Annotated in this window: 54 protein-coding genes (1 of these 54 only partly in view); 32 read left to right on the forward strand and 22 right to left on the reverse strand. The window is 62.7% G+C overall.

Features of this window, described 5'->3' with window-relative positions; all coding sequences use genetic code 11:
* Nucleotides 1-134 precede the first annotated feature (134 nt).
* From otnI to K0F85_RS12395, 5 genes are all read left to right on the forward strand, one after another.
* Entirely contained in the window at nucleotides 135-917 is a 783-nt protein-coding gene (otnI, locus tag K0F85_RS12375; RefSeq protein ID WP_219116299.1) for a 2-oxo-tetronate isomerase, read from the forward strand.
* A 124-nt stretch (nucleotides 918-1,041) separates the two neighbouring features.
* Nucleotides 1,042-1,839, forward strand: coding sequence for a hypothetical protein (locus K0F85_RS12380; RefSeq protein ID WP_219116300.1), 798 nt, complete (start codon nucleotides 1,042-1,044; stop codon nucleotides 1,837-1,839).
* Nucleotides 1,824-2,285: a hypothetical protein gene (locus K0F85_RS12385; protein ID WP_219116301.1), complete on the forward strand. Its 462-nt coding sequence runs from the start codon at nucleotides 1,824-1,826 to the stop codon at nucleotides 2,283-2,285. The genes K0F85_RS12380 and K0F85_RS12385 overlap by 16 nt, the downstream gene beginning before the upstream one ends.
* An 83-nt stretch (nucleotides 2,286-2,368) precedes the next feature.
* Entirely contained in the window at nucleotides 2,369-2,788 is a 420-nt protein-coding gene (locus tag K0F85_RS12390; RefSeq protein ID WP_219116302.1) for a VOC family protein, read from the forward strand.
* Between the two features lie 78 nt (nucleotides 2,789-2,866).
* A complete protein-coding gene (locus K0F85_RS12395; protein WP_257572724.1) occupies nucleotides 2,867-3,280 on the forward strand; it encodes a TraR/DksA family transcriptional regulator in 414 nt (137 codons plus the stop codon).
* A 213-nt stretch (nucleotides 3,281-3,493) separates the two neighbouring features.
* Here K0F85_RS12395 and phbB read toward each other — a convergent pair whose 3' ends face one another.
* The gene (gene phbB / locus K0F85_RS12400) at nucleotides 3,494-4,240 is read right to left on the reverse strand and encodes an acetoacetyl-CoA reductase (protein ID WP_219116303.1); all 747 of its coding nucleotides are present in this window, start codon (nucleotides 4,238-4,240) and stop codon (nucleotides 3,494-3,496) included.
* Nucleotides 4,241-4,407: 167 nt separating this feature from the next.
* On the opposite strand from phbB, the gene K0F85_RS12405 reads away from it, so the two are divergent.
* Nucleotides 4,408-5,274 carry a universal stress protein gene (locus tag K0F85_RS12405; RefSeq protein ID WP_219116304.1) on the forward strand — a complete coding sequence of 289 codons (867 nt, stop codon included), beginning with the start codon at nucleotides 4,408-4,410 and terminating at the stop codon, nucleotides 5,272-5,274.
* A gap of 21 nt (nucleotides 5,275-5,295) precedes the next feature.
* On the opposite strand, the gene K0F85_RS12410 is transcribed toward K0F85_RS12405, so the two are convergent.
* The 4 genes from K0F85_RS12410 to K0F85_RS12425 all read right to left on the reverse strand — a co-directional run bounded on the left by K0F85_RS12410 (nucleotide 5,296) and on the right by K0F85_RS12425 (nucleotide 8,931).
* Complete coding sequence (locus K0F85_RS12410; RefSeq protein ID WP_219116305.1) at nucleotides 5,296-5,655, reverse strand: hypothetical protein; 360 nt, start codon at nucleotides 5,653-5,655, stop codon at nucleotides 5,296-5,298.
* A gap of 195 nt (nucleotides 5,656-5,850) precedes the next feature.
* Nucleotides 5,851-6,405, reverse strand: a complete 555-nt coding sequence (locus K0F85_RS12415; protein ID WP_219116306.1) for a glycine zipper domain-containing protein — start codon at nucleotides 6,403-6,405, stop codon at nucleotides 5,851-5,853.
* A 175-nt stretch (nucleotides 6,406-6,580) separates the two neighbouring features.
* Entirely contained in the window at nucleotides 6,581-6,733 is a 153-nt protein-coding gene (locus K0F85_RS12420; RefSeq protein ID WP_219116307.1) for a hypothetical protein, read from the reverse strand.
* A 95-nt stretch (nucleotides 6,734-6,828) separates the two neighbouring features.
* Nucleotides 6,829-8,931 carry a serine hydrolase domain-containing protein gene (locus tag K0F85_RS12425; RefSeq protein WP_219116308.1) on the reverse strand — a complete coding sequence of 701 codons (2,103 nt, stop codon included), beginning with the start codon at nucleotides 8,929-8,931 and terminating at the stop codon, nucleotides 6,829-6,831.
* A 153-nt stretch (nucleotides 8,932-9,084) separates the two neighbouring features.
* On the opposite strand from K0F85_RS12425, the gene K0F85_RS12430 reads away from it, so the two are divergent.
* Complete coding sequence (locus K0F85_RS12430) at nucleotides 9,085-10,743, forward strand: histidine kinase (RefSeq protein ID WP_219116309.1); 1,659 nt, start codon at nucleotides 9,085-9,087, stop codon at nucleotides 10,741-10,743.
* A complete protein-coding gene (locus K0F85_RS12435) occupies nucleotides 10,740-11,429 on the forward strand; it encodes a LytTR family DNA-binding domain-containing protein (RefSeq protein ID WP_219116310.1) in 690 nt (229 codons plus the stop codon). The genes K0F85_RS12430 and K0F85_RS12435 overlap by 4 nt, the downstream gene beginning before the upstream one ends.
* Before the next feature lie 9 nt (nucleotides 11,430-11,438).
* Here the strand turns inward: K0F85_RS12435 and K0F85_RS12440 are convergent, their stop codons facing one another.
* Both K0F85_RS12440 and K0F85_RS12445 read right to left on the reverse strand, forming a co-directional pair.
* Entirely contained in the window at nucleotides 11,439-12,311 is an 873-nt protein-coding gene (locus K0F85_RS12440) for a zinc-dependent peptidase (RefSeq protein WP_219116311.1), read from the reverse strand.
* Nucleotides 12,312-12,549: 238 nt separating this feature from the next.
* Nucleotides 12,550-13,050 (reverse strand): winged helix-turn-helix domain-containing protein, encoded by a 501-nt coding sequence (locus K0F85_RS12445; protein ID WP_223278908.1) that lies wholly within the window; start codon nucleotides 13,048-13,050, stop codon nucleotides 12,550-12,552.
* Nucleotides 13,051-13,529: 479 nt separating this feature from the next.
* On the opposite strand from K0F85_RS12445, the gene K0F85_RS12450 reads away from it, so the two are divergent.
* From K0F85_RS12450 to K0F85_RS12485, 8 genes are all read left to right on the forward strand, one after another.
* On the forward strand, nucleotides 13,530-13,766 hold the full coding sequence (locus K0F85_RS12450) for a hypothetical protein (RefSeq protein ID WP_219116313.1): 237 nt from the start codon (nucleotides 13,530-13,532) through the stop codon (nucleotides 13,764-13,766).
* 407 nt (nucleotides 13,767-14,173) lie between these two features.
* Nucleotides 14,174-15,175, forward strand: a complete 1,002-nt coding sequence (locus K0F85_RS12455) for an ABC transporter substrate-binding protein (protein ID WP_219116314.1) — start codon at nucleotides 14,174-14,176, stop codon at nucleotides 15,173-15,175.
* A gap of 27 nt (nucleotides 15,176-15,202) precedes the next feature.
* Nucleotides 15,203-16,012 (forward strand): ABC transporter permease, encoded by an 810-nt coding sequence (locus tag K0F85_RS12460; protein WP_373917182.1) that lies wholly within the window; start codon nucleotides 15,203-15,205, stop codon nucleotides 16,010-16,012.
* 11 nt (nucleotides 16,013-16,023) lie between these two features.
* Nucleotides 16,024-16,815 (forward strand): ABC transporter ATP-binding protein, encoded by a 792-nt coding sequence (locus tag K0F85_RS12465; RefSeq protein ID WP_219116315.1) that lies wholly within the window; start codon nucleotides 16,024-16,026, stop codon nucleotides 16,813-16,815.
* 73 nt (nucleotides 16,816-16,888) lie between these two features.
* On the forward strand, nucleotides 16,889-18,784 hold the full coding sequence (locus tag K0F85_RS12470) for an ATP-binding protein (RefSeq protein ID WP_219116316.1): 1,896 nt from the start codon (nucleotides 16,889-16,891) through the stop codon (nucleotides 18,782-18,784).
* Complete coding sequence (locus tag K0F85_RS12475) at nucleotides 18,784-20,130, forward strand: sigma-54 dependent transcriptional regulator (protein ID WP_034758888.1); 1,347 nt, start codon at nucleotides 18,784-18,786, stop codon at nucleotides 20,128-20,130. Before K0F85_RS12470 ends, K0F85_RS12475 begins: the two co-directional genes overlap by 1 nt.
* Nucleotides 20,131-20,235: 105 nt before the next feature.
* On the forward strand, nucleotides 20,236-20,526 hold the full coding sequence (locus tag K0F85_RS12480) for a hypothetical protein (RefSeq protein WP_219116317.1): 291 nt from the start codon (nucleotides 20,236-20,238) through the stop codon (nucleotides 20,524-20,526).
* A gap of 69 nt (nucleotides 20,527-20,595) precedes the next feature.
* Nucleotides 20,596-21,276, forward strand: a complete 681-nt coding sequence (locus K0F85_RS12485) for a hypothetical protein (protein WP_219116318.1) — start codon at nucleotides 20,596-20,598, stop codon at nucleotides 21,274-21,276.
* Nucleotides 21,277-21,294: 18 nt separating this feature from the next.
* On the opposite strand, the gene pbpC is transcribed toward K0F85_RS12485, so the two are convergent.
* Both pbpC and K0F85_RS12495 read right to left on the reverse strand, forming a co-directional pair.
* Nucleotides 21,295-23,379 carry a penicillin-binding protein 1C gene (pbpC, locus tag K0F85_RS12490; RefSeq protein ID WP_219116403.1) on the reverse strand — a complete coding sequence of 695 codons (2,085 nt, stop codon included), beginning with the start codon at nucleotides 23,377-23,379 and terminating at the stop codon, nucleotides 21,295-21,297.
* A gap of 17 nt (nucleotides 23,380-23,396) precedes the next feature.
* Nucleotides 23,397-29,150 (reverse strand): alpha-2-macroglobulin, encoded by a 5,754-nt coding sequence (locus K0F85_RS12495; RefSeq protein ID WP_257572725.1) that lies wholly within the window; start codon nucleotides 29,148-29,150, stop codon nucleotides 23,397-23,399.
* Between the two features lie 473 nt (nucleotides 29,151-29,623).
* Between K0F85_RS12495 and K0F85_RS12500 the strand changes: the two genes are divergently transcribed.
* Both K0F85_RS12500 and K0F85_RS12505 read left to right on the forward strand, forming a co-directional pair.
* Nucleotides 29,624-30,649, forward strand: coding sequence for an OmpA family protein (locus K0F85_RS12500; RefSeq protein ID WP_219116319.1), 1,026 nt, complete (start codon nucleotides 29,624-29,626; stop codon nucleotides 30,647-30,649).
* A 70-nt stretch (nucleotides 30,650-30,719) separates the two neighbouring features.
* Nucleotides 30,720-31,667: a YihY/virulence factor BrkB family protein gene (locus K0F85_RS12505; protein ID WP_219116320.1), complete on the forward strand. Its 948-nt coding sequence runs from the start codon at nucleotides 30,720-30,722 to the stop codon at nucleotides 31,665-31,667.
* Nucleotides 31,668-31,723: 56 nt separating this feature from the next.
* On the opposite strand, the gene K0F85_RS12510 is transcribed toward K0F85_RS12505, so the two are convergent.
* The 3 genes from K0F85_RS12510 to K0F85_RS12520 form a co-directional block, all read right to left on the reverse strand.
* Nucleotides 31,724-32,920, reverse strand: a complete 1,197-nt coding sequence (locus K0F85_RS12510; protein WP_374198688.1) for an AI-2E family transporter — start codon at nucleotides 32,918-32,920, stop codon at nucleotides 31,724-31,726.
* Between the two features lie 71 nt (nucleotides 32,921-32,991).
* Nucleotides 32,992-33,303, reverse strand: coding sequence for a BON domain-containing protein (locus tag K0F85_RS12515; protein ID WP_219116321.1), 312 nt, complete (start codon nucleotides 33,301-33,303; stop codon nucleotides 32,992-32,994).
* A gap of 82 nt (nucleotides 33,304-33,385) precedes the next feature.
* A complete protein-coding gene (locus tag K0F85_RS12520) occupies nucleotides 33,386-33,940 on the reverse strand; it encodes a hypothetical protein (RefSeq protein WP_219116322.1) in 555 nt (184 codons plus the stop codon).
* 265 nt (nucleotides 33,941-34,205) lie between these two features.
* On the opposite strand from K0F85_RS12520, the gene K0F85_RS12525 reads away from it, so the two are divergent.
* The 3 genes from K0F85_RS12525 to K0F85_RS12535 all read left to right on the forward strand — a co-directional run bounded on the left by K0F85_RS12525 (nucleotide 34,206) and on the right by K0F85_RS12535 (nucleotide 35,222).
* Nucleotides 34,206-34,652, forward strand: a complete 447-nt coding sequence (locus K0F85_RS12525) for a glycine zipper 2TM domain-containing protein (protein ID WP_219116323.1) — start codon at nucleotides 34,206-34,208, stop codon at nucleotides 34,650-34,652.
* Nucleotides 34,653-34,718: 66 nt separating this feature from the next.
* Nucleotides 34,719-34,871, forward strand: a complete 153-nt coding sequence (locus K0F85_RS12530; protein ID WP_010396415.1) for a DUF3309 family protein — start codon at nucleotides 34,719-34,721, stop codon at nucleotides 34,869-34,871.
* A gap of 45 nt (nucleotides 34,872-34,916) precedes the next feature.
* The gene (locus K0F85_RS12535) at nucleotides 34,917-35,222 is read left to right on the forward strand and encodes a hypothetical protein (RefSeq protein ID WP_219116324.1); all 306 of its coding nucleotides are present in this window, start codon (nucleotides 34,917-34,919) and stop codon (nucleotides 35,220-35,222) included.
* Between the two features lie 19 nt (nucleotides 35,223-35,241).
* Here the strand turns inward: K0F85_RS12535 and K0F85_RS12540 are convergent, their stop codons facing one another.
* From K0F85_RS12540 to K0F85_RS12570, 7 genes are all read right to left on the reverse strand, one after another.
* On the reverse strand, nucleotides 35,242-36,396 hold the full coding sequence (locus tag K0F85_RS12540) for a patatin-like phospholipase family protein (protein WP_219116325.1): 1,155 nt from the start codon (nucleotides 36,394-36,396) through the stop codon (nucleotides 35,242-35,244).
* A 161-nt stretch (nucleotides 36,397-36,557) separates the two neighbouring features.
* On the reverse strand, nucleotides 36,558-36,896 hold the full coding sequence (locus K0F85_RS12545; protein WP_219116326.1) for a hypothetical protein: 339 nt from the start codon (nucleotides 36,894-36,896) through the stop codon (nucleotides 36,558-36,560).
* A 21-nt stretch (nucleotides 36,897-36,917) separates the two neighbouring features.
* Nucleotides 36,918-37,304 carry a phage holin family protein gene (locus K0F85_RS12550; RefSeq protein WP_219116327.1) on the reverse strand — a complete coding sequence of 129 codons (387 nt, stop codon included), beginning with the start codon at nucleotides 37,302-37,304 and terminating at the stop codon, nucleotides 36,918-36,920.
* A gap of 18 nt (nucleotides 37,305-37,322) precedes the next feature.
* Nucleotides 37,323-37,625: a YqjD family protein gene (locus K0F85_RS12555; protein WP_035826246.1), complete on the reverse strand. Its 303-nt coding sequence runs from the start codon at nucleotides 37,623-37,625 to the stop codon at nucleotides 37,323-37,325.
* A gap of 58 nt (nucleotides 37,626-37,683) precedes the next feature.
* Nucleotides 37,684-38,220 (reverse strand): bacterioferritin, encoded by a 537-nt coding sequence (locus K0F85_RS12560; RefSeq protein ID WP_219116328.1) that lies wholly within the window; start codon nucleotides 38,218-38,220, stop codon nucleotides 37,684-37,686.
* 88 nt (nucleotides 38,221-38,308) lie between these two features.
* Complete coding sequence (locus tag K0F85_RS12565; protein ID WP_219116329.1) at nucleotides 38,309-39,208, reverse strand: OmpA family protein; 900 nt, start codon at nucleotides 39,206-39,208, stop codon at nucleotides 38,309-38,311.
* A gap of 25 nt (nucleotides 39,209-39,233) precedes the next feature.
* A complete protein-coding gene (locus tag K0F85_RS12570; RefSeq protein ID WP_219116330.1) occupies nucleotides 39,234-39,638 on the reverse strand; it encodes a DUF4398 domain-containing protein in 405 nt (134 codons plus the stop codon).
* Between the two features lie 260 nt (nucleotides 39,639-39,898).
* Between K0F85_RS12570 and K0F85_RS12575 the strand changes: the two genes are divergently transcribed.
* Both K0F85_RS12575 and K0F85_RS12580 read left to right on the forward strand, forming a co-directional pair.
* Nucleotides 39,899-41,935, forward strand: coding sequence for an AsmA family protein (locus K0F85_RS12575; RefSeq protein ID WP_219116331.1), 2,037 nt, complete (start codon nucleotides 39,899-39,901; stop codon nucleotides 41,933-41,935).
* 175 nt (nucleotides 41,936-42,110) lie between these two features.
* Nucleotides 42,111-42,329 carry a glycine zipper 2TM domain-containing protein gene (locus K0F85_RS12580; protein ID WP_077401543.1) on the forward strand — a complete coding sequence of 73 codons (219 nt, stop codon included), beginning with the start codon at nucleotides 42,111-42,113 and terminating at the stop codon, nucleotides 42,327-42,329.
* Nucleotides 42,330-42,409: 80 nt separating this feature from the next.
* On the opposite strand, the gene K0F85_RS12585 is transcribed toward K0F85_RS12580, so the two are convergent.
* Nucleotides 42,410-43,186, reverse strand: a complete 777-nt coding sequence (locus K0F85_RS12585; RefSeq protein WP_257572726.1) for a Crp/Fnr family transcriptional regulator — start codon at nucleotides 43,184-43,186, stop codon at nucleotides 42,410-42,412.
* A 175-nt stretch (nucleotides 43,187-43,361) separates the two neighbouring features.
* On the opposite strand from K0F85_RS12585, the gene K0F85_RS12590 reads away from it, so the two are divergent.
* The 4 genes from K0F85_RS12590 to K0F85_RS12605 all read left to right on the forward strand — a co-directional run bounded on the left by K0F85_RS12590 (nucleotide 43,362) and on the right by K0F85_RS12605 (nucleotide 45,586).
* Nucleotides 43,362-44,003, forward strand: a complete 642-nt coding sequence (locus K0F85_RS12590) for a glycine zipper 2TM domain-containing protein (protein WP_219116332.1) — start codon at nucleotides 43,362-43,364, stop codon at nucleotides 44,001-44,003.
* 165 nt (nucleotides 44,004-44,168) lie between these two features.
* Nucleotides 44,169-44,411, forward strand: coding sequence for a hypothetical protein (locus K0F85_RS12595; RefSeq protein WP_219116333.1), 243 nt, complete (start codon nucleotides 44,169-44,171; stop codon nucleotides 44,409-44,411).
* Nucleotides 44,412-44,590: 179 nt separating this feature from the next.
* A complete protein-coding gene (locus tag K0F85_RS12600) occupies nucleotides 44,591-44,737 on the forward strand; it encodes a lmo0937 family membrane protein (RefSeq protein WP_121670992.1) in 147 nt (48 codons plus the stop codon).
* A gap of 168 nt (nucleotides 44,738-44,905) precedes the next feature.
* On the forward strand, nucleotides 44,906-45,586 hold the full coding sequence (locus K0F85_RS12605) for an OmpA family protein (protein WP_219116334.1): 681 nt from the start codon (nucleotides 44,906-44,908) through the stop codon (nucleotides 45,584-45,586).
* Between the two features lie 70 nt (nucleotides 45,587-45,656).
* Here the strand turns inward: K0F85_RS12605 and K0F85_RS12610 are convergent, their stop codons facing one another.
* The gene (locus K0F85_RS12610; RefSeq protein WP_219116335.1) at nucleotides 45,657-48,503 is read right to left on the reverse strand and encodes a pitrilysin family protein; all 2,847 of its coding nucleotides are present in this window, start codon (nucleotides 48,501-48,503) and stop codon (nucleotides 45,657-45,659) included.
* Nucleotides 48,504-48,795: 292 nt separating this feature from the next.
* Here K0F85_RS12610 and K0F85_RS12615 point away from each other — a divergent pair, with 292 nt between their 5' ends.
* From K0F85_RS12615 to K0F85_RS12625, 3 genes are all read left to right on the forward strand, one after another.
* Complete coding sequence (locus K0F85_RS12615) at nucleotides 48,796-49,071, forward strand: hypothetical protein (RefSeq protein WP_219116336.1); 276 nt, start codon at nucleotides 48,796-48,798, stop codon at nucleotides 49,069-49,071.
* Nucleotides 49,072-49,153: 82 nt separating this feature from the next.
* Nucleotides 49,154-50,701, forward strand: a complete 1,548-nt coding sequence (locus K0F85_RS12620) for a TerC family protein (RefSeq protein WP_219116337.1) — start codon at nucleotides 49,154-49,156, stop codon at nucleotides 50,699-50,701.
* Between the two features lie 67 nt (nucleotides 50,702-50,768).
* Nucleotides 50,769-51,335 carry a DUF3617 domain-containing protein gene (locus tag K0F85_RS12625; RefSeq protein WP_219116338.1) on the forward strand — a complete coding sequence of 189 codons (567 nt, stop codon included), beginning with the start codon at nucleotides 50,769-50,771 and terminating at the stop codon, nucleotides 51,333-51,335.
* On the opposite strand, the gene K0F85_RS12630 is transcribed toward K0F85_RS12625, so the two are convergent.
* Complete coding sequence (locus tag K0F85_RS12630) at nucleotides 51,323-52,432, reverse strand: porin (RefSeq protein WP_219116339.1); 1,110 nt, start codon at nucleotides 52,430-52,432, stop codon at nucleotides 51,323-51,325. The genes K0F85_RS12625 and K0F85_RS12630 overlap by 13 nt on opposite strands.
* A gap of 317 nt (nucleotides 52,433-52,749) precedes the next feature.
* On the opposite strand from K0F85_RS12630, the gene K0F85_RS12635 reads away from it, so the two are divergent.
* Nucleotides 52,750-54,861, forward strand: a complete 2,112-nt coding sequence (locus K0F85_RS12635) for a site-specific recombinase (RefSeq protein ID WP_219116340.1) — start codon at nucleotides 52,750-52,752, stop codon at nucleotides 54,859-54,861.
* On the forward strand, nucleotides 54,858-56,091 hold the 5' portion of the coding sequence (cls, locus tag K0F85_RS12640; protein ID WP_219116341.1) for a cardiolipin synthase. Its footprint extends 158 nt past the window's final position; the window shows 1,234 of its 1,392 coding nt (coding positions 1-1,234); the start codon lies at nucleotides 54,858-54,860; the stop codon falls past the right edge of the window. Before K0F85_RS12635 ends, cls begins: the two co-directional genes overlap by 4 nt.

Raw genomic sequence — 56,091 nt, forward strand, 5'->3', positions numbered from 1 at the left:
GTTTTCAGCCCTGTATTGAAAGTAGCACGACAAATACCGTTCCAAGACTTGCTTCTGGGACGGTTTTTTTATGCACGGCAACATTTGCCGATTTGGGCTAGGATAGTGCCCATCATTCTCAACTGCACGCTGCCATGCCAAACTTCGCTGCCAACCTCAGCATGATGTTTACCGAACTGCCCTTCCTGGAGCGTTTTGCCGCCGCCAGGGAAGCGGGCTTCGACGCCGTCGAATTCCTGTTTCCCTATGCCGTCGAGGCGCGGCAGATCGCCTTGCGGCTGGAGCGTCACCAGTTGCAGCTGGCCGTCTTCAACTTCCCGCCCGGCGACTGGGAACATGGCGAACGGGGCATCGCCTGCGATCCGCGCCGGGGCGAGGAATTCCGCAGCAACGTGCAACTGGCGCTCGACTACGCGCGGGTGCTCGGAGCGAAGCAGCTGCACTGCATGGCCGGCATCGTGCCGCCCGGCATGAGTCTGGAGCGGGCGCGGCAAAGCCTGATCGGCAACCTGCAATTTGCGGCCGACGCCTGCCGTCCGCATGGCATCAACGTGCTGATCGAGCCGATCAACAGCTACGACATGCCCGGTTACTTTCTGAACCATAGCCAGCAAGCGGCCGACATCATCGCCGACTGCCAGCGCAGCAATATCTTCCTGCAATATGATATGTATCACATGCAGCGCATGGAGGGAGAGCTGAGCAACACCATCCGCGCCCTGCTGCCCCTGATCCGCCACATCCAGATCGCCGACACGCCAGGCCGCCATGAACCGGGCACGGGCGAGATCAACTACCGCCATTTGTTCAAGCTGCTGGACCAGGTCGACTACGCGGGTTGGGTCGGCTGCGAATATCGTCCCGCCAGCGATACCGTGGCAGGACTGGGCTGGCGTGAGCAATTGACGGGCACATAAGGCATATAGGGCGCAAAGCACGCCTGATCGCAGCACGCTTGCGCCCGCACAAGGCGGGCCGCACAGGCCGGTACCACAATACCTTTCCATACAGTATTTCCTGTCGAGAGGTGACGTGTCTACCGTGCCCGCCCGCCTTCGCCGCGCCCTGTGCCTGAATGTCTGCCTGGTGATTGTGCTGGGCGGCTGCGCCACCGCGCGCCCTGAGCTGGCGCAAGTGCGCGCCCTGGCCGCCGGCACCGCTGCCCTGAACGCTTTCAGCGAGCTGTCGCAGCGCCATGTGGACAGCTATCAGCGCGCCCGCCCCTATCTGTCAGCCGCCGAAGAGGTGCGCGAACGCCTGCTCGATGCGCAGCGCCGCGCCGCGCAAGCCGATGTCGCCCGCCTGGCGCAAGCCGTGCGCCTGTACCTGCAGGCGCTGGGCCGGCTGGCGAATGCCGATGCGTATGACGTGCAGCCCGAACTGGCCAGCGCCGGCGCCGCCATCCGCGCCTGGCCGGGCAGCGGCATCGACGACCGCCATGTCAGCGCCTACACCCTGTTGCTGCAGCAACTGTCGCGCCTGGGCGGGGCGGCCAGTCAACACGCGCACCTGGCGCAAGTGCTGCACGACGGCGACGCGCCGCTGCAAGCCCTGCTGGCCGCGCTCGACAGCTTGCTGGCGCTGTACGACAAAAGCGGCGACAACGAGCGCGACATGGTGCTCGGCTTGCTCGAAGTGGAAATCGCGTATGCCGACACGCCGCAGCAGCGTCTGCTGGCCGTGCTGGCGAAAAACATGCAACAAAGCAAAACCGAGGAATATCGTTTGTATGGCTTGCGCCACACCCTGGCGCGCCGGCAACTGGCGGCACTGGCACGCGACCACGCCCACCTCGCTGCCGCCCTCAGCACCACGGAGGCAACATGGACGGATCAGTAGACAGCGAACGCCGCGAAGCGGCTCTCAGCAGCGCCAGGCGCGTCGAGCAACTGGCCGACAGCCTGTCGCAGGCGGCCGTCACCCTGCATGGCGCCGTCATGCGCGCCATCCGCAAGCGCGCCAGCCAGGGAGCAAACGGCATCAGCCACAGTCAGGCGCAAGCCGTCTTCGCGCTGGAAGTGGCCTTGCGCCAGCAAGCCAACCAGCTGTATGCCGATGCCGCCGGGCACACGGTGGCCGGCCTGGATACGGCGCAGCGCCAGCTCAGCGGCCTGCTCGATACGGTGCGCCTGCGCATCGCCCGCAACGACGATGTGCGGCACTGGATCAGCCTGGCAACGAGCTTGTTACATATGGGCAGTGCCGTCCTCGCCGGCAATCCCGAGCGCATACTCCGCACCTTGGGCAAGGTGCGTGAGCGGCTGCAAGAGATGGCGCCGGACTGATTGAAATCGGCCGGCCAGCGCCTATACTGGGACGTGCCCATCTGCAATCGTGCTTGTGGGGGCGAGGACCAGAGGAGACCAACATGCGTATCGAAGCGTATGTGCAATTCAATGGAAATTGCGCGCAAGCGCTGGAATACTACCGCCAGCATCTGCATGGCACAGACCTGTGCCTGATGCCGTATCGGGGTTCGCCGGGCCAGGAGCAAGTCAAGGCAGACTGGTACGACAAGATCATGCACGGCTCCGTGCAGCTGGGGCCGACCATGCTGATGGGCTCGGACGGTGGCTGCCAGGAAGATGGCGCCAAGGGCATGAGCGGCTGCTGCGTCTGCCTGACCCTCGACACGCCGGAGGAAGCGGAACGGGCCTTCGACGCGCTGGCGCGTGACGGCAACATCCAGATGGCGCTGACGGAAACGTTCTGGGCCCGGCGCTACGGCATGCTGAAAGACCAGTTCGGCGTGGCCTGGATGATCAACTGCCTGAAAGAACCAGCATAGAATGGCCAGCGCCAGCCTGCGCCGCGTCAAACGCGGCGCGGGTAATCTCGCAAGCAGAGTTGCCCATACTGGACTACCATGATGGCAGTAAGCTCTTACCGGGTGATGGCCATGAATGGATTGCCGCAAGACCAACTGCAGCGCCTGCAAGGCGTGCTGGAGCAACGCAAGCTGGCGTTGCTGGAACAGCTAAAGAATGAAGCGGCCGAGGCGGACGCGCGCGCCTCGCTGCTCAATGAAATCGAAGCCTCGCCTGCCGACAACGCCAGCGTGCGCACCTTGAACGCCCTCGTCAGCGAAGCTGCCGAGCACAACCTGGCGCAGCTGGCCGGCATCCGGCAAGCGCTGGCCAGCTTGGCCGATGGCAGCTACGGCCTGTGCGACAACTGCGGTGAAGCCATCGGCCTGTCGCGCCTGAACGCGCGCCCCGAAGCGCGCCTGTGCATCGATTGCCAGACGCGGCTGGAAAAAGCCGGGCGCTCCGTCCCATGACGGCTGTGCAAGCACAAAGGGCAAGGCATCGCTGCCCTGCCCCCTGCTTTCCATCTTTGCTGCCATGTTGCCTGTCGTCCCCCGCCCGCCTCTGTGTGCCGGCTGGGTGGACGGGTCTCCTCTACTGCCATTGCCCTGCTGCAAGCTGCGCGCTTGCATAACTCAGTTTGTTTCACTCAGTTTATTTCACTCAGTTTGCTTCGCTCAGTTTGCTTAACTCATGTGCTGTCCGCCATTGATGGCGATGTTCGCGCCGGTGACAAACGCCGCCTCGTCGGATGCCAGGTAAGCCACCAGGGCCGCCACCTCGTCCGGCTCGCCCAGGCGGCCCAGGGGAATTTGCGGCAAGATCTTCGTTGCCAGGATATCGGCCGGCACGGCCGTCACCATCTGCGTGCGCAGGTAGCCGGGCGAGACCGTGTTGACGGTGATGCCGTGGCGCGCCACTTCCAGCGCCAGCGCCTTGCTGAAGCCATGCACGCCCGCCTTGGCGGCCGCGTAGTTGCACTGACCAAACGCGCCCTTCTGGCCATTCACGGACGAGATATTGATGATGCGGCCCCAGCGATTGGCCAGCATCGGCTCGAGCACCTGCTTGCTCATGTTGAACAGGCTGTCGAGATTGGTGCGCATGACCTCGGCCCAGTGCGGCAATGCCATCTTGCGCATGCTCTGGTCGCGCGTGATGCCGGCGTTGTTGACCAGCACGTCGAGCCGCCCAAACTGCGCCAGCACGCGCGCCACGGCCTCGCTGCAGGCAGCGAAATCGCTTACGTCGATGGCCAGCGGATGAAAATAATACTGCTGCGCCTGCTGCTCGTCGAGCCAGCTCTCCACCCGCGTGTTACCCGGCGTATGCGCCGCCATGACGGCAAAACCTGCCGCATGCAGGCGCCGGCACAAGGCCGTGCCCAGGCCACCCATGCCGCCCGTGACCAGCGCTACCTTTTGTTCCTTCATTGCTGTCTCTCCCCGCTTGTTATGATTGTTCTGCGTGGGATCAAGTGTAGGAGCAGTTTTTAGCGCCGGCCTTGCGCCAGATCAAGGGCTCAGCGTGATGCAGTCGTGCGCGGCTGGCGCCCCGGTCTGTGCCAGAATGGCCGCTACTGCACAGCGAGAGGCCAGCCATGACGTATAAGACCGTATTGCTCCACATCGACGACAGCGCAGGGCGCGCCGCCCGCATCGAAGCGGCCGCCAGCATCGCCCAGGCTTGCGGCGGCCACCTGACGGGCGTGGCGCTGACGGGCGTGTCGCGCCTGCTGTACCAGAACCAGCCCGACCTCGATGCCGACCCGAACCTGAGTCTGCACCTCAATTTCCTGCGGGAACGGGCGACGCGTGCCCTCGATGGTTTCGAGGCGCAGGTGCGCGCGGCAGGCGTCGCCTCCTTCGAACAGCGCGTGATCGACGACGAGGCGGCGGGCGGCATCAGCCTGCTGGCCCGTTATGCGGACCTGGTTGTCATCAGCCAATACAATGCCAAGGATAAATCGCCGTCCGTGATGCGCGACTTTCCCGCCTATGTGCTGTTGCATTCGGGCCGCCCGGTGCTGATCGTGCCGTATGCGCCGCCGCTGCCCCTGCTGGCGCCGCCGGCAGCCGCGCGCAATGTGCTCATTTCCTGGAATGCCAGCAAGGAAGCGAGCCGCGCCGTGAGCGCCGCCCTGCCCCTGCTGCAGCGCGCCGGGCAAGTCCACGTGGCCATCTTCGACGCCCAGGTGCATGCCGCCGAGCATGGCGAACAGCCGGGCGCCGAACTGACGCACTACCTGGCGCGCCACGGCGTGGAAGCGCGGCTGCATTTGCTCGACGGCGGTGGCGTGCGGCGCGGTGATATCGGCGAAGCACTGCTGTCGCAGGCCTCCGACCTGTCGGCCGACTTGCTGGTGATGGGAGCGTATGGCCATTCGCGCCTGCGCGAAACCATCCTGGGCGGCGTCACGCGCACGATTCTGCAAAGCATGACGATCCCCGTGCTGATGGCGCACTAAGCCATGAGGAAAACGGCAAGGCTAACTGCCTTGCCAGGGCTGGCTGCGGATCTTCGCCACCTGGCGCTGCGCCAGCCACTGCCACAACTGCAGTGCATCGTCCTGCGGGAGGGCTGACATGTGGCGCGGGCTGGCCAGGGCGATTTCGCAATCGCGGTCCGACCATTCCTCGAAAGTGACTTCGCCTCCGCTAGCGACCTCGACCTGATACATCAAGCCGTCGTCGTAGCCAAAGCGCAACAAGACAGCGGCCGGACTGCCGTCCGGCGTGACGCTGCCGCCGCGATACACCTCGGCCAGCGCATCGGCCAGCTGTGCTGGCGAAGGCGCGCAAATATCGCGCCCATCGGCCCGTGTCAGAATGAACCATGCCTGTGTCATGACGCGCCCTCCTATCCATACTCGTTAGCATGCGAGGCAAGTACTGCAGGCAGTCACCTTGGTCCAGTGTCACTTCGGGCGCGCGGAAACTATCCCTGTCGGCATTGTGTACCAATAATTACTCATACTAACAAGGATCATACCTAAATTTCGAGCAGCGCGGCAGATATGCAATAGCACGGCAAATACGCCGATTCACGCCACCAGCACGGGAATGCTGAGCGGATCGAAGTCGTGCCAGTCGCCATTGGCGATCGTGCCTTCCGCTTCCTCGATATGCTCGGCGCCCAGCCGGTGCAGCGCCTCGAGCGCCCGTTCACGTTCGTCGAGGCCGCCCAGCGCGACGGCGATCAGCATGCCAGGCTGGCGTGGCCGGCGGCGGTTTTCGCCGTTGTCCTCGGCCTCGCCGGCATCCTTCATCTTGTTGAAACTGTAGAGTGAACCCACGTGGGCGCCCACCAGCGCCCCCACCACCGGGCCCAGCGGCCCCGTCGCCAGCGTAGCGGCTGCGCCGATGCCCGCGCCCACCGCAGCCCCGACGCTCACGCCTTCCACCACACCTTCCGGCGTCTCTTTGGCGCCGGGCGACATGTCGCGGTCGCCACCGAGCGCGTGCAAGTCGTGCTGGCCAGGCTGGCTGACAAAGAAAGCGCTGATGCGGCGGTCGGGAAAACCCGCCTGGTTCAGGGCGGCGCGCGCGGCGTCTATCTGTTGCTGCAACTGAAAATGACCTGCAATGATGCGTGACATGATACGGCCCTCCTGATCGGCTGCTGGCGCACCGTGCGCCGCTACGATAGCGTGCGCCGAACAGCACCCGCAGACCGTACGCCTGCGCACACAGTTGCGCAATCATGCGGATACGCCATCTTGCCCAGCCACGTGGAGATGCTGGCGGCCACCGAAATGGAGCCGGCAGCGACGGTCATCCGATGAAACTGTTCGGCTCGTCCATGTCCGGCGTACCACCGTCCGGCTCGCCCTTCGCCTTGGTGGCGGCCCGCTGGTCCGCTTGCGCCGCCTGCGTGAAGGCGATGCGGGTCAATGACAGGACGGCGAAGCGAAGACGGGGCGGCATGGGATTGCTCTGATGGCATGCAGCATGCCCCATTCGACTGTGATGCCATCATTTTCACAAAGAAATCTTTTTACCCTCGCTTCTACGTAAATCATCTAAGGCGCCAGCGCATTCGGCTTACCGCCCAGACGCAGGATCGCCGCCCTGGCGCCTACGGCGCCCGGATAGCGGGGATCGAGCTGCAGCGCCTGGCGATACGCTGCCACCGCCTGCGGGCGCAAGTCTTGCTCCACATAAAACTCGGCCAGGCTATCGTGCAGATTCGCGTCGCGCGGATGCAGACTGACGGCCGCCTGCAGCACAGCCATGCCCTGTGCCACGGCGCCGCTGCCTTTCAAGCGGTAGGCTTCCAGGTTCAGCGCCACCGGGCTGGCCGCGCCCAGCGGATCGCAGGCCAGCGCCAGGCGCAGGGCGGCGAGGGCCGGCTCCGTCTTGCCGGCGCGCAGCAAGGTCAATCCTTGCAGCGCATGCGCGCCATCGCTGAGCGGATACAGCGCCACGGCCAGGCCGCTGGCCGCCAGCGCCGCCTCCGCGTCGCCACGTGCGGCCGACGTTTGCGCCAGCTCAAGCAATTCGGGCACGAAATCGGGATAGGCGCGCTGGCCGCGGAAGGCCATGTGCAAGCGGCTCTCGAGTGCCGCGAAGGATGGGGAGGCGGCCGGCCAGGCGATGGCGGCGGTGCGGTCCCAGCTAGCGGCCAGGGCCACGATGGCTTGCTCGAAGGCAGGAGCGAAGCGGGGCAAGCTGCCGTCCGCTGCGCCTTGCGACAACAGCACATAGTCGCGCGCAAACGCCAGCGCGCCACCGCGTGAATACGTGTCCAGGTCGATGCCCGAGTGGCGCAGTGCCTCGGCCATGCTGGCGCCGGCCGCCAGGAAAACTCTTCCGCCTGCGGGATGGCGGGCCGCTTCGATGAAGGCGCGCGCCGCCCTGGCGTCCGGCGCCAGGGCCTGGCGGTTGATCTGCGTAAATGCCTCGCGCGTGGCGGCCGCATCGGCATACGGTGCATGCGTGCGCTCGGCGTAGGCCCTGCCCTCCTCGAACAGTCCTTGCGCCACCTGGTAATCGCGCTGCGCGCCCGCATCGGCGATATACGTGTTCAGCTGCCACGGCTCGCCCGTGACGACTTCGAACAGGCGCTGCACGAAGGCCTCGGGATTGACGCGCTCGAGATTGGCGGCGACGGCAATGGTGAGCTTGCGCGAGGGAAAACTGAACAGATAGGTGACCGTTTCCGGCTGCTGGCCGCTGTGGGCAATGGCGTAGCGCCCGCCCGTGGGAACGATTTCCCAGCCCATGCCGTAGTTCGTCAAGCGGCCCGCACGCGTGGCCATCGGCTGCACCATGGCGGCCACGCTGGCCGCCGACAGGATCTTGCCTTCGTGAACGCCCCTGCCGAATGCCAGCATGTCGGGCACGCTTGAGCGCGTGCCGCCGGCCGAGAAGCGGCTGCTGATATCGACGAATTCCGAATTCTTCCATTCCTTGCCGGCCAGCCGGTAGCCGCGCACGCGATGGGCAATCACGGCATCCGGGTCGTCCATCACAGTGGCGTCCATGCGCAGCGGCCCCCACACATGGCGCCGCATGTAGCCGGCATAGCTTTCACCCGAGGCGCCCTCGATCACGGCGCCCAGCAGATTGTAGCCATAACTGGTGTAGCGGAAGCGCGTACCCGGTTCGGCGACCAGGTCGAACTGCGCGAAGACGGCGATGGACTGGCGCGTATCCTTGTGCTCCTTGAAATGCTGTTCCAGCTGACTGTTGCGGTAGGCATCAATGCCGCCCAGGTGGCCCAGCAGTTGGCGCACCGTCACGGGAAACGCTTTGACGGGGAAATACGGCACATAGGCTTGCACGGGTGAGTCCAGGTCGACCTTGCCTTGTTCGACCAGCTGGAGGATGGCCACCGCCGTCATGGGCTTGGTGACGGACGCCAGCCGGTAGCTGGAGCGGGCCGTGGCCGGCACGCGGTTTTCCAGGTCCGCATAGCCATAGCCTTTTACCCATTCCACGTCGCCCTGGCTGAAACCGACGGTCACGCCGGGGATGCGCTCCGCGCCCATGCGCCGGGCCACCCAGCCGTCGAAATCGGCCAGGCGCGCGGCCAGCGCAGGGGAGGGAGCGGAAGTGGCTTGCGCCGCGCCGCAGAACAGCGCCAGTGCGCCAACGAAAACGTAGTATTTGCAGCTTTGCATAGTCATTAATCCATGGTGAGGGCCGTGTGCACAGCACGGCGCTGATACATGGTAAGTATCTTTCACACATCATTGGCTGGCTGTGCACGAAATGCACGTGAGGCGCACGAACGGCACCGAAGTTGATGAAAATGTTGCAAAAGAGCAGCTACAATGCCCGCCATGCCCTCCTTCTTTCGCTACCTGTTACGGTACTGCCTTGCCTGGTGCCTGGCCTTGCCCTCTTTCGCCTGCGCCATGCATCCGCTATCGCTGGACGCAGGCTGGCGCACCTGCGGCAACACGCCGTCTGCGCCCGCCTCGCTGCAGCAGTTGGTCCAACCGGGCCAGTTGCAGTGCGTGGAGCGCGAGGTCACCTTGACAGCCACGCCCTCGTCGACGCAATTGCTGGTGCTGTCGGCGCTGGCTTCCAGCGAGCTGTGGCTCGATGGCGTATGGATCGGCAGCAATGGCCAACCGGCCCGTCAAGCGAGCGGGGAACGCGCGGGCGACATCGATTTCGCCATTCACCTGACGCCACAGCAGTTGAGCATGGGCAAGCACCATCTGCGCCTGCTGCTGTCGACGCAGCAGGCGCCGGCGCAACTGGCGTCACCATTGTATGCGCTGTACCTGGTCGACCGGCAAGACTACCGCGTGGCGCTGGCCTGGTACCGGCTTCCGCCCCTGCTGCTGGCCGGGGCGCTGGGCGCCGCCACCCTGCTCTTCCTGGCCTTGACGGTGTTGTACCAGCGGCAGCGGCACTGGGCCATGTTTGCCGCGCTGTGCCTGGTGGCGACGCTGCTGCTGGTGGTGGAACTCTGGCGCAGCCTGACCGGCTATGCCTATCCCTTGCACATGCCGCGCCTGTATGCCGTCAGCGCCCTGACATGGCTGTTTTCCGCCTTGCTGCCCCTGTATTTTCATACGGCTTACCGCCTGCCACGCTGGCCGCTGGCGGCGGCAGTGCTGCTGGCGGGCATCGCACTAGCCGGCGCGCTGCCCACGCATTTCGACGCGCGCTGCTGGCTGATGTTCTTGACGGGCCTGGCAGCGAGCCTGGCGCTCAACCTGGGCGCCCTGTGGCGCCGGCTGCCGGGCAGCCGTGGCGGCACGCTGATCGCGCTGGCCTCGTGCGCCCTGTTCCTGCTGACGGGCAGCCAGTTCGCCGAAGGCGGCTTCGCCCTCGTCGTGTGCTTTTTGCTACTGCCCCTGTGCGCGCAACTGCTGGCCCAACTGCTGCGCGACCGCAGCAAGGCGGCGCGCGCCCAGCAGCTGGAAAACCAGCTCTTGCGCAAAAGCATGCAGCCACATTTCCTGATGAATTCTCTCAGCCTGATCAGCGAACTCAACGCGCAATCCCCGCAGGCGGCCGAAACCTTCATCGAGGCACTGGGCACCGAATTGCGCATGCTCAACGAGTTTGCCCAGCAGCCCAGCATTGCCCTGACGCAGGAACTGGCCCTGTGCGAGAATTACCTGCGCATCATGAGCACGCGGCTGCAGCAGCCGTGCCGCCTTCAGCTCGATGGCGAAGCGGCTGGCATCACCGTGCCGCCCGCCATGTTACTAACAGCACTGGAAAATGCGTTCAGCCACAACCGCTACCGCCACGGCGTATCCTTCCTCCTGCACAGCGCCAGGCTTGCGAAAACGCACATACTTACTTTGATCCTGCCCGAAGGCGTAACACGCCCGCATGCGGGCAGCGGCGTGGGCGAACAGTACATCCGCGCCAGCCTGCACGCCGTGTTCGGCGACGCCGCCAACTATGTCAGCGAACAGCAGCCGGCAGGCTGGCGCCTCAGCTTTACCTTGCCGGTGGCGCCATGAATGTGTTGATACTGGAAGATGAACCGCTGATCGCGCAAGGCCTCGAACGCGAGGTGCGCGCGCATTTCGGCGCGCGCCTCAACAATCTCATGCTGCATGACAATGTACCGCAAGCCCTGGCCGCTCTGACGCAGCACGAGATCGACTTGCTGCTGCTGGACTTGCACCTGCACGGCGCCGACGGCTACGACTTGCTGCGCCTGGCCGGTGGCGCCCCGTTCCAGACCATCATCGTCTCGGCCCACGCGGAACGCTCGATCACGGCGTTCGAGTTTGGCGTGCTCGACTTCGTCGCCAAGCCTTTCAGCCGCGAACGGCTGCACAAAGCGCTACAGCGCTATACGGGACGGCACACGGAAGCCGCCTCGCTGGCAGTCAGGAAACGGGGAACGCTGGAATGGATCGCCATGGCCGACATCGACCATGTGCAAGCCGATGGCCATTACAGCAATATCGTGCTGCGCAGCGGCGAACAGTGCTTTCACGACCTGGCGATCGACAAGCTCATGGCCCTGCTGCCGCCCCACTTCCTGCGCGTGCACCGCTCCTATATCGTCAACAGCCTGGGCTTCAAGCGGCTGCAGATCGCCGCGGGCGGCAAATACGCGCTCGACACGCAAACCAGCACGGGCATACCTGTCTCGCGCAGCAGCTATCCCGCGCTGAAACAGCGGCTGCTGGGCTGAAGTCCCCGCTTACCAGTGCTGGGCAAAGTTGGGGAATGGCGAGGCCATGTGTTCGGGCTCCACCGGCGGCGCCATCCAGTCGCGCGGGTCGACCTTGTAGTACTGCAAGAATTGTGCATACAGTTCTTCGTGGTGCTCGGCCATCTGGTAGGGCTTTTCAAAGAAGGTTTCCGTGGCCACGGCAAAGAATTCGGCGGGATTGGTGGCGCCGTAATGGTCCATCACGCTTTGCTGCTGAACCATGGCATCGTGGCGCAGCTTGTCGAAGTCGCGCGATAGCACCGTGGCCCAACTGCGGTAGCTCGACACGCTGGGCAAATACGGCGCGCCATTCGCGGCGCCCGATTCGCTGTCGAGCTGGTGGGCAAATTCATGCAGCACCACATTCTGGCCATCGGTCCAGTCGGCTGCACCGCGCTGCACGTGGTCCCAGGCCAGCACCACGCGGCCATCGCCCCAGGATTCCCCCAGCAAGCCGTTGGCCGATGGCGTCACCACGCCGCCCGGCCCGACTTCATCGCGCGTGACGATGAATTCGTTCGGATACACGAGGATGGTGTCGAGTTCCGGATAGACCTGGGTCTGGCGATTCAGCAGCAACAAGCAAGCCTGGCCGGCGATGGTGTAGCGCATCTCGTCCGTCATCTCCAGGCCGCCGCAACCGACGAATTTCTTTTGATACAGGAATTGCACGACGAGGTGGCGCAACTGCTCCTGCAGCGGCGCCGGCATATGCCGGTAGACGGGAATATTGCTTTCCAGCACAGCCAAGCCTTCGGCCGGCAAGGGTTTGGCCAGGGCCCGCTTCAACCGCCAGCGGGGCAACCACAGCGACAAGGCGATGCCGGCCGTGACGAGAGCGATCCACAGCAGCGGATTCATGCGGCGGCCCGCTTCAGGACGACGAAGGCAAGCGGGCGGGAGAACAACACGGCGGCGTAGGCAGACAAGGACAAGCTCCTTCAAGTGAACCCGCGCGTTGCGGGCAGCAGTCCAGCCCACATGGGGATGCTTGCAGTCTTTTCAATCCGACTACGTCCGACGGCCCGCCCGAACGCCAAAAGCCGGGTGTAACCCGGCTTTCATTGCAACGTCACAATACCTGAAAAACCGCCAGGTATTACTCAGCCGATTTTTGCTGCGGCGCGCCGAACAGCGCAGCGACGAGCGGATCGCGCGTCACGGGACCGCGATTGACGCGGATGGCGTAATGCGTGTCATCGGCCAGGATGTGGAAGTGGCGGCCGCTGCCTGCCATGCTTTGCTCGCGCAGGCCCGGACGGTCTTTGCGCGGTGGCGCACCTTCGCGTTTCGGCTGGACGATGGCGGCCAGGAAGGCGCGCACGCGCTCAGGATCGGGCGTCAGCTGGTACACTGCCTTGCCCAGATAGGTGGCGGTGCCTTCGATGTAGCGGGCCAGTTCGATCACGCCCGCTTCGCGCAGGTCGCGGATGTATTTGCGGGCGCCCGATGGCGAAAATTTGAGGAACCAGGCGATTTCGTCGGCCAGCATCTCGTGCAGCGACAATTCGCCTATCAGCTTTTGCATGTTTTCGATGCGACGCAGGGTGGCCGACGTCGAACGCACGCGCTCGATCGGTGCCATGGAAATGGGATTCATGCGCTCCGGGGGGATCGGTGCTGCGCGCTCTACCATTTGCGAGCCTTTTTCGGGGCTACGAAGTTCCTGGTGCACTGCCTTTAATTCGCTCTTCACGTGAGACTGAGTCATTGCATGCATTTGAATACTCCTTTTAAACGATTGCCGGTAGCCCGGATTGTTAAGTTCTTGGCAATTTTTATACCAGAACACCACGAATCCTGAGCGTCTGAGCACAGAATGCCCGTGTCAGCGGCTGCGGTCTGTGCGTTAACGAACATTAGAAGCAAGAAAGTGAGAAATATTGCCCTACTGAATTCTTTCTCTCGTGACATCTAACAATGACATCTAAAAAACGCTGTGCCCCACTCTGCGCTCCCATTCATGGCGCAAAGTGAAATAGCGAACAGAAGCGGAAGCATCATTGCAATAAATTCAAGCTTCGTGCGCGGCGCCCGCCGCCGGCATCGCGAACCTTCGACTCTTGCAAAGGAAACATCATGAAAATACCCGCCCTGTTGACCGCCGCCTTGCTCGTCACCCTGTCCGCCTGTAACAAGCCGGCCGAAGCGCCCCTGCCCGAAACGGCGCCCAACCCTACTTCCGTCCCACAAGTGATGCCTGCCCCCGTCACGCCAGCCATGCCGGAAACGGGCCCTGGCAGCACCACGCCGCCTGCGCCGCTGACCGATCCCGCCACCGCGCCCGCCCTGCCGCCCGCCACGGCGCCGAAGTAAAGCCTACAGACGAGGCCGTCTGACGGCGATCCATCCGGCGCCCGCGCGGCGCCACAGCTACTCCACGGGGGAGTTACGCGTTGCCAGCCTGTTCGCAACGCGTTTTTTTACGATTGGAGTCGGCCACGCCATTTAGGTTCAGCTGCAATGCACCCGCAAGCCACCATCGAAGCCGAGCGCCAAAAATGCGGCATTCCGCACAGGCTTTGCCCTCTTCGTGCGGAAAGGCGGAATATCGCCATTTCTCATTTTCAACAGATTCAAATTAAACCTTTATAAACAATCACTTGCAATAAACGCCAAAATGCGCTCCACTGGCACGGAAGATGCTTTTATATTTTCATAGTCGCCACCAGAGCGGCAGCCTCACCCAATATAAAAACCATCTACCTTTTGGAGACAACAGCATGGCAAGCACCTTCCGCATCTCGTCCTTCCTGAACACCAAGGCTCTGGCCGTGGCCGTCGCACTGGCCGCGCAATTCCCGCTGGCCGTCCATGCGGCCGACCTCGTACGCCTGGGCAACCTGAAATTCGCCCATTACGGCGCCGTCGCCTATATGAAGGAAATCGCGCCGAAGTACGACTTGAAAATCGAAGAGCGCATCTTCGCCAAGGGCCTCGACATCGTGCCAGCCATGATCGCCGGCGAAATCGACGTCTCCGCCAGCGCGCTGGAAGCAGCCATCACGGGCCGCGCCACGGGCTTGCCCGTGTACCTGGTGGGCGGCTTCGCCAAGGGCGGCGTGCAGATCGTCGGGCGTCCCGACCTGAACATCAAGGGCATTGCCGACCTGAAGGGCAAGAAAGTCGGCGTCACGCGCGGTGGCCCACAGGAAATCCTGCTGTTTGCCGAACTCACCAAGGCCAAGCTGACCTGGTCCGACAAGCCGGGCAAGGACGTGCAGATCCTGTACATGGGCTACCCAGACCTGAACCAGGCGCTGCTGACCAAGGATATCGACGTCATGAGCCAGTCCGAGCCCTACTCCACGCAGGCGATCCACAAGAAATACGGCGCGGCCATCATCAAGCCGTATGACACGCCACTGGGCGAGCCCGTGCGCGCGCTGGTGATGACGGAAAAGATGTACAAGGAAAAGCCGGCCGTGGCCCAGCGTTTCATGGATTGCTTCGTCGCCGCCACCCGCGCCTTCCTGGCCGACCCGAAACTGGCGGAAAAGTACGTGCGCGAATCGATGTTCAAGAACCAGATCACGTCCGAGGATTACCGCGATGCCATCGACAACGCCATCTTCACGGAAGACATCACGCAGAGTCACGTACAGCTGACCACCGACTACATGATGAAATTCGGCGTGGGCCGCATGGCCAAGCCGCCTGCCGCCCAGGATTGGGTCAAGCTGGACCTGCTGGAAAAAGCCAAGAAAACCTACGCACCTCGCTAATCTGAAAGTGTCACGATGAATATTCAAATGATGAAACGCTTCGCGCACGGTGCCATCGTGCCCGTGGTCGTGTTGCTGTTCTGGCAAGCGCTGTCCACGTTCGGCTGGATCAACCCGCAAATCCTGCCCTCGCCCGTGGCCGTGCTGGTGAAATGGTATGAATACCTGATTCCCATGCAAGCGTACACGCCCGAAGCGGGCAATTACCTGGTGTGGATGTTCTCCGGCGAACTGCCGCACGACGCCTGGGCCAGCCTGTCGCGCGTGCTGGGCGGTTTTGCCATCGGCGCCGGCCTGGCCTTGCCGCTGGGCCTGCTGATGGGCACCAACAAGACCATCTATAAACTGTTCGACCCGCTGGTGCAGGTGCTGCGTCCGATTCCGCCCATCGCCTACATTCCGCTGGCGATCCTGTGGTTCGGCCTGGGCAACCCGCCCGCCTTCTTCCTGATCAGCATCGGTTCCTTCTTCCCCGTGCTGATGAATACCATCGCCGGCGTGCGCCAGGTCGATGGCATCTACATCCGCGCCGCGCGCAACCTGGGCGCCAGCCAGATGACCATGTTCCGCCGCGTCATCCTGCCGGCCGCCACGCCCTACATCCTGGCCGGCGCGCGCATCGGCATGGGCACAGCCTTTATCGTCGTGATCGTGGCCGAAATGATCGCCGTCAACAGCGGCCTGGGTTTCCGCATCCTCGAAGCGCGCGAGTACTTCTGGTCTGACAAGATTATCGCCGGCATGTTTACCATCGGCCTGTTCGGCCTGGCCATCGATATGGCCATGAATGCCCTGAATAACCATTTGCTGCAGTGGCACCGCGGCCTGGAACACTGAGAGGAACGGCCATGACCACGATCAATATCAATGCAGTCAATAAAATCTTCACCACGGGCGGCGCCGACGTCATCGCCCTGAAGGATATCAACCTGGAAATCGCCAGCGGCGAGTTCATCTGCCTGCTGGGGCCGTCCGGCTGCGGCAAGTCGACCCTCTTGAACGCCATCGCCGGCTTCTCGCAGCCGACGTCCGGCCAGATCCTGGCCGGCGGCAAGCTGATCACCGAGCCTGGTCCCGACCGCGGCATGGTGTTCCAGGAATACGCGTTATTCCCTTGGATGAGCATCGAAAGCAATATCGCTTTCGGCCTGGAAATCGCCGGCAAGACACCGGCCGAAATCCGCGAACGGGTCGACATGCTGCTGAGCATGCTGGGATTGACGGAATTCCGTGCCCGCTACCCGAAAGACTTGTCGGGCGGCATGCGCCAGCGCGTGGCCATCGCCCGCGTACTGGCCCTCGATTCGCCCATCATGCTGATGGATGAACCATTCGGCGCGCTCGATGCCTTGACGCGGCGCAACCTGCAAGATGAATTGCTGAAGATCTGGAAAGTCTTCGGCACTACCATCGTCTTCGTCACGCACTCGATCGAGGAATCGGTCTACCTGGCCGACCGCACCATCGTCATGACCTACCGTCCCGGCACCATCAAGCGCGACGTGGCCATCGCCCTGCCCCGCCCACGCGACCCGAGCGACCCGGAATTCAACCGCATCAAGCGCATGCTGGGCGAGATGGTGATGGAAGAGCAGCAGCGCCATCACAATGCGGAGACGATGGCAAGTACGGCAGACTGATAGTATGTCTGATGAATGAGCAGCGGGGCAGTGCCGTCTGGCCTGCCCCCATCAACCCGACACACGGAGCACCATGGCATTCGGCAAATGGCCCCTGAGACAAGTGCTCGGCCCCCTGCTGGCCTTGGGGTCGCTGGTCGGGCTGACGTGGGCGTCGTATGCCTGGGTCAAGCAGCGCCAGCTCGATGAATTGCACCGCACCCTCGATTCGCGCGCGGAACTCTACGCGGCGTCCATCGGCGGCGCTCTGAACAAGTACGAATTCCTGCCCCTGGCCGTGGCCCAGAGCGATGCCGTGGCGCAATTGCTGGAACAACCCAGCACCGACAAAGTGGCGCAGATCAACGCCTACCTGGTCGACATGAACCACCGCGCGGGCGCCTTTGCCGTCTACGTGCTCGATGACAAGGGCACGACACTGGCGTCGAGCAACTGGCAAGACCGCAGCTCCTATGTGGGCGTCAACTATGGTTTCCGGCCCTACTTCAAGGATGCATTCGCGGGCGGCATCGGGCGCTTCTACGGCATCGGCTTCTCCACCTTCGAGGCCGGCTATTTCATTTCGCAGCCGGTGCTGCGCGACGGGCGCATCATCGGCATCGTCGCCGCCAAGGTCAACCTGGACTGGATCGAGCAATCGTGGCGCACACCCGGTGCGGGCGAGCAGATCTGGGTCAAGGATGCGAATGGCGTGATCATCCTGGCCACCACACCAGCCTTCAAGTTCAAGACCCTGGCCCCGCTATCGCCGGAAGCGAAGAGCGATATCAGCGCACAGCGCCAGTTCCTGCAGGAAAACCTGCCCATTTTGCCGCACAAGCTACTGCGCCAGTTCGCCGATGGCGCCAGCGTGATGACCCTGGAGCGCCCGCAGGCTGGCGACACGCCGGCCCTGTCCGGCAGCGCCGAGAAGGTGAACTATCTGGCCGTGAACCGCGCCCTGGGTCCGCTGCAATGGCAGATCACCGTACTGGCCGAGCTCGATCAGGTGGACGAGGCGGCGCGCAACGCGGCCATCGCCGCCGCGCTGGGCTGGGCCTTGCTGCTGCTGGCCCTGATGTATGCGCGCCAGCGCCGGCGCCGCATCGCCGACAAGCTCAATGCGCAACAAACCCTGGCACGCGCCTATGAACAGCTGGAAATCAAGGTCGAACAGCGCACGGCCGACCTGGTGCACGCGAACGGCCGCCTGCAGGCGGAAGTGGCCGAGCGCGAGCGGGCCGAACAAACCTTGCGCTATGCGCAGGCGGAACTGGTGCAAAGCGGCAAGCTGGCGGCCATCGGCCAGATGGCGGCCGGCGTCACGCACGAGCTGAACCAGCCGCTGGCCGCCCTGCAAACCTTTTCCGACAATGCCAAGGTGTTCCTGGCGCGCGGACGCATCGATGATGCGCTGGACAACCTGTCCACCATTTCCGACCTCGTCAAGCGTCTCGGCTATGTCACCTCGCAACTGAAAGGCTTTGCGCGGCGCAGCGACGATGCGCGCAAACCCGTCAGCGTGCGCCAGGCGTTTGCGCAAACCATGCTGCAAATCCGCACGCGCAAGCACTCGCAGCGTTTGACCCTGCATGAAAGCTGGCTGGAGGACGACATCATCGTGCTGTGCAATGCCATCGGCCTGGAACAGGTGTTTACCAATCTGATCACGAATGCCATGGATGCCGTGCCGGAAAGCGAACCCGTGCAAATCTGGTTCCAGGTACGCCGGGAAGGCGACCTCGCCGTGCTGCATATCACCGATAATGGTCCCGGCATCCCGCTGGCCTCGCTCGACAAGATCTTCGACCCCTTCTATACCACCAAGGAACACGGGCTGGGCTTGGGATTGTCGATCAGTGCAGGCATACTGCGCGCGGCCGGCAGCGCACTGGCCGTGCGCAACCGCAGCGCGCAGGAAGGGGGCGGCGCACAATTTACCATCACCCTGAGCTGCGACCCGGGGGAGAGAGACGAAGGAAACATCTGATGCACGAGAATAATTTTGAAGGCATGCAAGTGCTGCTGGTGGAGGACGATGCCGTCGTACGCAAAGGCGCCCGGCAATCGCTGGAACTGGCGGGCTTGCAAGTGACGGCCGTCGCCACGGCCGAAGAAGCGCTGCCCTACCTGGTACCCGAATTTGCCGGCATTTTATTGAGCGATATCAAGCTGCCCGGCATGGATGGATTGAAACTGCTCGATATCGCCGTGGCGCAGGATGCCAGCCTGCCCGTCATCCTCGTCACGGGCCACGGCGACGTGTCGATGGCCGTGGGCGCCATGCGCCGTGGCGCCTACGATTTCATCGAAAAACCGTTTTCCGCCGACTTGCTGGTGGAAGTGTGTCGCCGCGCGCTAGACAAGCGCCATCTGGTGCTGGAAAACATGAACTTGCGCCGCCAGCTCGAACAGCGGGTCGGCATCGAGGCGCGCATCGTGGGCCGCAGCGCAGCCATGGCCAAGGTACGCCAGCTGGTGCTGAACCTGGCGCCGAAGTCGGCCGACATCATCATCCTGGGCGAAACGGGAACCGGCAAGGAACTGATCGCCCGCTGCCTGCACGACTTCAGCGAGCGGCGCGACCACCCTTTCGTGGCCATCAATTGCGGCGCCCTGCCCGAATCGATTTTCGAATCGGAACTGTTCGGCCACGAAGAAGGCGCATTTACGGGCGCGCAGCGCCAGCGCATCGGCAAGATCGAATACGCCAACGGCGGCACCTTGTTCCTGGACGAAATCGAAAGCATGCCGCTGGCCCTGCAAGTCAAGCTGCTGCGCGTGCTGCAGGAACGGCAAGTGGAACGCCTGGGGTCGAACAAATTGATATCCGTGAATTTCCGCGTCATCGCCGCCGCCAAGGAAGACTTGAATGTGCTGGCCGAACAGGGCAAGTTCCGCCCCGACCTGTATTACCGCCTGAACGTGGCCAGCCTGACCCTGCCCGCCCTGCGCAACCGGCGCGAGGATATCCCGCTGCTGTTCGAATTCTTCGTGCTGCAGGCCGCATTGCGCTATGGCCAGCCGGCCGCCCTCGTCAGCGGCGAACTGATCGCATCCCTGATGGCGCAACGCTGGGCCGGCAATGTGCGCGAGCTGCACAATGTGGCCGACCGCTTCGTGCTGGGTTTGCTTGACGACACCCTGAGCCCGGCCGGTTGCCGCGAAGCCTCGCTGGCCGAGCAAGTCGACACCTTCGAAATTTCCATCATCGAAGAAGCCTTGCGCCGCCACAACGGCAACGTCATCGATGCCGCTGCCAGCCTGAATATCCCGAAGAAAACCCTGTACGACAAGCTCAAGCGCTTTGATATCTCGACGGAGCAATTCCGTTAATCAGTAGCAAGTAGCCGACACAAGCATGGGGCGGCGTCCTACCCCCATGGGCGGGTGCGTGTGTGACAATGCCAGCTCGAATAATCACTAGCACAGGACACTGCCATGAAAACCGCCGCTCTCTTGCTGGCCGCCACCCTGATGACCGTCGGCGGCGCCTGGGTGCAAGCCCAGTCGACGACAAATGTCAACCAGACAGGCAACCACACCAACAATCCCAATGATCCGGGCCAGAAATCGGACCAGTCAGACAAACTCGACAACAAAGGCAAGCTGGTGCACGACGGCAAGCCCGCCAAGACCCGCACGGACAAACGCACGCGGCGAGGAAAGCCAACGGCGCCGCCAGCGTCCACACCCGCTGTGCCCAGCATCCCCATCGCCCCTACGAAATAGTATCAGCGCTGCGCCACGTTGCTTCCAGGCACGCTATCATCGCCCCTTTACAAGATAGCTAGGATGGCAATGAAAGCAGCATGGCAAACGATGCTGGCGGCAGGCGTACTGGCCGCCGCCGGTGTACAGGCGGCCCCCACGGTGGGCGAGTGCATGGAGCTGACGACGGGCATCAAGTTCAGCAAGAACAATGGCGACGCGCAAGTCAACGTCGAGGATAGCTTCGAGGGCAGGAAACTCAAGGGCACGCAGCTGATCCTCGACGGCGGCGTGCTGCTGGCCACGTCCTACCAGGACATCCGCGACGGCCAGGTATTCCTGACTGGCATGGTGCACTACAACGAAGACGGCAGCGTGCGCAGCAAGAACGTCTACGCGCCGCAGTCGGCCATCCCCGCCAAGATGCGCCCCGGCCAGGAAGTGCGCGTGCAATTCACGGACACGCAAACAAGCACCCACTACCCGCTGGCCGGCCTGTCCGACAAGATCACCACCTCCACGCGCACCGATAAACGCGATTTCTCGATCACCTTCCTGGGCTGGGAACGCCTGGAGCTGGGCGGGCGCCGCTTCCCCGACGCCTGCAAGTTCGAACTGCGTGACGTCGGTGGCAAAAGCAAAGGCAAGAGCGGCGAATACGTGTGGTACGCGCAAGGCTACGGCGTGATCATGACGGACAAGCTGGACCAGGATGGTGACGTGCAGCCGGCGTATCGCATTGCGCTGACGACAATCATCAGCGCCCCTTAAGCCACAATAGCCGAAGAACTAATGCAGCTGCGCCAGCGCATTCCCCCGCACCTGGAACGCTACCCTTGCCACCGTCTTGCCGGCGCCATCGACGAGCGCCAGCGCATGCTTGCCCGGCACGGGGCGCCAGCGAATGCTTTCGCTAGCCGCGCCCATATCCTTGCCGTCGAGCACCCAGCGCAAGCCGTGGCTGCCCTGGGCCTGGAAGAAGACGCGCTGAAGGGCGGGCGGAATGTCGGGGTCGATGGCGAGGATGCTGTCTTCGGCCGGATACACGATGGCGGGCGGCTTGACAGTGTCGCCCAGCACGGCGATGACGGGGCTTTCCGTGCCGACGATAAACCATTCGCGGCGCGGCGCTTCCAGCGCGGGCTGGTACGCCACCATCTGCTGCAGCACGCCGGGCGGCGCCTTCGGCGCGTGGCTGGGCACGTTCTTGTGCAGATAGTCCATGACGTCACGCCACACGGGCGCGGCGCCCGACACGCCTGACACATCCCACATGGGCTTGCCGTCGAAGTTGCCTACCCACACGCCCACCGTGTAGCGCGCCGAGTAACCCATGCACCAGTTGTCGCGCATGTCCTTGCTCGTACCCGTCTTGACGGCGCTCCAGAAATTCGTCCCCAGTTCGTTGCGCAAACCAAAGGTCATGCTGCGCGCGGCGCGGTCGGCCAGGATGTCGCCGACGATGAAGGCGGCGCCCGCTTCCATCACACGGTGCCGGTCCTTGCCGGCCTGCCCTGGCTGCAGGCTGGCCGTGCTGTACAGACCGCCATTGGCCAGCGCGCGGTAGGCGTTGGCCAGTTCCAGCAGGGTCACTTCCGACGAGCCCAGCGCCAGCGAAGGGCCGTAGTACTCGGCCGGTTCCGTCAGGCTGGACAGGCCCACTTCCTTGAGGCGGTTGTAAAAACCGTCCTGCCCCGTCAGCAGCACCGTGCGCACGGCGGGTATGTTGAGCGAACTGGCCAGGCTGGTGCGGGCGCTGACATGGCCCTTGAAATTGCGGTCGTAGTTTTGCGGCGCATACATGCCCGACGCCGTGGCGACGTCCAGCGGCGAGTCGTCCATGACGGAGGCGGCCGTCATCAGCCGGCGCTCGATGGCCAGTTCATATAAAAACGGTTTCAAAGTGGAACCGGCCTGGCGCAGTGCCGCCACGCCGTCGACATGGCTGCCGCCCGCATTGCCGACATAGGCGAGAATGTCGCCGCTACGGTTGTCCAGCACGATGATGGCGCCATCGTTGACATTGCGCTCGCGCAAGGACGCCAGTTGCTGGCGCAGGTTTTCTTGCGTGAAACGCTGCAAGGGTCCATCGAGGGTGCTGGCGACCTGCGCGCCCGGCTGTTTCAGCAGTTGCTGCGCCACTTGCGGCGCGGGGGCCAGGTCGGCGTACAGGGCCGTGCGCTGCAAGGCCGTCTGCACGCGCTGGCCGATCAACTGGCAACTGCTGTCCATGCGCCACTCTTTCGCCAGCCCGCAAGCGCGCCGCGTGACGGTGGCCGGCGGCGCGTTCGGCGCCCGCACCAGGCTGGCCAAAATGATGGCGTCCGTCTGGTTCAGGCCGGACGGCGCCTTGCCGAACAGGCTGTACGAGGCCGAAGCGATGCCTTGCAGTTCGCCGCGGAACGACACCAGGTTCAAATAGGCTTCGAGAATCTGCGCCTTGCTCCAGCTCTCTTCGATGGCCTGGGCGGCACGCATCTGCTCCCATTTCTGGCGCAGGCTGCGCCCGCCCGAAGACGCCTGCAAGTCCGCATCGAGCTGGCCCGCCAACTGCATGGTGATGGTCGAGGCACCGCGGGGCTTTTTCGAAAACAGATTGTCCCAGGCGGCCGTGGCCAGCGCGGACACATCCACGCCGCCATGGCGCATGAAGCGCTGGTCTTCCGCCAGCAGCACGGCCTGCTGCACGGCGGGAGAAATGTCGGCCAGCGCCACCCAGGGCAAACGCCGCACTTTCATGTCCACGCGTAACGATTGCAGGGGCGCGCCGCTGCGGTCCAGCAATTGCGCTTCCGAACTGCGGTAGGCCGCTTGCACCTGGGCCGGCGTCAGCACCGCTTGCGCGTAGACCGGGCCGGCGAGCAGGCAGCACATCATCAATCCCAGACGTTTCACTGCCCCACCTTCACATTCGCATTCGGCGACTCGCCAAACATCTCGGGCGAATACATGGCCTCGATGCGCGTGGCCGGCAGGCTGAAGTCGCCCGCATTGTTCAGGCGCACCGTGTATTCCACGCTCCAGTTACCCTTCGGCACGAAATCATAATAGGCGCGGAAGGCATCAAACGCCCGTTCCTCGAAGGTGGGCCAGACCCAGCCCGTATTCTTTTCGCCCGCCGTCAACAGCTGCGAATCGCGCCCCAGTCCATTGCCCAGCACGCTGGCGCTGGCGGGAATCGGGTCGTCGACCACCACCCAGCTCATGTCCGCCTGCGCCGACAAGTCCAGGCGCACGCGGTAGACATCGCCGCGTGACCACTGGCCCGTCGTTTTCTGTTCCACAGGCGTAATGGTTTTTTTGAGCGTGTAGCCGCTGGAAACGGGCGCCTTGAGCGGGATGGCCGCCAGGCTTTGCACGGTGGCCCAAGGCTTGCCCGTGCCGCTGTGCGCCAGGCCCAGGGTGTCCGTGCCCTTCGGCCACGCTTGCAGCACGGGGCCCACTTTCGCCGCGCCACTCCACACGAGCGCTTGCGTATCGCTGCCCAGTTTCACGGCGCTGGCGCCCGTCACGGGTGTGGACTCGAACTTGGCCGAGAACTTGGCGATGGCCAGGGTACCCCAGGCGTTGGCCACCGTGGTATCCCAGCGCCCTTTCTTCTGGCGCCCCATGCTGCCGCGCACCAGGCGACCGATGTCATCCTTCCACGCCGGGTTGTCCATCACGGCCAGCAGCAGCCGGTTGGCGTTGACGTCGCCGGAGACCATCAGCCACCACCAGTTATCCTTGCGTTCGGTGGAAAAGCCCATGGTCGTGCCCTGGAAGTTCAGGCGCGAGCGCAAAATCTGCTGCGCTTCGGCTTGCAGCGCATCGCGGCGCGCCAGGCTTGGCGTACGCTGCAGCAGCAGGCTCCAGTCGATGACGGCGGAAGTGGGCCACAGGTTCGGGCTGATGCTGATGCTTTCCAGCGCATCGGGCGGCACCTTGTTCGAACGCGACAGCGCTTCCAGCGCAGCGAGCTTGCGCACGGCCAGGTCGGTCGTGGCCAGCGCGGAACGGCGCACGATACGGCCCTGCACGAAAGCCGTCAAGGCCTCTTCCATGCGGTTCTTCGTCTGTTCGGGAATCGCATAGCCCGCTTCCCGGCTTGCCGACAGCACATACGCCGTCAGGCTGTCGCTGCCCTGCTCCATGATGGGGAAGTATTTCACCATGCCATCGCTGTCCAGATAGGCGGGCAGACTGGCTGCCAGCTTGTTCCACGCGTCCTGGTCTTGCAGGGCGATGGCTTTCGAGGTGTTTTGCTCGAAGCAGGTGTAGGGGTAGGCCGCCATGTATTCGCGCACGCCGGGCAGCTCGCCACCCAGTTTCGCGACAAAGCTGGTCTGGATGCCGCCCCGGCCCGGCAAGGCGCCGGCCGGCATTTGCACGGACATATTGATCGGCTTGTCGATCTGCAGCAAGGTGGCTTGATACGTACGCACGGGCGTGGCCTGACCCACTTTTTGCGTGATTTTGAGTTGATCGGAGGTGTTGCCAAGCCCGCTGCCCGCCTTGGCGCCAATGTCCCATACGACGGTTTGCGCGCCCAGTGGCACCTGGTAATCCCAGCCCACTTCGCGCGCCTCCCCCGCCGCCAACGTCAAGCTCTGGCGCGGCAGCGCCTTGCCTGCCGCCGTGGCATTGAGTTCCACGTTCAAGGATGCGGCCGAGGTGTTACGTACCGTAAAACCGGCACGCAACTGGTCGCCTTCGCGCACCAGGGTGGGCAAGCCCGACATCAGGATCAAGTCTTGCGAGCTGCGGATATCCGTGCTGCCCGTGCCAAACAATTCCTTGCCCGCGCTGGCGATGGCGACGATGCGGAACGCCGTCAGCGAGTCGTTCAGCGGCACTTGCACCGTGGCTTCCCCCTTGGCATCGAGCTTGACCGTGCCCTTCCAGAACAGCAGGGTGTCAAACAGCTCGCGGCTGGCGCCCTTGCCACCGCCACCGCCGGCCGGGAAAGCCTTGCGGCCGAAGTGGCGCTTGCCGATCACCTGCATCTGCGCCGTCGCCGTTTCCACCTGCAGGCTGCGCTGCGCCATCATGGTATCTAACAGCTTCCAGCTATCGTTGGGCATCAGTTCCAGCAGCCCCGTGTCGACGGCCGCCAGCGCCACTTCCGCACCGGCTGGCAAGGCTTTGCCATCGGCGCGGCGCACGCGCACGGAGACTTCCGCCTTGTCGCGCGTTTTATACACTTCCTTGTCGGACACCACCATGACGTTCAATTCATGCGCCTGCCACCCCACATTCAGGGGCGCGATGCCCATCTTGTAGGCCGGCTTGCCCAGGTCCACCAGGGCCGTCGGCTGCACGCCGTCGACACGCCCACGCACGACAAACACGGACACATATACATTCGGTGCGTAGTTCGGTTTGACCGGAATATTCACCACCGGTTCCCGGCCGTTGAGCTGGCGCACATAGGTGTCGAGGATGCCTTCGCGCTCGACCGTGATCAGCGCCGTGCCCGAGCGGAAAGGCATGCGTACCTGCAAGCTCGCTTCCTGGCCCGGTTCATAGCGTTTCTTTTCAGGCAATACATCGATGCGGTCATTGTCGCTGACGTTGAACCACCAGTCGCCGCTGCCGGCCACCCAGGTTTCACGGTTGGCGACAGCGGCGTTGCCGCCGCCATCCTGCGTGCGGGCGCGCAAAATCAAATTGCCGCTGGCGGGCGCCTTCACGTCGCAGATCAACAGGCCCTTGGCGTCCGTCTGGCCCGAACAGGCGGGGCCCAGCTTGACGACTTCGCTGCTGTTTTCATACGCATAGAAGCCGCCGATGAGGCGGCGGCGGTGCGAATAACTGTTGCGCTGGAAAAAATCGACTGCCACAGCGGCGTTCGCCACGGGCTTGCCATTGGTGCCCAGCACGGCTACGGTGAACTTGAAGGCATCCTTGCTCAAGGCCCAGGCGTCGGGCTTGATGCCGATCACCACATTCGATGGCCACAGCGGCACGCGCGTGGCGACCGAGGCCGTCTCGCCATTCGCATCCTGGAAAGCCATTTCGGCCACCAGGTCGCGCGGCGCGGACAGCTGCGGCAACTGGTCGATGACGATGCGCGCGCCGCCCGCCTTGTCCAACGTCAAACTTTGCGTGCGCGCGGCCGTCGCGCCGGCTCCGGCACGCCCGCCATTGCCTTCATCCTGCCATTCACCCTCATCGTCGTCGTAGCCCGTGCCCTGCTTGACCAGGCCTTCCTTCACGTCGCCATTGCTGAAGCTGAAATCGGGATAATCGGCAAACATCACGCTCTTGTCTTGCAGCACCGTGCGCAGCTTGACGGGCGCGTTGGTGGCAGCGCCGCCCGCCAGGTAGCTGATTTGCGCATCCAGGGCCACTTGCCTGGCCTGCACGGCGGGCGCTTTCGGGCCCTGCAGCACGGCTTTCATGGTCGGCACGCGGAATGCTTCCACGCGGAAACTGCCGGACGGGCGGCCAGCCATCGTCACGCTGTATTCGCCCTGCTTGGCGTCGGCGGGGATGAGCCAGTCGCTTTCCGCCGTGCCGCTGGCCGACCAGCGCAAGGGCAGCTGGTACTTCTGGTCGCTGCCCTGGTGCGTGATGACAACGGAGGTGGCGCTGCCGGGGCCGTTGTTCTTGTCCACCAGGCTCATGCCTTCGCCCGTGTGCTTGCGGATGAAATGCTTCATGTGCACGGTGTCGCCGGCGCGCAGCAAGGTGCGGTCGAAAACCGTTGCCAGCAGCGTGTTGTCGGCGCGCGTGTCGTCCGTGGGCAAATTGAAACGCCAGGCTTCGATGCCACCCACCCAGTCCGACAGGGTGAACGTCATGTCGCCGTCGCTGCGCGCACTGATAAAGTAGCGGCCATTGTTCTTGCAGCTGGAATTGGCCAGCTCGCCGGCGATGTGGGCCACGCCATCCGCCCCCGTGGCGCCTTGCCACAGCAGCTTGCCGGTGCAGTCGCGCACGGCCACTTGCGCTTTCGCAACAGGCACGCCCTTGTCCAGCGACGTCACCCACACGAGCGACGATTGCGCGCCATGCTTGAAGTGGGCCGCCAGGTTGGTCACCAGCGCGGCCGTGCGGATATACGCCGTCGTCGGTTTGCCCAGCAGCACCTTGCCGAGGATGGGGCTGGCCAGTTCGACCACATAAAAGCCCGGTTTCTGCAAGGGAATGCCGATCACTTCAAAGGTTTTCTTGCCATCCGGACGGGGCAGGCTGATGGGCCGCGTACCAGCCGCGTGCGCCAGCACGGATTTGCTCAAGTTGCCCGCATACTGGGCGTATGGCTGCCAGTATTCGCCCCTGTCGCCATTGCCGGCCAGGCGCTGCATCCACTCGATGATGAACTTGTCGTCATTGTCGGGCACGCGCAAGGTGGCGCCCGTGGCAGCGGAGGCTTGGGTGATTTCCTTGCCCGATAGCACGGGTTCAATATTGCGCACGGTGACCGGCAGCAAGCCATCGCCCTTGGCTTCGATGATGCCAAACGGAGCCGGGAACTTCAGCAGCGGCGGCTGTTCGCCCGTGCGCACCGTCATGGGGAAGCGCGCGCGGTTGAGCAAGGCGCGGCCAGCGTCATCCGTCAGCTTCGGCGGCAGGGCCAGCACGAAGCTGGCTTGCACGGGGAAGGGGCCATTGAAGGTGGCGCCATACAGGAATTCCGCCTTTTCTTCCTCTTTTGAAATCGTCGGCGCATACGACTTGCCGCCGCCCTTCAGGGTCATGGCGCGCACCAGCGACGCTTTCACGGGCGCGGAAAACTGCACGCGCATGGGCAGGAAGGGGATGCACTGCTCTTTCGGGTTGCTGCGTTCGCAGCTGAACTTGGCCGTAAAATCGGGGCGCGTCTTGTACTGCAAGGTTTGCGCCTTCTCCGTGGCGATGCCGCTGGCGCTGGCGATGCCCGCACCCCACACCAGCGACACCTTGGCGTTGGCGGGGAAGCTGCGCTTGCATTGCAGCACGGTGACAGGCAGCGGCGGCGCGCCCTTGCTGGCGACAGGCATGCCGACTTTCCATACGACGCCACGCTTCTTGAAATACACGCTCAGGTAGCGGTCGAGAAAGCTCTTGCGCAGGGTCAATACCTGCTCCAGCTCCTTGCCCACAAGGCGCCGCACGGGAATTTTTTCATTGATGCCATCGGCGCGGCAATACGCATTCGCGTCCACGCTGGCTTCGTCCGGCGCGGCGTCGATGCCCAGCACGAAGATCTGGTTTTCATCGATATACGACTGGCCGTCATACGGTATGGCCTCGACGATAGCCGGCCCGCCCGTGGTGAAACGGTAAGACGTCGTTCCCTGCAAGGGCTTGCCCGCAACATCCTTCAGCCCCGCTTTCAAGGCAAAGGTGCACGCCACGCCGGCCGGCAAATCGCGCTCGAAATCGTAGTTCCAGTTGCGCTCGTCGGCCCAACGCCCCGCGCCCGCCACGACGCCAGGTTCGGCCTTGCCGCAATCGATGGCGAAGGGCGCGGGCAAGCCCATATCGCCGAACGGCACCATCGGCGTGGCAAACTGGGCCCGCACCTGGCGCACGGCCTTGACTGTGCCACTGGGTGAAAACAGGGACACGCCGCTATCGGCCCAGGCCGGCATCGCCAGGCCCAGCGACAGCAGCAGGCATAGCGATCCCAGCTTGCCAGACAGCGGGGAAGAAAAAACACGGGGCAGGTCAGGCACGGGTGACTCCTTGATGAAAAGTGGCGGAGCTGGCTGCGGCGCACGATATTTCGCCGAGGCAAGCCCGGAAAGACAACAGAACGCGGCAGGAATACAACATGAATGTAATATTAGTTATCAAGCTCATCATTGTTGCTAATATACAGTGGCAAGCCGGTAATTAGTCGTACGATTGCCTCTCGCGGCAACAGCGGAATACAGGCTGTTGCCGCATTATTTTCGCGAGGCAGATGAGTTTTTTTCAACACCAGGGTATTCGTCGTGAATCTACAACACCATTGAGTTACAACAATGCTTTGTGCGCTAACGCACCGACCGCTTGAACCTGCAACCGTATTCTCTAGTCCAACAGCAGTGCATTAATCGCAAGAAAATCGCACCTGGAATTGTTGTTTATCTCAAGCAATAGCATGTCTGGCAGTTGTCGCATTGATGCAATAGAAAAAATCTCATATCAACGTTGGGAGTTACTTGTGAATAATCTAAAAAAAATCGCCGTTGCCGCCGCAGTCCTGTGCTCCGCCCTCGGCGCACAGGCCCAGGAAATCAATCCATCCTGGTATATTCAACCCAGCCTCAACGCACTCAAGCCAGATTCCGACTTCGCCACGGATAAAACCGGCTATGGCGCAGGCTTGCGTTTCGGTAAGCCTGTTTCCCAGGACTGGGATATCCAGTTGGGCACCACGTATGCCCGCTCCAAGGATGGCCAACAGCGCTACCAGCAAAATACGCTGGGCGTAGACGGCTTGTACATGTTCTCGCGCAAAGCCTTCCGCCCCTTCCTGCTGGTAGGCGCGGGCATGCAGCGCGACAAGGACACCAGCTTGGCCTTCGGCGAACGCAGCAAGAGCTCGCCATACGCCAGCGTGGGCCTGGGCTTCCAGTCCATGATCAATGATCAATTGTCGTTCCAGGCAGACGTGCGCAATGTACACGGCTTCCTGCGTGGCAACACCTTCGATCCGAGCAGCAAGGCCAACAACTATTACGTCACCGTGGGCCTGAACTTCGCATTCGACAAACCGCCTGCACCGCCGCCACCACCGCCACCGCCGCCAGTGCGCGAGGAAGTCGTCGTGGTCGTGCCGCCACCGCCACCACCGCCGCCGCCACGCTTTGAAAAAGTGACGATGTCGGCAACCGAACTGTTCGCCTTCGACAGTGCGAAACTGGGCCCGACACAGACCAAACTCGACGAGATCGCCCGCGTACTGAACGCCGCGCCGGACGTCAACAATGTCGTCATCAGTGGTTATGCCGACCGCATCGGTTCGGCCAAGTACAACCTGAAACTGTCGCAGCAGCGCGCTGACGCAGTCAAGGAATACCTGGTCGGCCATGGTGTCGCCGCCAACCGCCTGGCGGCCGAAGGCAAGGGTTCCACCAATCCTGTCGTCACCTGCGATAACAAGAAGCGGGCCGACCTGATCAAGTGCCTGGAACCAAACCGCCGCGTCGAAGTGGAACAGATCACCATCGAACGCCGCGTACAGTAAGCTGAACAGTGGTACGCCACTTGTGAATAAAAAAAGGGGCTCGCGCCCCTTTTTTGCATTGAAAGCCACCATGAATTTGTCTACCCGCTACCCAAAACTGGCCGGCATCGTGCCGTTCGCCAAGCAAATGCGCAGCGTCATCGTCTGTTCCGTCACCGAATGGCTGGAACACCGCGCCTCAAGCAAGGGCGCCGCCCTCGCCTATTACACCCTGTTTTCCATCGCTCCCATCCTCGTACTGGTGATCGCCATCGCCGGTTTCTTCTATGGCCCGGCCGCCGCGCGCGGCGAGCTGATGGACCAATTGCAAGGCTTGCTGGGCACGCAGGGCGCCGAAGCCATCCAGCTGGTGCTGGCCGGCGCCAGGAATCATGAGCAGGGCCGCATCGCCACCCTCATCGCCAGCGCCCTGCTGCTGTTTGGCGCCACGAGCGTGTTTGCCGAACTGAAAGCCAGTCTCGATGAAATCTGGCAAGTGCCGCCCCTGAAGGAAGCGGGCGCCTGGGACATGCTGCGCACGCGCCTGCTCTCTTTCGGCCTGGTGCTGGTGCTGGCTTTCCTGCTGATGGTGTCGCTGGTGGTCAACGCGGCCATGGCCATCCTCGCCAACTTCTGGGAAGGCGTCTGGAAGGACACGGCCGTCCTGTTTACCTTGCTGTCGAACCTGATCGGCTTTGCCGTCATCGCCTGCCTGTTCGCCGTCATCTATAAAATGCTGCCGCGCGTGCGCCTGTCCTGGCGCGACGTGCTGATCGGCGCCCTGGGTACGGCCTTCATGTTTTCACTGGGGAAATATGCGATTGGCGTGTATATCGGCAATAGCGGCGTGGCCAACAGCTATGGCGCGGCCGGGTCCCTGGTAGCCCTGCTGCTGTGGGTGTATTACTCGGCGCAAATCTTCTTCCTGGGCGCCGAGTTCACGCGCCAGTTCGCCCTTCAGCTGGGCAGCATGAAGGATATGCCGAAGACGGACGATGGAGATCTGCAGGTAAAAATCCTCAAGCGCCATCAGTCCTGAAGCAGCGCTCCACACGCAACAACGGCGCCTGCGGGCGCCGTTGGCATTGCTGGAAGCTATTCGCCCAGCAGTTCCGCCACCACTTCCATGCCCTGCACGCGCTCGGCCACCACCTTCAGCATGACGATGATCGGCACGCCCAGCAGCAAGCCCCAGACGCCCCACAGCCAGCCCCAGAACAGCAAGCTGATGAACACAGCCGTGGGATTCATGCGGGCGATACGCCCGGTCATCCAGGTGGTGACAAAGGTGCCCACCAGGGTGGCGATGGCCATCGACGTGCCCGTCACCAGCAAGACCATTTCCAGCGACTCGAACTGCAAAAAGGCCACCAGCCCCGTGGCGATGGTGATGAGCAAGGGACCGAAATACGGCATGATGTGCAACAAGCCAGCCACGATGGCCCAGGCGCCCGCATTTTCCAGGCCGATCATGCGCAGGGCGACCCACATCAGGATCGCCAGCAAGGCATTCGTGACGAGCAACATGAACATATAGTTCTGGATCGAGGTATTGATGTCTTCCAGGATGTGCACGGTGACCTTCTTGCGGCTCAGCGACGGTCCCGTCAGCTTGACGAGCTTGCGCTTGAAGGTGTCGCCCGACAGCAGCAGGAAAAACACCAGGAAGATGACCATGGTCGCCTGGCTGAGAAAGCCGACCAGGCCCAGCGACCCCGCCCATACCCAGTCCATGATCTTGAAATTGGGCGCCTCGGCGGCGGCGGCGCGGCGGTTGTTGCGGCGCGCTTCGGCGCCGGCGGCCACTTGCTCGATTTCATTGGCCACGGCCTGCATTTTCTGGAAGGTGCTGTTCTTGCCGCCCGTATTGGCGGCGATCAGGCGCGACAACTTGTGCGTGGCGGCCGGCAACTCTTCAACGATGGATTCGAATTCGCCCTGCACGCGCTCGATCACGACGACAGAGCCGAACAGGATCAGGGCCGTGACGGCCGTGGCGCCGATGGCGCGCGGCAGGCGCAGCTTTTCCAGCCAGGCGACGACGGGATTGAGGGTGTAGGCAATGAAAATGCCGAAGATGACGGGAATGAGGAATTTCTGCGCCCATTGCAGCGCATAGATGAAGCTGACGGTAGCGATGATGCCCAGGGCCAGGCCGCGCGCATTGACATGCAGCGGCAGGCGCAAGGATGCATCGGGGTGCTCCACGGACGTGCCGGGAGGTGGTCCGGCAGGCTCGGTGGAGGCAGCCGCCACCGGTTCGGGCGGGGCATCTGTAGGCTGAATATGCATGCGATTCCCGCAACGGTCGGTGGTGGGCCGCAGCGCCAGCCATCGGGCTGGCGCTGCGGCAAGTCATGCCCTTACTTGACGCGGATGTCGTTTTTCACCGACTTCACGCCCTTGACGCCACGGGTGATTTCGCCCGCTTTGGCGGCGTCAGCTGCCTGAGCAACGAAGCCGCTCAGCTGAACCACGCCCTTGAAGGTTTCAACGTTGATTTCCGTCGATTTCAGGGTAGGCTCATTGAAGATGCTGGCTTTGACCTTGGTGGTGATGGCCGCGTCGTCGATGTACTCGCCCGTGCCTTCTTTGGTTGGCGTGGAAGCGCAGCCTGCAACGGCAAACAGGGAAGCGACGAAAAGGCCAGTAGCGATAGATTTAGTGAATTTCATGGTTTTTTCCTTAGGAGTGGTCAATCAATGTGCTCACAATGAGCTTCTTATACCAGTTTGGTCACTGCGCGCCCGAAGGAGCTCAGTAGCCAAACTGGGTTTTTGCAGCCTTGATACAGTCATCCTTGGCTGCGCCGGCTAATGCATCGCATTTTTCTGTCGCGACCTTGTACTCGGCTTTTCTTTTTGCTTCACGCGCATCGCTGCGCGCTTCGATGACCTTCTTGTCCGCCTTGGCATCGGCCAGGGCCGCCACCTTGGTGGACTTGGCCAGCTTGACGCAGACATCTTTGTCGTTGCCTGTCAGCGCATTGCAGCGCGCCAGGTCAACGTCGTAGTTGGCATCGGCAATCTTGTTGCGCGCCTTGGTGTAGGCACGCAGGGTATTCGTATATTGCGCCTGGGCCACTGCTTCATCGTAGGCGCGCACGGCCTTTGCTTCGGCAATGCAGACATCCTTCGGGTTGCCCGTGATTTTTTCGCATTCGGCATGTGCCAGCTTGTAGTTCAGGCCCGCCTGTTCATTGGCTGCCTTGTAAGCGGCTTTCGCTTCCGGCGTGGCAGCCACTGCCTGGCCGCCCCAGGCGGCGCACGCCAGGCTGACGACGATGGCGGTGAAAAGCTTTTTCTTGTTCATGAATTTCTCCCTGGTAGTGACAAGCATGTCTGCTTGGCATGACTACCGTTTTACGTGGATAGGCGCCACTCTTCTGTACGCTGCCGTACACAAGTAATTTATTTTGAAAGTCAGAGGCAGAATGGGAGAAATAACAACGTTTTACGGCATCGCGCCAGAAAAAAGTGTCATTTCCACACCAAATAAGTACGTGCGGCAGCGTACAGACCGGGGACAGGGGCGTGACTAAGATGGCACCACACCCTCACCTCGTCAGGAGAATAAAATGAAAACCAATGCCACCTTGGCAGCACTGATGCTCGCCGCCACCGCCGTACTGAGCGGTTGTGCCACAGGTCCTTCACAGTCACAGCAGTATTACCCGGCTAACCAGCCTGAGTCCGCCATGTACGGCACCGTCGACTCCATCCAGATCGTGCAGGGTGGCGGACAAACGAGCGGCGCCGGCGCCGTGGTCGGCGGCATCGCAGGCGCGCTGCTGGGCAATACCATCGGCTCGGGCGGCGGACGCACGGCCGCCACCGTGGCGGGCGCCGTCGCCGGCGGCGTCGTGGGCAACCAGGTGGAAGGCCGCAGGCAGCAGGCGCAGGCTTACCAGATCAGCGTGCGTCTCGATAACGGCGAATACCGCACCGTGGTGCAAGACACCGCGAACGACTTGCGCCCTGGCAACCGCGTGCGCGTCGTTGACGGCCGCGTCTACCGCTATTAATTCTCGGCGCAGCTTGCCAGCAGGCATCCGCCATCCGCATGAGTCGTACGATAACAAGGAGTTGCCATGGGCACCATCATTCTGATCATCTTGATCCTGGCCCTGGTCGGCGTCCTGCCCACCTGGCCGCATAGCCGCAACTGGGGCTACGGCCCCAGCGGCATTGCCGGCCTGGTCGTAGTGATACTGATCCTGCTGTTACTGACGGGCAGGTTGTAATAAAAGGCGCCTTCGGCGCCTTTTCTATTTCAAAGAGGAAATATCATGACTATCCACAACACACTTTTGGCGGCACTGTTCGCCTGCAGCCTGGCGCCACTGGCGCAGGCCCAGACGGCCACGCCGCAGCCGGGCGACCCGCAGCGCTGGTACCAGGCAGACAGCACGCCGCAAGCCCAGTTGCGCACCTTGCACAAGGAAATCGCCGCCGCCCTGGCCGAGGCCAAGAAAGCCTGCCGCCTGCAAGCGTCCGCCGCGCGCGCGGCCTGCCTGAAAGATGCGCAAGATATTTACCGGCAAGACATGGCGAACGCGGAAAAACTGCGCCTAGCGGCTCATCCGCGGCAGTGATCCATGCACCGCCCCCGGATCAGGCGGCGTCGCGCTCGTAGGGGGGCAATTCATGCACCACGAGTGGCGTGTCTTCCGTAACAAAAGCCAGCCAGCCGGCCGCCTTGATCGCGCGCAAGCCATCCTGGTAGCCCTGCTCCCAGCGCCATTCGATGGAGCCCTTGGAAAAATTGATGTCCTTGGCCGCCATGTGCCAGTCGCGCCCAGCATACGGCAGGCGCACGATGTGCATGGTGCTGTCGCAGCCCAGCGCTACCAACTCTTCCGTCTGCCGGCGGTTGTGCGCGGTATCGGGCAGACCGGCGTACAGTTCGCGCAATTTGCGCTGCAAAGTATGCGTATTGACATAATCGGCGATATGCCGCTTCGAGCGCGACGCGAAGGTAACGTCCTTTTGCCGCGTCTGCACTTCATCCAGGGTGCTCGGCTCCGGCCCTTCCGAGCTCCACAGGTCGACCATGAAGACCAGGGTATCGACGTGGGGGGTGTCGTCGAGCACGGTTTCCAGCGGGGTGTTCGAGTACAGGCCGCCATCCCAATATAAATCGCCATCGACGCGCACGCCGGCAAAGCCGGGCGGCAAGGCGCCGCTGGCGCGGATATGCTCCGCCGTCAGCGGCTGCTGCTGGCTGTCGAAACTGGTGAGGCTGCCGCATTTGACACGCAGGGCGTTGACCGTCAGGCGCATGCCGCCCGGCTGGTTCAGGTAATCGAAATCAACCAATTCCTCGAGGGTGCTGGCCAGCTCGCTGGTGTCATAAAAACTGGCCTCTTCCGGCTTGACGGCGATGCCGGTGGGAAATAGGCTGAAGGCGCGCGGCTTGAAGAAGCCGGGCACGCCGCGCAGCAGCGTATCGAGCGTGGCCAGCCAGATGTTTGAACGGCGCTGCTGGTCGGAAATCATATTCATGTCAACGCTGTCGCGGTGCGCCACGCGTTGCCAGAACTGCTTTAAGCGCACCAGCCGGTCTTCATGCTTGTTGCCGGCCAAAATGGCGGCATTGATGGCGCCGATCGAGGTGCCCACCACCCAGTCGGGCGCCAGGCCATGTTCGTGCAGCGCGTGGTAGACCCCGGCCTGGTAGGCGCCCAGTGCGCCGCCGCCTTGCAGCACCAGCACGACGCGCAGGCGCGAGGGATTTAACTGATTGATCGGTGTCGTCGACTGCGTCATCAAGATGGCCCCTTTGTCCGCCGCGCGAAATACGGCGTGATTCATTGTAAGGGATTGTGTCCACGCTTGCGTGCGCGCACGTCGGACCTTGAATGGGGGCATGAATGGGGGCAAAAAAAAACGCCGTCGATGACGGCGTTCCTGTGCAATATGGCTGGCGTTCAGCGCTTGCGGCGCAGCCAGCTGGCGGCGGCTGCGGCGACAGCCACGAGGACCAGGGCCGGTTTGACCAGCTTCTTGCGTCCTATAAACGATAGCGCCGTCAGCACGTAGGGCATGGCGCCCTGCAAACGCATGCCGCCCGGCGCCAGCAGGGATTCGACGCGGTGGCCGGCAAAGCCGACCGCCGTTTCCACGACGCCCTGCAGCATCGATTCGGGGCGCAATGCATAGCCCACGTTGGCGCGCGCATGCACGATGCCCACGCGGTACATCTCGCCCTGGGCGATCAACAGGCGCTTGCGGGCGGCTTGCACCGCCAGTTTGTCGTTATCCGACATGAATTCTCCTCGTATCGCAGCTTACATCAGCATGTCGCGGTCGGCCTTCAATTCCGCCATGGTGGCGGGCATGGACAGCTTTCCTTGACGCAGCATGGCGCGCGCATACATGACCAGGGCGATGGCCAGCAGTACGAACACGACCGTCATGATTGCCAGTATCTTCCAGCCCAGGCTATCCCAGGCCAGGAAAACGATCAGCACGCTGCCGTAAGCGATGGCAAACAAGCCCGCCACCATCGCCAGCGCGAAAATGACAATCAGCTGCAACATGTGATTGCGCACTTCCGACAGTTCGATGGTGGCCAGTTCCAGCCGCGACAACATCAGTCCGACGGCGTTCTTGGCCAGGCCGGCGACCGAGCCGATCAATCCCGGCCCCTGGTGAGACGAAGCAGACTTGTCCATATCGCTCCTGACGGTGGATTACTTGCGGCCCAGGATGAAGCCGACCAGCACGCCAACGCCAGCGGCGACGGCCACCGTGCGCCATGGGTTTTCCTTGACATAACCGTCTGCCTGGGCAGCCATCTGCTTGGTGGCAACGATGGCCGACGCTTGCGCTTCGTGCGCCTTGGCCAGGGCGGCGTCCAGGGTCTTCATGCCCTTGACGCGCACTTCATCGGCTTTTTCGCCGGTCAGGGCGGCAGCGGCGCTGAACAGGGCTTGCGCATCCTTGACCAAGGTTTTGACATCGTTATTGACGGTGGTGATATTGTTTTCCAACATGGTTTAGCTCCTTAGCTGTGGATGAATGTAGTTACTATACCTACTTTACTCAAAAACACTATTCCATTAGATCGCGCATATCATCGGCGTGCTCTTCCTCGACAGCCATGATCTTGATCAACAAATGGCGTGTAGTCGGGTCTTTGTCGCCAATTTTCACGATCATCTGGCGATACGACTCGATCGCCACGCGTTCCGCGATCAGATTGGCACGCACCATGCTTTGCACGTCTTCGGAGTCATCATACTCGGCATGACTGCGCGCAAGCAATGTTGCAGGATTAAAATCTGGCTTGCCATTCAATTGCACGATGCGTTCCGCCAGCCAGTCGGCGTGTTCCTGCTCCTGCTGCGCATGCTCAAGGAACTCGGCCTTGATGCTGCCGTTATCGCGCCCGCTCACGGTGTAGTAATGGCGCTTGTAGCGCGCAATACACACCAGTTCGGTGGCCAGCGCCCCATTCAAGAGGGTGATCAACTCCTGGCGGTCGCCCTGATAGCCGGCCGTCACGGCGCCGTCGTCCAGGTTTTTGGCGGCCGCGCGGATGGCGGCCGTGTCGATGCCAGCTGGAATCTCAACTGAATTTTGCGTCATGATGTTTCCTTTCAAGTTGTGCATGGGTATCCACCGGCCAACATGCGGCCGGTGCTGCCTTTTTTACTGCCGCGCCAAACGGTGCGGCTTAACGGCGGGCGGGAATGGCCGTGTTATCTTCCGACAAGACGATTTCCACCCGGCGATTCAGCTGGCGATTCGCCGCGCTGTCATTGCCTGCGGCCGGATAGGCGGCGCCATAGCCTTTGGTGGCGATGCGATCACGGCTGATGCCTTGCTCCAGCAGCGCATTGCGCACGGATTCGGCGCGGCGCTGCGACAATTGCAGGTTGTGCGCCGAACCGCCCGTGCTATCCGTGAAGCCTTCGATCAGCACGGTGCGCTGCGGGTTGTTTTTCAGCACATCGGCCAGCTTGCGCGCCGTATTCGCGCCATCGGCCGTCAAGTTCGCCTTGTCCGTGCCAAACAGCACATCGCCCAGCGTAATGACCATGCCGCGTTCGGTTTTCTTGGCGGCCAGGTCGGCCAGCTGCACTTCCAGCGCGGCGGCGCGGGCCGTGGCGTCACGGGCCGACGCTTCGGCCGCCTGCGCTTGGGCCTTGGCCGCTTCCGCATCCGCCTGCGCCGCCTGGGCGCGGGCCGTGGCCTGGTCCGCCTGCTGCGTGCGCGCATCGAGGCGCAACTGGTCGCGTTGCTTGCCGGCGTTGGCGATATCGGCCTCGGCTGCCTTTTGCTTGGCGACTTCTTGCGCCGTGGCGATCTTTTGCTTGGCCAGGTAGGCCAGCTTGTCGACTTTTTCGCTATCTTCCTGGCGCGTGGCGGCCGCGTTCGCCGCTTCCAGCGCAGCGCTCGCTTCACGGAATTCGCGTGGCGCATAGGTCGACACGATCGGGTTCGATTGCGCCGCCATGTAGTCGCCGCGCGTCTGGTCGAGCAGGCTGGTGGTGGTCGGTGCGGAACTGCAGGCGGCGACAAAAGCGGCCATGGCCAGCAGGCCTGGAAGCGTGGTGTAAGTAGCTTTTTTCATGATGGAATCCTGTTCTTCTTGTTGGTTATTGTTTCGGGGCTTGCTGGTTGGCACGCTCGAGTTCTACGCGCATGACGCGGATGCTCTCGTTAATTTCATCGGCGGCGCTGGTGGCCTTGGCCGAGTTGGCCTTGCTTTGCGCCAGCTTGGCATCGGCTTGCGCCTGGTCTGCCAGGTCGCGCGCCATCTTGTAATCGTGGTCTTTCAGGGCCTGGTTGGCCATGCGCATTTTTTCGCGGGCCGAACGCATTTCATCGGGAGCCAGGTCGGCGGCGCCGGCGCTGGCGGCGTTATCGACGGCGGCGCGCGAGACGGCAACATCGGCCGTGGCTGGCGTTTTCAGGCTGGAACAGCCGGTCATGAAGACAACGGCGGTGGCGCAGGCGGCCAAGGCGGCCAGCGGGGACATCTTGAAATCTCGGTTTGTCATTTTTTTTCTCCTGGAGAAGGTTAAGCGACAGATGTAAACGTGAGTACATCTGGAATCTGGAACGGCGTTTGATGTATGACGTTATAGGCTCCGGCTCCCTGCATATCTGTTCGGTGCCGCACATAGGGTAGGAAATCGACAATACTTGCGGCCGCAAGGTGCGCCAGCGCACGCGCCGGAGCATAAAAGCGAGAATCGAACCCGGCTTTGGAACGATTCCTGTAGCATCGTGAATACTTGCCCAGAAAGAATCGTCCCCCATGCAACTGTCACGCCGCCAGAAAATCACCCTCGCCAGCGCCGCCGTCCTCATCGCCGTGCCCGTCACGGCCGCCGTCGTCCTGCTCAATATGGACTGGAACCACACCAAGCCCTGGCTCAACGCCCGCGCCAGCGAAGCCCTGGGCCGGCCGTTCGCCATCGCGGGCGACCTGTCGCTGACGTGGCAGCAGCCAAGGACTGCGGGACCGCGAGGCTGGCGCGACTACCTGCCCTGGCCGCACCTGCAGGCAAATGACGTGCGCCTGGGCAACCCGAGCGCCATGGCGGTAGTAGGTGAGCAAGCGCCGCTGGCCAACGTGGGCCAGCTGGCGTTTTCGCTCAATCCCCTGGCTTTGCTGGAGAAGAAAATCATCATCCCGCAATTGCGCTTCGACACGCCGCAGGTGCGCTTGCTGCGCAACCAGGACGGCAAGAACAACTGGACCTTCGAGCACCAAGACCAGTCATCGCCGTGGCAGCTGGAACTGCAAAGCGTGGTCTTCAGCAAGGGCACCGTGACGCTGGACGATGGCGTCACCAAAACGGCGATGCGCGCCGATATCGACACCATCGCGGACGATGCGCGCTACGGCATCGCGTGGAAACTGTCTGGCACTTACCGCGGCGAACCCGTCAAAGGAGGCGGCAAGGCCGGTGGCGTGCTGTCGCTGCAGCGGCAAGGCACGCCCTTCCCCATCCAGGCCGAGATGCGCGCGAGCGGCAGCAGCGTGGCCATCGAAGGCACGCTGACGCGCCCGGCGGACCTGGCCGCACTCGACGTGCGCCTGAAAATCTCGGGCCCCAGCATGGCGCGCCTGTATCCATTGACGGGCGTGCTGCTGCCGGAAACGCCGCACTTCAGCACGGAAGGCCATTTGACGGGCACCCTGGCGCCGCGCGGCGGCGAATGGGTCTACGACCAGTTCAGCGGCAAGGTAGGCTCCAGCGATGTCGCAGGCAAGCTGGCCTTTTCAGCCAGCACGCCGCGCAAGCGCCTGACGGGCGAAGTGCACTCGCGCCTGCTGCAATTTTCCGACCTGGGTCCGCTGGTGGGCGCCGATTCCAGCGCCAGCAAGAAGGAACGGGGCGTGCCATCGACGCAGCCGGTCGGCCGCGTGCTGCCGGTGGAAACGTTCAAGACGGAGCGCTGGGCCAGCCTGGACGCCGATGTGCGCTACACGGCCGATAAAATCACGCGCGACGCCGAGTTACCGATCAGCAAACTCGACACGCATGTGGTGCTGACGGACGGCGTGCTGTCGCTGACGCCGCTCAACTTCAATGTGGCGGGTGGCACCCTGACGTCGCAGATCAGGCTCGACGGCAGCGGCAAGGTCATCGCCAACGGCATCGCCGCCGAACTCAAGGCCAGCGCCCGCCATCTGCACATCAAGCAATTGTTTCCCCGCCTGCCGGCCCTGCAAGCGAGCGTGGGGGAAATCAATGGCGACGCTTCGCTGTCTGCCACGGGAAACTCCGTCGCCAGTCTGCTGGGCAGTTCCAACGGCGAAGTGCGCGCACTGATCAACCGGGGCAGCATCAGCAAGCTGTTGCTGGAAGAAATGGGCTTGAATATCGGCAGCATCGTGCTGACCAAGCTGGTGGGCGACAAGCAGGTCAAGCTGAACTGCATGGCCGCCGATTTCGTCGTCACCAAGGGATTGATGCGCACGCGCCAGTTCCTCGTCGACACGGATGATGCCGTGCTGCATGTCGACGGCACGGTAAACCTGGGCAATGAGCAACTGGACCTGACCCTGCGGCCGGACAGCAAGGGCTTGCGCATCTTTTCGCTGCGCTCCCCCTTGTACGTGCAGGGTACTTTCAGCAAGCCCGACGTGAGCGTCGACAAGGGCGTGCTGGCCCTGCGCGCCGGCGGCGCCGCGGCGCTGGCCGTGGTGGCGCCCGTGGCCGCCCTGCTGCCGCTGGTGAATACCGGCCCCGGCGAGGACAGCGCATGCGCAGCCCTGCTGGCCCAGGCGCGCGTGAAGCCGGTGGCGCCGAAACCGGGCAAGACACCGCGCAAAAGCCGCTGAACGGCATGCAAGCTGTGCACGATTACAATTGTTACACCCCTATGTGCGTTGCCGAACAGACCCTGCCTTGTCACAATCCTATTCTGTGATCGTGCCTGAAACACGTGGCGACACGAAGTCCCACCGGCCCCTACCACGCCGGCGCCACGAGGTCCGAATTCATAGGAGAACTATTATGCAAATCATTAAAAAAATCGCCGCTACCACTTCCGTTGCCGCCCTGCTGCTGAGCTTGACGGCTTGCGCCAATATGTCCGGCCAGGATAAAAACACGGCCATCGGCGCAGGTGTCGGCGCCGTTGCCGGCTCCGTGCTGACGGGCGGCAGCGCCATCGGCGCAGTCGGCGGCGCCGCCGTCGGCGGCGTGATCGGCAACCAGGTCAAGCCTAAGTAAGCTTCGATCGAGAAAGCGGGGTGGGTGCTCAGGCGCCCACCCCGCTTTTTTACGTCCGGCCTGCGCTGACGAATGTAGAATCAGACGAAGACGTTGGCCATGCCGATGGCGCCGCTGTCCTTGACCAGCGCATAACAGCGGCAGGAAACGGCTTCCAGCCCCGCCGAATCGAGGATCTCGATATTGCCGCGGCTGTAGGTGATGAGTTTTTGCTGTTGCAGCGCGCTGGCCGCCTTGGTCACGCCGACCCGCCGCACACCGAGGGTGTGGGCGAGGAATTCATGCGTCAGGTGAAATTTTTCGGACTGCAGACGGTCGCGCGTGATCAGCAGCGAACGGGCCAGACGCGCCTCGAGCACGTGGAAGCGGCTGCATACGGCAATCTGGATGGCTTGCGCCAGCAAGGTGTCCGTGTAGCGGTACAGCAATCGCTGCAGGGACTCAAGCTGGGCAAACTCGGCGCAGAAATCGGCCCGCGCGATGCGGCTGGCAGTACCGGAACGCTGCACCACGGCACGCACTTGCGCCAGATCATGGCCCAGCGCGACGGAAGCGCCCAGGACGCCTTCGCGGCCGACGGAGCCCACTTCCAGGGTCATCCGGCCTTCCGCCACGGCCAGCAGCGAGATCAGGCAATCGCCGGGGAAATAGATGTGGCCGATAGGCTGACCCGGTTCGTACAGTACCTCGCCCACCTCGACCGTGACGCTGTCGAACAGCGCGGTCAGGTGCCGCAAGTCGTGTTCGGGCAGGCTGGCCAGCAAGCGGTTGCCGGCGTGCAGCGCGCCCACGGGCGGCCCCAGGCCAGATCGGCCTGCGTCGCGGGACAGGGTCATGCTGGCGTTCGTTGGTGGCATTGCTTTTCCTTGGTGTCGTTACAACTCGACATAATTTTTACTTAGCCTACGGTGCAGTACCGGCCCTGTATGTACGGTGACGCACGGAAGCGGAGCAAGCGGCACAGCACACTGGCAACACACACGCAGAACACGCATTACCCTTTTCACTATTTAAAAAAACAAGGAGCCTTCCATGACCACCACCAAATCCCTCCATCCGCTGGTGCTTGCCGCCGCCGTCGCCGTCTTGCTGTTTTGCGGCGTCGGCACGGCTGCCCTGATGGGCTGGCTGCCTTCGTCCCATGGCGATAGCCAGCCACTGGCGGCCAGCGCCTCGGCCGAACAAATGGCCAGCCTGCAGGCGAACCAGCCGCCGGCCGGCGCCCAGCCGCTGGCCGCCCTGCCACCGCAGCCACAGCAACAAGCACAGCAGCAGCCCGTACGACAGCCGCAACCGCAACCACAGCAACAATATGCGGCAGCCCCGGCGCCGCAGGTGTGCGGCAATTGCGGCGTGATCGAAGCCATCCATGAAGTCAATACGCGCGCCGAAGGCAGCGGCGTGGGCGCGGCCGGCGGCGCCGTCGTCGGCGGCTTGCTGGGCAACCAGGTCGGTGGCGGCCACGGCAAGCAACTGGCCACCGTGCTGGGCGCCGTCGGCGGCGCCGTGGCCGGCAACCAGATCGAAGGCAACGTGCGCGCCACGCGCAGCTACAACATCGTCGTGCGCCTCGATAACGGCAAGACGCGCACCGTGCACCAGAGCGCCGCGCCGAACTGGCGCCAGGGCGACCGCGTGCGCGTCGTCAACGGCGTCTTGCGCGCCATGGGATAGGCGAAGCGCGGCGGCGCCGCTGCCGTGATTAGTTGCAAATAAAATACACGCCCGGCCTGTCCGGGCGTTTTCTTTTTGATCATGTTCGTTGGCGTACAGATGCGCTGAACATGAAGCGAGATGATATCTCCAGGAAGTTTCAACGGATGTCTTCAAGGAGATGTGATGGAAAGCGACATGGCAGGCGGCAACAGGATCTGGCTGGGCTTTATTGGTGGCGGCATCCTGGCCACCGCGCTGGGCTTTTGCGCGCTGGACCTGGCGCCTGAAACAAGCGCGCCCGTTTTCGGCGTCATGCTGCTGCTGACGGGCGGCATGGTCAGTTGCCTGGCGGGCGCCGTTGGCATGGCCGGCATGCTGGCGTGGTTACCGGGCATGGCTGATGAACACGCCGACCGCCCCCAATAGTTGAGCCTTGTGTACGACAGCGTACAGAACGCAAGGGAAACAAAGTAGACACTAAGTCATGGCATCGGCGTTCAGCGACACAGTCGCCGCGCAATGACAAAAACCGATGACGGCGCCGGCAGCGAGCAACTTGCCAGCCAGGCAACCGTCATCCACCCACTACTCTAGGAGGACTCATCATGCTGTATACAATCGCCGTCGTACTCATTATTCTTTGGCTGCTGGGCCTGGTAACTTCCTATACCATCGGCGGCTTCATCCATATCCTGCTGGTGGTGGCTGTCATCATGATCCTGTTGCGCCTGATCAGCGGGCGCGGCTTATAGCCTAGGCCGTTAGCGCAGGGTAACAGGGCGGCGCACGTGCAAACGGGCGCCGCCCTTTTTGCCGCCTTTTGTGTACAGTGTGCGCGCACTGGCACGCTGCGGCATTTTGCAGTAACGTGTGCAGGTAATTCCTGGGTATGTCCCAATAACAAAACAAGGAGAAAATCCATGAAAGCATTGAAAAACGGCCCTGGCGCCAAATCCCTGATCGGCATGCTGGTCATCGCATTGGCCGCTAGCGGCTGCGCGGATATGTCCGCCACACAACGTGGCACGGCCACGGGCGCCGGCGTCGGCGCAGGCCTGGGCGCCTTGATCGGCGGCACCACCGGTGGTGGCAGCAGCGGCCGCACGGCCGGCGGCGCCCTGATAGGCGCGGCAGCGGGCGCCGTCATCGGCAATATCTGGTCGAACCGCATGGAAAACCAGAAGCGCGCCATGGAACAAGCGACACAGGGTACTGGTGTGCAAGTGACGCAGACGGCCGATAACCGCCTGAAAATGGAAATCCCCAGCGATATTTCCTTCGACACCAACCGCGCCGACATCAAGGGCAATTTCCGCCCGATTCTCGACCGCTTTGCCGCCACGCTGAATGAAAACCCGAACACCACGGTCAGCATCATCGGCCACACGGACAGCACGGGCAGCGCTTCGATCAACGAACCGCTGTCGGTGGAACGCGCGGCCCACACGCGCGACTACCTGTCCATGCGCGGCGTCTCGCCGACGCGCGTCGTCACGGAAGGCCGCGGCGCCCGCGAGCCGATCGCCTCGAACGCCGATGCCTCGGGACGCGCACGCAATCGCCGCGTGGAAATCTACGTAGCCGAAATGGCGCCACGCTAAGTTGACACGCATCAATAAAAAAACCCGCTGGCAATGTCATTGCCAGCGGGTTTTTTTCATCTAAAACGGCTTATTTCGACGTCGTCGCCTTGGCACCGCTGTCACCTTCCTTCGCCACCTTGGCGAAGTCGCCAGCCGTCACGATCGAGACGGCCGCAGGCTTCAGGTAGTCGCGCAGGCTCTGGTTCACTTGCGCCAGGGTCAGGGCCGCCACTTTGGCTTCCAGGTCCTTGTCGTAAGCCATGCTGCGGTCTTCGGCAAGGTAAGTGGCCAGTTCGCGCGCCAGGCCGCTGTCTTGCGTGCGGCCTACTTCCTGCGATTGCAACCAGCCTTTCTTCGCTTCGACCAGTTCCTCTTGCGTGAAGCCGTCGGCCAGCACCTTGGCGATTTCCTCGCGCAGGGCCGCTTCCACCTTGACGGTGTTTTGCGGCGCGCTGATGGCATACGCCATCCAGTAGCCGGCCGGTTCGCGCGACGGGATGCTCACTTGCGAGCCAACGCCGTACGACAGGCCTTCCTTCTGGCGGATGCGGTCGGCAAGGCGGCTGCGCAAGGCGCCGCCACCGAGCATGTGATTGGCGATCAGCAAGGCGGGATAGGTGGCGGCGTCATCCTTGAGGGGAATCGGCTGGATGGCGAACAGTACACTGTTGGCCTTGTCCGGCGTTTCCAGGGTGACTTTTTCGCCGCTGACAGGCTTGACGGCATCATGAATGCGCACGTAAGGCTGCTGCGCCTTCCAGCCGCCGTACAGGCTGGCCACTTGCGCCTTCAGCGCGGCCGGGTCGAAGTCGCCCACGGCAGCGAAAGTCGCGTTGGCAGCGCCATAGTAGGCGCCATGGAAGGCTTTCACATCAGTCACCTTGATGGCTTTCCATTGCGCCAGTTCAGACGGCAAGGTGGCCACGTGGCGCACATGGCCTTCCGGCGTGGCGTCGAGCAGGCGGCGGAAGGCGTTCACGGCCTGCGGCTGCGGTTCAGGCAATTCCTGCTCGGCGCGGCCGACGCGCTCGCGCTGCAATTCCAGGAATTGCGTTTCGTTCAAGGCGGGCTGTTGCAGCACTTGCGCCAGCAGCTCCATGGCGGCAGGCAAGTTCTCGCGCTTGCCCATCAGCATGGCGGTGACGCCCTCGGCGCCGCCGGAGATAGCCACTTGCGTGCCCAGCTGGTCGAACTTGTCCTTCACTTCCTGGCGCGACAGTTTGTCAGTGCCACGCGACAGCAGATTAGCCGTATAGCTGCCCACTTGCGCCTTGCCGCGCAAGCTCTCTTCACTGCCGAGCTGCAATTTCAGCACGACGCTGACAGTGTTGCCCTTGGTTTTCTTCGGCAGCAAAGCCCCTTTCAAGCCGTTCGGCAAGGTGAAGCGCTGGGTGCGCGCTTCGATATTGTCGGGGCTGGGGTCGAACGCTTCGCCCTGCGCCACCACGGCGCGGCCCGTGTAGCCGGCCAGTTGCGGCGCCACGTCGGCATAGGCCGGCACGACGGTGCGGTCCGGTGCATCGGTGGGGATGAAGCGGCCCAGGGTGCGGTTAGAACTCTTCAGGTATTTCTCGGCGGCCGCCTGCACCTGCGCCGTCGTCAGCTTGTCGAGCTGGTCGCGCTGCAGGAAGAACAGACGCCAGTCGCCGGCCGCCAGGGACTCCGTCAGGGCTATCGTCAGGCGCGCCGTGTTCGAGGTGGCCAGTTCGATCTGCTTGTTCAATTGCTGCTTGACGCGCGCCACTTCCGCGTCCGTGATCGGTTGCGATTTCAGCCCTTCCAGCACTGTCAGCATGGCCGCTTGCGCCGCGTCAAGGTTGCCATCGACAGGCACCAGCGCGCCGAACAGGTTGTAGCCCGGCTCCAGGTTGCTCACCGAGTTGTATTCGATCTTGCTAGCCAGCTTGGTTTCCACCAGCGCCTTGTGCAAACGGCCAGCCGGGGCGTCCGTCAGCACGTGACCGAGCACCTCGATGGCGACGGCGTCCGGGTTGCCGGACGGCGCCACGTGATAGCCGGCGCCAACGAATTGCGTGCCGCCGCTGCGGCGCACCGTCACGGCGCGCTCGCCATCCTGCACCGGTTCGGCCGTGTAAGTCGGTTCGATCACGCGCGTGGGCTTCGGGATCTTGCCAAACAGCTCATTGATCTGCTGCAAGACCTTGGCTTCATCGAAGCGGCCCGCCACCATCAGCACGGCGTTGTCCGGCTGATAATATTTATGATAAAACGCGCGCAAACGGGGAATGTTCACCTGCTCGATGTCGGAGCGGGCGCCGATGGTCGATTTGCCATAGTTGTGCCAATCGTAGGCGATCGCCTGGATACGTTCGCTGGTCACGCCGATCGGGTCGCTCTCGCCCATCTCGAATTCATTGCGCACGACCGTCATTTCACCCTTCTGCGTCTTCGGGTTCCACAGGTCGTTCTGGTCGATGGCCGCATTGACCATGCGGTCCGCTTCCATGGCCAGCATCTGGCGCAGGTTGTCGTCGTTGGCGGGGAAGGTGGCGTAGTAATTGGTGCGGTCGTACCAGGTGGTGCCGTTGAACTGCGCACCCGTCGAGTTCAGGATCTCGACCGGGGTTTTCGTGCCCTTCTTGACGCCGAAGTTGGCGCTGGGCTTGAACAGCAAGTGTTCGAGCAAATGGGCCATGCCCGTTTCGCCATAGTTTTCATGGCGCGAACCGACCAGGTAGACGATATTCGTGGTCAGGGTCGGCTTGCTGGCGTCCGGGAACAGCAGCACGCGCAAGCCATTGGCCAGGCGGTATTCGGTAATGCCTTCGACCGACGTGACTTTGACGGCGGCGGCGCGGCTGGCGGCAAGCTTGCCGGCTTTCTGGCTCGGTGCCGCCTCCACAGGAGTGGCGGCGAGAATGAACGAAGGCGAGAGGATGCCGGCGGCAAGCAGGAGGGCGGTAATAGGTTTCAAGTCGGAGTCCTGGTAACACTACGTTTAAAGATGCACAGGCGAAAGAGGCGCAAGCGCAATGCGATACAAACGCAAGAATTGCCATGGGCCCGCGCTGCGTCTTCGCCGCCCAGGGAAATTATTGCTCTCACAATTTACGGCATACTTATCAGTTACGCAAGTCCCTGTCATCAAGCTGTTATCTGCCCGTGTTATACTCCTCGGTTCCAGAACTATCTGCCTGTATATGAGACGAGCTCTCGTCCTGCTCTGCCTTTTTGTTTTCATCGCCTTACCCCAGGCGTTCGCCAGCATGGCCTACGCCAGCCCTTCCCCATTCCAGCATGCAATAGCGGCCGGCTCTGCCGCCACGCCCGCCTTCAGCATCGATTGTGCCGACGCCAGCGTCCATGCGGATCTGCCTGGCGACAGCTGCGATACCGAAGAATGCGACAACGACCCCATCACGCTGTACCCGAGCTCGCGCCAGGGGCCGCCGTTTTACGCCATCATTTGGCAAGCGGGACCGGGCGCACTTGCCGAAGCGGACGTGCGGCAGGCCAGCCGGCCACCGCGCGTCCGCCTCTGAACAGATGCATGCAGCACCCACGCGCCCGGGGCTTTAGCCGCCAGGTACGCTTTACACTGATCGACTTTACAAGGTAATACACATGGAATGGTTATTTGACCCGACAATCTGGGTCGGCCTGCTGACGCTGGTCGTACTGGAAATCGTACTGGGTATCGACAACCTGATTTTCATCGCCATCCTGGCCGAGAAACTGCCGCCGCATCAGCGCGACAGGGCGCGCGTGCTGGGCCTGACCCTGGCCCTCGTCATGCGCCTGGGCCTGCTTTCCCTGATTTCCTGGCTGGTCACCCTGACCACGCCCTTGTTTTCCCTCGGGATATTTTCGTTTTCGGGGCGCGACCTGATCCTGCTCCTCGGCGGCCTGTTCCTGCTGTTCAAGGCGACCAGCGAACTGCACGAACGCCTCGAAGGCGTCACGCATGCCCAGACAGGCCCGAAAGTCTACGCCGGCTTCGGCCTGGTGGTGGCGCAGATCGTCGTGCTCGACGCCGTCTTTTCGCTCGACGCCGTCATCACGGCCGTCGGCATGGTCGACAATCTGTATGTGATGATGGCTGCCGTCGTCATTTCCATCGTCGTCATGATGCTGGCATCGAAGGTGCTGACGCGCTTCGTCAACGCCCACCCCACCGTTGTCGTGCTGTGCCTGAGCTTCTTGCTGATGATCGGCCTGTCGCTGGTGGCCGAGGGCCTGGGCTTCCACATTCCGAAAGGCTATTTGTACGCCGCTATCGGTTTCTCGATCGTCATCGAATTCTTTAATCAGCTGGCGCGCCGTAACTTCCTCAAGCTGCAGTCGAACGCTCCGCTGCGCGACCGCACGGCGCAGGCAGTGCTGAGCCTACTCGGCGGACGCAAGGGCCGCGAAGCCGTGGAAGAGCACGAAGTCAAGGAAATGCCCGATGTCTCCGCCTTCGGCGTGGAAGAACGCAATATGGTCAGCGGCGTGCTGACCCTGGCCGAACGGTCGATACGCTCCGTCATGACGCCGCGCGGCGACGTCTCGTGGGTCAACCTGAACGACAGCAGCGAGAAGATGCTGCAACTGCTGCGCGACACACCGCACAGCATGATTCCTGTCTGTAATGATGACCTGGACAATGTGCTCGGCATCGCGCGCAGCAAGGACCTGATCGAGGATCTGGTGTCGCGCGGCAAGATCGACCCGGACAGCATGCGCGAAGCCGTCGTCGTGCCGGAAGCGGCCGGCGTGCTGAAAGCCATGGAAACCCTGAAGCGCTCGCGCGGCCAGCTGGTGCTGGTGGTCGACGAGTTCGGCACCGTGCAAGGCGTGCTCACGCCCATCGACATCCTGGAAGCCATCGCCGGCGAGTTCCCCGACGAGGACGAGCAGCCCGACGTGGAAGTGCTGGGCCCCGGCCACTGGCGTATCGATGGCGCAACGGACCTGCATTACCTGGAGCAAGTGTTCGAGACGGAAACCCTGGTCAGCGAAGACGGCGAATACAACTCGCTGGCCGGCTTCCTGCTGGCGCATTTTGAAAACATGCCGGCCGTGGGCGAAGTGCTTGAACTCGATGATTTACGTTATGAAATCGTCGCCGCCGACGAGCGCCGCATCGCCTGCGTGGACGTGCGCCGCATCGAGCCCGATCACAGTTTGTAACACAATGGCAAGCGTGCCCCGCTTGCCATGCCGTATGCTGGGGTCTGCCCATACCGGAGACCCTACGATGAAACGATCCCTGCTACGCCTGACCCTGCTCGCTGGCGCCGCCCTCGGCGCCCAGGCCAGCGCCCAGACGGCCAACATCAAGCCGGGCCTGTGGCAAGTCGACAGCACGATGGCGTCGCCGGACGCCGCCACCGACAACGCCATGTCCATGGTGTTGCAGCAACTGGGCAACCTTCCTCCCGATCAACGCAAGCAGCTCGAAAGCATGGCCGCCAGCCGCGGCATGGCCATGCCCACCGTGGGCGCCGATGGCGCCGTGCGGGTGACGGCGTGCGTGACGCCGGAAATGGCGGCGCGCAAGCAGATACCCACGGGCCAGCCCGGCGATTGCAAATCGAAAAACACCGACATCGCCGGCGGCATGCAGGTCTCGTTCACCTGCGCCAACCCGAAATCGAGCGGCGAAGGCCAGGTGCGCTTCAGTGGCGACCAGGCTTTCAGCATGCAACTGGCGGTGACGACCAGCGCGCGCGGCACGCCGGAACAGGTGAATGTGACGAGCAAGGGCAAGTGGCTGGGTGCCAGCTGCCCTGCCCCTGCCACGACGGCAGTTCAAAAGCCGTGACGGAAGCCCATATTGAAGGCCGCGTCGCCGCGCCCCGCGTCGCTGGCATTGCCCACCGTGTAGCGGGCGCCGTTCTTGTTGTGGATTTTCGCGTAGGACGCGTAGAAATCGCTGCGTTTTGACAGGGAATACGTGAGGCCGACGGCCACCTGCGTGGCGTCGCGGTTGGCCAGGTCGCGGTCATCCTTGCGCACGTACGATGCCAGCAGCTTGAAGCCGCCCACGGGCACGGACACGCCCAGCAAGGTGTCGCGGCTGTCCGACGACGATTGCGACAGGGCCAGCGAGCTGTACGCATTGCTGGGGTCCCACGGCGAACTGCCATAGCCCTTGTTTACGCCCACGGCGGCAAAGGCCGTGGCCACCTTCAGGTCGAAATTCGCCGCGATCAGGGTGTTGCGCGACGACATGTCGATGGCGGGCAAGGTGCCGGAGGCGAGGATGAAGTTGTTTTTTCGCTGGTGCGACACGCTGACATTCACGGCGCCGGCCGAATAGCCGAGGGTGGCGCCATACGCGCGGTTGTTGGCGCTGCTGTACGGCGACTCGCCAAAGCTGTAGATGGCGCTGGCGGTCACGCCGCGCAAGGCAGGCGTCACGTATTTGACGGTATTGTCGTAGCGTTTCACGCTGTAGCCGGCCAGGTTGCCGGCACTGCCGGCCATGCCGCCCTTGAACGGGTCGGCCACGTCGGTGAGCGCCAGGTATTGCAGATTGTACTGGCGTCCCAGGGTCAGCGCGCCCAGGCGGCTATCCACGCCCACGTAGGCCTGGCGGCCGAACAACCGCCCGTCTTCCGACTGCCCCGTGTCGTTCTGCACGCCCGCTTCGAGGGTAAACACGGCGCTGACATCATTGCCGAGCGCTTCGCGGCCCTGGACGCCCAGGCGCGAGCCGGACGCGACGCCGCCGGACACCTTGGCGCCGGCGCAACTGGCGGCACAGCCCCGTTCGGCAACGATGCCCGCGTCGAGCACGCCGTACACGGCAACGTTACTGGATGCGGCACTGCCCGCGCCATCGGCAGCCTGGGCCGTCGCGCCCAGCGCGAATGGCCCCATCCCTATCACAGCAAGCGCAAAATACGAGGTCTTCATGATAAATATCTCGGTGACGTGAATGAAACTTCCCGGTATTGATCAGGACATGCGCTGTGTGTCTGATCTTAGTGTTACCTTATCCTCGCTTTTTGTCCAGCCATCCGTGCGTTGTACAACAGAAACATCAGCTTAGCCCCAGGAAAAGAGTCGCACACTGACAACACGCAAGAGTGGTGAGGATTGCGGCACTTGCGGCAAAATGGCGTTCATTGCAACTTATGCCGTGAAGCAATGTTCGGTGCCGAACGTTGCGCGATTTGACACAGGCGGTACACTACTGGTTTTACCGACAGCGGCTCGCCCGTTTTTTCTGCATGCTAGCTATCCTCGAACGCATTGACCCCAACTCCAGCAATATCGACTTGCTGGTGGAATTATTCAACTCACTGCGTCCCAAGCGCTCCCACGACAGCGCCACAGCGATCGCCAACGTGCGCACCCTGCGCCAGCTTCTCAAAGGTAACCCCGCGCAAGCGCGCGCCCTGCACGAATACGTGCTGCGCGTGCTGGCCGCGCGCCGCCACGCCAGCCTCTACACGGACATCGGCGTGCTGTCGAACAATGGCTTTTTCACGGAATTGAAACGCCGCATCGCCTACCGCATGCTGCCGCCCGCGCTGGGCGACGAGTACCTGAACGACGCGCTCGACCAGGTGCTGTACCTGAAGACCGATTATGTGTGGATCAGCAATGTGCCCGCCACGGAATGGCTGGAACTGTTCGACGTGCTCACCAGCGACGACATCGAACTGGCCGTCGGCGATGGCAATATCATGCTGCCGGGCATGCTCGACGCCATCCGCACCCTGTCCTACCGCGTCTGCGCCATGGGCCTGGAACCGGAATTGACGCGTTTCCACAATGAAATCGAAGTGTTCCAGTCGCCGTTCATGGTGCAGAACACGGAAGTGAATGCCTACCTGGACGCCTACACGAATTTACTGCACGGCAATATCGAGCACATCGAGGACGCACGCCATTTGCTGGTGATGCTGGACCAGTGCGACGCCGTCATCGCCAAGATCCGCAAGAAGGCGCTGTACCAGGGCACCAGCATTCCCCTCACGTATTTACTGGTGGCACTGGCGCAAAGCATCGACCGCCTGCGCAAGCTGCTGTTCCTCGTCGACACGAGCGGCGAGCTGCCTGCATCAAGCACGGTGGACATCGCCGCCATCACGGTCGACGCCACGCAAGACTTGCTGCACCCGCGGCCCGTCAGCCGCCGCCGCGCAGGCGCCGTGGGCCTGGCGCTGGAACTGATACGCGCGCATAACCACAAGTACAAGGTCAGCGACCTGTTTTCCGACAATATCAACTTGCTGGCGCGCAATGTGACGGAAAACGCCAGCCGCACGGGCGAACACTACATCGCGGAAAGCCGGCGCGAGATGGGTGCCATGTTCCTCTCGTCCGCAGGCGCGGGCGTGATCATCGGCTTCATGGCGCTGTTCAAGATATTGATGTCGTATTTGCGCTCGGCACCGCTGGTCGAAGCCTTCATGTTCAGCATGAATTACTCGATCGGTTTCATGTTCATCCACTTGCTGCATTTCACGGTGGCCACCAAGCAGCCTGCCATGACGGCGTCGCGCATCGCCGCCGGCCTGCACAGCAAGGATGGACGGAATATCGACCTCGACAGCATGGCTGAACTGATCAACAAGGTCTTCCGCACGCAAAACATGGCCGTGCTGGGCAACCTGGCGACAGCCATTCCCACGGCCTGGCTGATCGCGCTGGGCTACAAGGCGATTACCGGGCACAACCTGGTGACGCCGGAAAAGGCCATGCACTTGCTGCACGATATAGACCCCATCGGCAGCCCCGCCATCTTCTATGCCATGATCGCCGGCGTGTGCCTGTTCGTGGCCGGCCTGATTTCGGGCTACTATGACAACCAGGCCCTGTACACGCGCTGGGCGCAGCGCATCGCGCAAATGCGCGGCCTGGGCCGAGTGATCGGCCAGGAGCGGCTGCAGCGGCTGGGGCTGTATTTGGAAAATAACCTGGGCGGTCTGATGGGTAACTTCTATTTCGGTATCCTGCTCGGTTCCATCGGCACCCTGGGTTTCCTGATCGGCTTGCCCATCGATATCCGCCACATCACCTTCTCGGCCGCCAACTTCGCGACCGCCCTGGTGGGTCTCGACCACAATATGAGCTGGCAACTGGCCGTCAAATCGCTGTCGGGCATCTTCGCCATCGGCACGGCCAACCTGCTGGTCAGTTTTGGTTTGGCCCTGTGGGTGGCCCTGCGTTCGCGCCAGGTGCGCTTCAAGCACGGCATGCAATTGTTAAAGATTCTGGGCAAGCGCTTCCTGAAGTCGCCCATCGTCTTCTTCTTCGGCTCGAAAAACCCGCCCCCTCTGGCACTGGTAGACGAGTCGGCAAACCTGTCACTGACGACCAAGGCTCAAAAATGACCAACCGGCGCATGCAATCCTGCCTCACCGCCCTACTGCTGTGCTGGACCCTGGCTGCATGCGCCTCGCTGCCCAATGTCAAGAACCTCAACACCACATTGGCCCCCGTAGCCAGGCCCAAGGTCATCACAGGCAAGGGCGCCGTGCTGAACGTCAACAGCCGCGCCGCCCTGCTCAACAAGCGCTGGGCCAAGTCCGGCATGGATTTGAAAACCCAGGCAGCCCTGGAAGAAGCGGCCACAGGCGTGCCTTTGATCAAGGGGAACAAGGTGACCCTGCTGTTTGACGGCCCGCAAACCATGGCCGCCATGTTCCAGGCCATCAGCGAAGCGAAGAACAGCATCAACCTGGAAACGTATATCTTCGACCAGGACCCGCTGGGCCTGAAGTTCGCCGACATGCTCATCGAAAAGCAGCAATCGGGCGTGACGGTCAACGTCATCTACGACAGCGTGGGCACCATCGGCGTGCCGCAAGCGTTCTTCGAGCGCATGCGCGCGGCAGGCGTGCACCTGGTCGCGTTCAACCCCGTCAATCCGGCCAAGCTCAAGGGCGACGACTGGAAGATCAACAACCGCGATCACCGCAAGGTGCTGATTGTCGACGGCAAGACGGCGTTTACGGGTGGCGTCAATATCAGCGATACCTATGCCAAGAGCTCGCTGTTCCGCTCCAAGAACAAGTCCGCCGACAAGAGCGACGTGGGCTGGCGCGATACGCACGTGAAAGTGGAAGGCCCGGCCGTGGCCGCCTTCCAGTGGCTGTTCATCCGCACCTGGGCACAGCAAGACCAGGCGGACTTGCCCGACGCCAATTATTTTCCTATCCTGTCGGAAGTGGGCGACAAGCTGGTGCGCGTGGTGGCAAGCGAGCCGGATGGCGGCTTTGAAATCTACAAGGCGTATATTTTAGCCATTCAGGAAGCGAAGAAATCCATCCACATCACCTCCGCCTATTTCGTGCCCGACCAGCAAACGGTGGACGCCCTGGTGGCGGCCGCCAAGCGGGGCGTGGACGTGACCGTGGTGCTGCCCGGCGTGTCCGACAGCGGCCTGGTGTTCCATGCCGGGCACGCGCTGTACGACCAGTTGCTGGCCGGCGGCATCCGCATTTTTCATTTAAAACTGGCCGTGCTGCACGCCAAGACGGCCGTCATCGACGGTGCCTGGTCGACCGTGGGCTCGACCAACATCGACATGCGCAGCTTCCTGCATAACAGCGAACTGAATG

The organism is Janthinobacterium sp. UMAB-56, assembly GCF_900095265.1.
Lineage (GTDB): Bacteria > Pseudomonadota > Gammaproteobacteria > Burkholderiales > Burkholderiaceae_D > Janthinobacterium.

Bases quoted from the DNA above. Each gene is read 5' to 3' on its own strand.
- K0F85_RS12515 (WP_219116321.1), bottom strand. From the start codon at position 33,303: ATGAAATTCACTAAATCTATCGCTACTGGCCTTTTCGTCGCTTCCCTG.
- K0F85_RS12450 (WP_219116313.1), top strand. From the start codon at position 13,530: ATGAAAATACCCGCCCTGTTGACCGCCGCCTTGCTCGTCACCCTGTCC.
- otnI (WP_219116299.1), top strand. From the start codon at position 135: ATGCCAAACTTCGCTGCCAACCTCAGCATGATGTTTACCGAACTGCCC.
- K0F85_RS12385 (WP_219116301.1), top strand. From the start codon at position 1,824: ATGGACGGATCAGTAGACAGCGAACGCCGCGAAGCGGCTCTCAGCAGC.
- K0F85_RS12625 (WP_219116338.1), top strand. From the start codon at position 50,769: ATGAAACGATCCCTGCTACGCCTGACCCTGCTCGCTGGCGCCGCCCTC.
- K0F85_RS12575 (WP_219116331.1), top strand. From the start codon at position 39,899: ATGCAACTGTCACGCCGCCAGAAAATCACCCTCGCCAGCGCCGCCGTC.
- K0F85_RS12540 (WP_219116325.1), bottom strand. From the start codon at position 36,396: ATGACGCAGTCGACGACACCGATCAATCAGTTAAATCCCTCGCGCCTG.
- K0F85_RS12525 (WP_219116323.1), top strand. From the start codon at position 34,206: ATGAAAACCAATGCCACCTTGGCAGCACTGATGCTCGCCGCCACCGCC.
- K0F85_RS12530 (WP_010396415.1), top strand. From the start codon at position 34,719: ATGGGCACCATCATTCTGATCATCTTGATCCTGGCCCTGGTCGGCGTC.
- K0F85_RS12455 (WP_219116314.1), top strand. From the start codon at position 14,174: ATGGCAAGCACCTTCCGCATCTCGTCCTTCCTGAACACCAAGGCTCTG.
- K0F85_RS12435 (WP_219116310.1), top strand. From the start codon at position 10,740: ATGAATGTGTTGATACTGGAAGATGAACCGCTGATCGCGCAAGGCCTC.
- K0F85_RS12620 (WP_219116337.1), top strand. From the start codon at position 49,154: ATGGAATGGTTATTTGACCCGACAATCTGGGTCGGCCTGCTGACGCTG.
- K0F85_RS12425 (WP_219116308.1), bottom strand. From the start codon at position 8,931: ATGCAAAGCTGCAAATACTACGTTTTCGTTGGCGCACTGGCGCTGTTC.
- K0F85_RS12615 (WP_219116336.1), top strand. From the start codon at position 48,796: ATGGCCTACGCCAGCCCTTCCCCATTCCAGCATGCAATAGCGGCCGGC.
- K0F85_RS12485 (WP_219116318.1), top strand. From the start codon at position 20,596: ATGAAAGCAGCATGGCAAACGATGCTGGCGGCAGGCGTACTGGCCGCC.
- K0F85_RS12585 (WP_257572726.1), bottom strand. From the start codon at position 43,186: ATGCCACCAACGAACGCCAGCATGACCCTGTCCCGCGACGCAGGCCGA.
- K0F85_RS12420 (WP_219116307.1), bottom strand. From the start codon at position 6,733: ATGCCGCCCCGTCTTCGCTTCGCCGTCCTGTCATTGACCCGCATCGCC.
- K0F85_RS12570 (WP_219116330.1), bottom strand. From the start codon at position 39,638: ATGACAAACCGAGATTTCAAGATGTCCCCGCTGGCCGCCTTGGCCGCC.
- K0F85_RS12415 (WP_219116306.1), bottom strand. From the start codon at position 6,405: ATGTCACGCATCATTGCAGGTCATTTTCAGTTGCAGCAACAGATAGAC.
- K0F85_RS12590 (WP_219116332.1), top strand. From the start codon at position 43,362: ATGACCACCACCAAATCCCTCCATCCGCTGGTGCTTGCCGCCGCCGTC.
- K0F85_RS12465 (WP_219116315.1), top strand. From the start codon at position 16,024: ATGACCACGATCAATATCAATGCAGTCAATAAAATCTTCACCACGGGC.
- K0F85_RS12445 (WP_223278908.1), bottom strand. From the start codon at position 13,050: ATGAATCCCATTTCCATGGCACCGATCGAGCGCGTGCGTTCGACGTCG.
- K0F85_RS12580 (WP_077401543.1), top strand. From the start codon at position 42,111: ATGCAAATCATTAAAAAAATCGCCGCTACCACTTCCGTTGCCGCCCTG.
- K0F85_RS12545 (WP_219116326.1), bottom strand. From the start codon at position 36,896: ATGTCGGATAACGACAAACTGGCGGTGCAAGCCGCCCGCAAGCGCCTG.
- K0F85_RS12520 (WP_219116322.1), bottom strand. From the start codon at position 33,940: ATGAACAAGAAAAAGCTTTTCACCGCCATCGTCGTCAGCCTGGCGTGC.
- K0F85_RS12480 (WP_219116317.1), top strand. From the start codon at position 20,236: ATGAAAACCGCCGCTCTCTTGCTGGCCGCCACCCTGATGACCGTCGGC.
- K0F85_RS12595 (WP_219116333.1), top strand. From the start codon at position 44,169: ATGGAAAGCGACATGGCAGGCGGCAACAGGATCTGGCTGGGCTTTATT.
- K0F85_RS12430 (WP_219116309.1), top strand. From the start codon at position 9,085: ATGCCCGCCATGCCCTCCTTCTTTCGCTACCTGTTACGGTACTGCCTT.
- pbpC (WP_219116403.1), bottom strand. From the start codon at position 23,379: ATGTGCTGCCTGCTCGCCGGCCCGGTCTACGCGCAAGCGGTGCTGACG.
- K0F85_RS12440 (WP_219116311.1), bottom strand. From the start codon at position 12,311: ATGAATCCGCTGCTGTGGATCGCTCTCGTCACGGCCGGCATCGCCTTG.
- phbB (WP_219116303.1), bottom strand. From the start codon at position 4,240: ATGAAGGAACAAAAGGTAGCGCTGGTCACGGGCGGCATGGGTGGCCTG.
- K0F85_RS12635 (WP_219116340.1), top strand. From the start codon at position 52,750: ATGCTAGCTATCCTCGAACGCATTGACCCCAACTCCAGCAATATCGAC.
- K0F85_RS12410 (WP_219116305.1), bottom strand. From the start codon at position 5,655: ATGACACAGGCATGGTTCATTCTGACACGGGCCGATGGGCGCGATATT.
- K0F85_RS12505 (WP_219116320.1), top strand. From the start codon at position 30,720: ATGAATTTGTCTACCCGCTACCCAAAACTGGCCGGCATCGTGCCGTTC.
- K0F85_RS12460 (WP_373917182.1), top strand. From the start codon at position 15,203: ATGATGAAACGCTTCGCGCACGGTGCCATCGTGCCCGTGGTCGTGTTG.
- K0F85_RS12565 (WP_219116329.1), bottom strand. From the start codon at position 39,208: ATGAAAAAAGCTACTTACACCACGCTTCCAGGCCTGCTGGCCATGGCC.
- K0F85_RS12535 (WP_219116324.1), top strand. From the start codon at position 34,917: ATGACTATCCACAACACACTTTTGGCGGCACTGTTCGCCTGCAGCCTG.
- K0F85_RS12630 (WP_219116339.1), bottom strand. From the start codon at position 52,432: ATGAAGACCTCGTATTTTGCGCTTGCTGTGATAGGGATGGGGCCATTC.
- K0F85_RS12605 (WP_219116334.1), top strand. From the start codon at position 44,906: ATGAAAGCATTGAAAAACGGCCCTGGCGCCAAATCCCTGATCGGCATG.
- K0F85_RS12510 (WP_374198688.1), bottom strand. From the start codon at position 32,920: ATGCATATTCAGCCTACAGATGCCCCGCCCGAACCGGTGGCGGCTGCC.
- K0F85_RS12600 (WP_121670992.1), top strand. From the start codon at position 44,591: ATGCTGTATACAATCGCCGTCGTACTCATTATTCTTTGGCTGCTGGGC.
- K0F85_RS12475 (WP_034758888.1), top strand. From the start codon at position 18,784: ATGCACGAGAATAATTTTGAAGGCATGCAAGTGCTGCTGGTGGAGGAC.
- K0F85_RS12390 (WP_219116302.1), top strand. From the start codon at position 2,369: ATGCGTATCGAAGCGTATGTGCAATTCAATGGAAATTGCGCGCAAGCG.
- K0F85_RS12405 (WP_219116304.1), top strand. From the start codon at position 4,408: ATGACGTATAAGACCGTATTGCTCCACATCGACGACAGCGCAGGGCGC.
- K0F85_RS12550 (WP_219116327.1), bottom strand. From the start codon at position 37,304: ATGGACAAGTCTGCTTCGTCTCACCAGGGGCCGGGATTGATCGGCTCG.
- K0F85_RS12395 (WP_257572724.1), top strand. From the start codon at position 2,867: ATGATGGCAGTAAGCTCTTACCGGGTGATGGCCATGAATGGATTGCCG.
- K0F85_RS12470 (WP_219116316.1), top strand. From the start codon at position 16,889: ATGGCATTCGGCAAATGGCCCCTGAGACAAGTGCTCGGCCCCCTGCTG.
- K0F85_RS12560 (WP_219116328.1), bottom strand. From the start codon at position 38,220: ATGACGCAAAATTCAGTTGAGATTCCAGCTGGCATCGACACGGCCGCC.
- K0F85_RS12555 (WP_035826246.1), bottom strand. From the start codon at position 37,625: ATGTTGGAAAACAATATCACCACCGTCAATAACGATGTCAAAACCTTG.